The sequence below is a fragment of the Paenibacillus sp. FSL H7-0943 genome, assembly GCF_037963265.1.
Lineage (GTDB): Bacteria > Bacillota > Bacilli > Paenibacillales > Paenibacillaceae > Paenibacillus_AQ > Paenibacillus_AQ odorifer.
In genome coordinates this window covers 1499457-1557127 of the sequence record NZ_CP150148.1, presented here as the reverse complement: position 1 = coordinate 1557127, position 57671 = coordinate 1499457, and the positions used below count along the sequence as shown (strand labels likewise).

At 45.6% G+C, this 57671-nt stretch carries 52 protein-coding genes, 1 tRNA gene and 2 pseudogenes (2 of these 55 cut by a window edge); 14 read left to right on the top strand and 41 right to left on the bottom strand.

From position 1 onward, the window contains the following. The 4 genes from NSQ55_RS06870 to NSQ55_RS06855 all read right to left on the bottom strand — a co-directional run. Positions 1–1021, bottom strand: the 5' portion of a protein-coding gene (locus NSQ55_RS06870; RefSeq protein ID WP_339172178.1) for a helix-turn-helix domain-containing protein. 539 nt of this gene lie to the left of the window's left edge; 1021 of the gene's 1560 nt are visible here — the first part of the coding sequence; it begins with the start codon at positions 1019–1021; its stop codon lies beyond the left edge, outside the window. A 239-nt stretch (positions 1022–1260) separates the two neighbouring features. After that, complete coding sequence (locus NSQ55_RS06865) at positions 1261–1491, bottom strand: hypothetical protein (RefSeq protein ID WP_076185386.1); 231 nt, start codon at positions 1489–1491, stop codon at positions 1261–1263. A gap of 6 nt (positions 1492–1497) precedes the next feature. After that, positions 1498–2721, bottom strand: a complete 1224-nt coding sequence (locus tag NSQ55_RS06860; RefSeq protein ID WP_076125410.1) for a Ger(x)C family spore germination protein — start codon at positions 2719–2721, stop codon at positions 1498–1500. Next, on the bottom strand, positions 2718–4232 hold the full coding sequence (locus NSQ55_RS06855) for a spore germination protein (RefSeq protein WP_076125412.1): 1515 nt from the start codon (positions 4230–4232) through the stop codon (positions 2718–2720). Before NSQ55_RS06855 ends, NSQ55_RS06860 begins: the two co-directional genes overlap by 4 nt. Before the next feature lie 145 nt (positions 4233–4377). Between NSQ55_RS06855 and NSQ55_RS06850 the strand changes: the two genes are divergently transcribed. Next, a complete protein-coding gene (locus NSQ55_RS06850; RefSeq protein ID WP_076125414.1) occupies positions 4378–5481 on the top strand; it encodes an endospore germination permease in 1104 nt (367 codons plus the stop codon). Positions 5482–5773: 292 nt separating this feature from the next. Here the strand turns inward: NSQ55_RS06850 and NSQ55_RS06845 are convergent, their stop codons facing one another. Next, positions 5774–6187 (bottom strand): zinc ribbon domain-containing protein, encoded by a 414-nt coding sequence (locus NSQ55_RS06845; protein ID WP_076125416.1) that lies wholly within the window; start codon positions 6185–6187, stop codon positions 5774–5776. Positions 6188–6473: 286 nt separating this feature from the next. Here NSQ55_RS06845 and NSQ55_RS06840 point away from each other — a divergent pair, with 286 nt between their 5' ends. Together NSQ55_RS06840 and NSQ55_RS06835 are read left to right on the top strand one after the other, a co-directional pair. Continuing rightward, entirely contained in the window at positions 6474–6692 is a 219-nt protein-coding gene (locus NSQ55_RS06840; RefSeq protein ID WP_038569266.1) for a PspC domain-containing protein, read from the top strand. A 59-nt stretch (positions 6693–6751) separates the two neighbouring features. After that, on the top strand, positions 6752–7444 hold the full coding sequence (locus NSQ55_RS06835) for a PspA/IM30 family protein (protein ID WP_248547806.1): 693 nt from the start codon (positions 6752–6754) through the stop codon (positions 7442–7444). 28 nt (positions 7445–7472) lie between these two features. On the opposite strand, the gene NSQ55_RS06830 is transcribed toward NSQ55_RS06835, so the two are convergent. The 4 genes and pseudogenes from NSQ55_RS06830 to NSQ55_RS06815 all read right to left on the bottom strand — a co-directional run. Continuing rightward, a complete protein-coding gene (locus tag NSQ55_RS06830) occupies positions 7473–8183 on the bottom strand; it encodes a DNA alkylation repair protein (RefSeq protein WP_076276654.1) in 711 nt (236 codons plus the stop codon). Positions 8184–8205: 22 nt separating this feature from the next. Next, positions 8206–8823: a DNA-3-methyladenine glycosylase gene (locus NSQ55_RS06825; RefSeq protein WP_076099514.1), complete on the bottom strand. Its 618-nt coding sequence runs from the start codon at positions 8821–8823 to the stop codon at positions 8206–8208. A 184-nt stretch (positions 8824–9007) separates the two neighbouring features. Next, complete coding sequence (locus NSQ55_RS06820) at positions 9008–9679, bottom strand: VWA domain-containing protein (RefSeq protein WP_256721027.1); 672 nt, start codon at positions 9677–9679, stop codon at positions 9008–9010. Between the two features lie 111 nt (positions 9680–9790). Next, a pseudogene (locus NSQ55_RS06815) lies at positions 9791–10306 on the bottom strand (TerD family protein); the annotation flags it as partial. 111 nt (positions 10307–10417) lie between these two features. Here NSQ55_RS06815 and NSQ55_RS06810 point away from each other — a divergent pair. Further along, entirely contained in the window at positions 10418–11074 is a 657-nt protein-coding gene (locus NSQ55_RS06810; RefSeq protein WP_076125424.1) for a 3'-5' exonuclease, read from the top strand. A gap of 69 nt (positions 11075–11143) precedes the next feature. Here the strand turns inward: NSQ55_RS06810 and NSQ55_RS06805 are convergent, their stop codons facing one another. Both NSQ55_RS06805 and NSQ55_RS06800 read right to left on the bottom strand, forming a co-directional pair. Beyond that, entirely contained in the window at positions 11144–12100 is a 957-nt protein-coding gene (locus NSQ55_RS06805; protein WP_036680004.1) for an HD domain-containing protein, read from the bottom strand. Positions 12101–12297: 197 nt separating this feature from the next. Further along, positions 12298–14595, bottom strand: coding sequence for an FMN-binding protein (locus NSQ55_RS06800; protein ID WP_076185392.1), 2298 nt, complete (start codon positions 14593–14595; stop codon positions 12298–12300). Between the two features lie 450 nt (positions 14596–15045). Here NSQ55_RS06800 and hemH point away from each other — a divergent pair, with 450 nt between their 5' ends. After that, on the top strand, positions 15046–16059 hold the full coding sequence (gene hemH / locus NSQ55_RS06795) for a ferrochelatase (RefSeq protein ID WP_175617361.1): 1014 nt from the start codon (positions 15046–15048) through the stop codon (positions 16057–16059). A 93-nt stretch (positions 16060–16152) separates the two neighbouring features. Here the strand turns inward: hemH and NSQ55_RS06790 are convergent, their stop codons facing one another. The 18 genes from NSQ55_RS06790 to NSQ55_RS06705 form a co-directional block, all read right to left on the bottom strand. Next, on the bottom strand, positions 16153–16605 hold the full coding sequence (locus tag NSQ55_RS06790) for an IDEAL domain-containing protein (protein WP_076125508.1): 453 nt from the start codon (positions 16603–16605) through the stop codon (positions 16153–16155). 359 nt (positions 16606–16964) lie between these two features. Continuing rightward, positions 16965–18782 (bottom strand): adenine deaminase C-terminal domain-containing protein, encoded by a 1818-nt coding sequence (locus NSQ55_RS06785; protein WP_076185420.1) that lies wholly within the window; start codon positions 18780–18782, stop codon positions 16965–16967. Between the two features lie 234 nt (positions 18783–19016). After that, positions 19017–20249, bottom strand: coding sequence for an alanine--glyoxylate aminotransferase family protein (locus NSQ55_RS06780; protein ID WP_076185394.1), 1233 nt, complete (start codon positions 20247–20249; stop codon positions 19017–19019). A 34-nt stretch (positions 20250–20283) separates the two neighbouring features. Then, on the bottom strand, positions 20284–21540 hold the full coding sequence (locus tag NSQ55_RS06775; protein WP_339172164.1) for a M20 family metallo-hydrolase: 1257 nt from the start codon (positions 21538–21540) through the stop codon (positions 20284–20286). Next, a complete protein-coding gene (locus tag NSQ55_RS06770; protein WP_339172162.1) occupies positions 21537–22931 on the bottom strand; it encodes an allantoinase in 1395 nt (464 codons plus the stop codon). The genes NSQ55_RS06775 and NSQ55_RS06770 overlap by 4 nt, the downstream gene beginning before the upstream one ends. 33 nt (positions 22932–22964) lie before the next feature. Beyond that, complete coding sequence (gene uraH, locus NSQ55_RS06765; RefSeq protein ID WP_076125436.1) at positions 22965–23339, bottom strand: hydroxyisourate hydrolase; 375 nt, start codon at positions 23337–23339, stop codon at positions 22965–22967. Continuing rightward, positions 23339–24289: a factor-independent urate hydroxylase gene (gene pucL / locus NSQ55_RS06760; RefSeq protein WP_339172160.1), complete on the bottom strand. Its 951-nt coding sequence runs from the start codon at positions 24287–24289 to the stop codon at positions 23339–23341. Before pucL ends, uraH begins: the two co-directional genes overlap by 1 nt. A gap of 39 nt (positions 24290–24328) precedes the next feature. Continuing rightward, the gene (gene uraD / locus NSQ55_RS06755; protein WP_076286310.1) at positions 24329–24841 is read right to left on the bottom strand and encodes a 2-oxo-4-hydroxy-4-carboxy-5-ureidoimidazoline decarboxylase; all 513 of its coding nucleotides are present in this window, start codon (positions 24839–24841) and stop codon (positions 24329–24331) included. 4 nt (positions 24842–24845) lie between these two features. Continuing rightward, a complete protein-coding gene (locus NSQ55_RS06750) occupies positions 24846–25382 on the bottom strand; it encodes a (2Fe-2S)-binding protein (RefSeq protein WP_081383303.1) in 537 nt (178 codons plus the stop codon). Continuing rightward, positions 25369–27663: a xanthine dehydrogenase subunit D gene (gene pucD / locus NSQ55_RS06745; protein WP_339172154.1), complete on the bottom strand. Its 2295-nt coding sequence runs from the start codon at positions 27661–27663 to the stop codon at positions 25369–25371. Before pucD ends, NSQ55_RS06750 begins: the two co-directional genes overlap by 14 nt. A gap of 34 nt (positions 27664–27697) precedes the next feature. Then, on the bottom strand, positions 27698–28597 hold the full coding sequence (locus tag NSQ55_RS06740; RefSeq protein ID WP_076125444.1) for an FAD binding domain-containing protein: 900 nt from the start codon (positions 28595–28597) through the stop codon (positions 27698–27700). Between the two features lie 58 nt (positions 28598–28655). Next, the gene (locus NSQ55_RS06735; RefSeq protein ID WP_042185778.1) at positions 28656–29585 is read right to left on the bottom strand and encodes an ABC transporter permease; all 930 of its coding nucleotides are present in this window, start codon (positions 29583–29585) and stop codon (positions 28656–28658) included. A 3-nt stretch (positions 29586–29588) separates the two neighbouring features. After that, positions 29589–30731, bottom strand: a complete 1143-nt coding sequence (locus tag NSQ55_RS06730; RefSeq protein WP_076276663.1) for an ABC transporter permease — start codon at positions 30729–30731, stop codon at positions 29589–29591. Beyond that, positions 30728–32260: an ABC transporter ATP-binding protein gene (locus NSQ55_RS06725; RefSeq protein ID WP_339172150.1), complete on the bottom strand. Its 1533-nt coding sequence runs from the start codon at positions 32258–32260 to the stop codon at positions 30728–30730. The genes NSQ55_RS06730 and NSQ55_RS06725 overlap by 4 nt, the downstream gene beginning before the upstream one ends. 109 nt (positions 32261–32369) lie before the next feature. Continuing rightward, positions 32370–33530 carry a BMP family ABC transporter substrate-binding protein gene (locus tag NSQ55_RS06720; RefSeq protein ID WP_036680038.1) on the bottom strand — a complete coding sequence of 387 codons (1161 nt, stop codon included), beginning with the start codon at positions 33528–33530 and terminating at the stop codon, positions 32370–32372. A gap of 242 nt (positions 33531–33772) precedes the next feature. Next, on the bottom strand, positions 33773–34345 hold the full coding sequence (locus tag NSQ55_RS06715; RefSeq protein WP_175617362.1) for an NTP transferase domain-containing protein: 573 nt from the start codon (positions 34343–34345) through the stop codon (positions 33773–33775). Continuing rightward, the gene (locus NSQ55_RS06710; protein ID WP_339172147.1) at positions 34287–35411 is read right to left on the bottom strand and encodes an XdhC family protein; all 1125 of its coding nucleotides are present in this window, start codon (positions 35409–35411) and stop codon (positions 34287–34289) included. The genes NSQ55_RS06715 and NSQ55_RS06710 overlap by 59 nt, the downstream gene beginning before the upstream one ends. 67 nt (positions 35412–35478) lie before the next feature. Beyond that, positions 35479–37053, bottom strand: a complete 1575-nt coding sequence (locus tag NSQ55_RS06705; protein WP_076306739.1) for a PucR family transcriptional regulator — start codon at positions 37051–37053, stop codon at positions 35479–35481. A gap of 431 nt (positions 37054–37484) precedes the next feature. On the opposite strand from NSQ55_RS06705, the gene NSQ55_RS06700 reads away from it, so the two are divergent. Next, on the top strand, positions 37485–37688 hold the full coding sequence (locus NSQ55_RS06700) for a hypothetical protein (protein ID WP_339172144.1): 204 nt from the start codon (positions 37485–37487) through the stop codon (positions 37686–37688). 729 nt (positions 37689–38417) lie between these two features. Here NSQ55_RS06700 and NSQ55_RS06695 read toward each other — a convergent pair. The 3 genes from NSQ55_RS06695 to NSQ55_RS06685 form a co-directional block, all read right to left on the bottom strand. Continuing rightward, on the bottom strand, positions 38418–39854 hold the full coding sequence (locus tag NSQ55_RS06695; RefSeq protein WP_339172142.1) for an amidase family protein: 1437 nt from the start codon (positions 39852–39854) through the stop codon (positions 38418–38420). 243 nt (positions 39855–40097) lie between these two features. Further along, positions 40098–41675: a gamma-glutamyltransferase gene (ggt, locus tag NSQ55_RS06690; protein ID WP_339172140.1), complete on the bottom strand. Its 1578-nt coding sequence runs from the start codon at positions 41673–41675 to the stop codon at positions 40098–40100. A 595-nt stretch (positions 41676–42270) separates the two neighbouring features. Next, positions 42271–42648 carry a PH domain-containing protein gene (locus tag NSQ55_RS06685; protein WP_036680049.1) on the bottom strand — a complete coding sequence of 126 codons (378 nt, stop codon included), beginning with the start codon at positions 42646–42648 and terminating at the stop codon, positions 42271–42273. Between the two features lie 465 nt (positions 42649–43113). Here NSQ55_RS06685 and NSQ55_RS06680 point away from each other — a divergent pair, with 465 nt between their 5' ends. Both NSQ55_RS06680 and NSQ55_RS06675 read left to right on the top strand, forming a co-directional pair. Next, on the top strand, positions 43114–45075 hold the full coding sequence (locus NSQ55_RS06680) for an ABC-F family ATP-binding cassette domain-containing protein (RefSeq protein WP_339172137.1): 1962 nt from the start codon (positions 43114–43116) through the stop codon (positions 45073–45075). A gap of 24 nt (positions 45076–45099) precedes the next feature. After that, on the top strand, positions 45100–45567 hold the full coding sequence (locus NSQ55_RS06675; RefSeq protein WP_076185408.1) for an ASCH domain-containing protein: 468 nt from the start codon (positions 45100–45102) through the stop codon (positions 45565–45567). Between the two features lie 101 nt (positions 45568–45668). On the opposite strand, the gene NSQ55_RS06670 is transcribed toward NSQ55_RS06675, so the two are convergent. From NSQ55_RS06670 to NSQ55_RS06655, 4 genes are all read right to left on the bottom strand, one after another. Then, the gene (locus NSQ55_RS06670; RefSeq protein WP_155288093.1) at positions 45669–45821 is read right to left on the bottom strand and encodes a hypothetical protein; all 153 of its coding nucleotides are present in this window, start codon (positions 45819–45821) and stop codon (positions 45669–45671) included. Positions 45822–46023: 202 nt separating this feature from the next. Further along, positions 46024–46641 (bottom strand): NUDIX hydrolase, encoded by a 618-nt coding sequence (locus tag NSQ55_RS06665; protein WP_076125462.1) that lies wholly within the window; start codon positions 46639–46641, stop codon positions 46024–46026. A 33-nt stretch (positions 46642–46674) separates the two neighbouring features. Continuing rightward, positions 46675–47628, bottom strand: a complete 954-nt coding sequence (locus NSQ55_RS06660; RefSeq protein ID WP_076297766.1) for an RNA methyltransferase — start codon at positions 47626–47628, stop codon at positions 46675–46677. 42 nt (positions 47629–47670) lie between these two features. Continuing rightward, a complete protein-coding gene (locus NSQ55_RS06655; RefSeq protein WP_256721018.1) occupies positions 47671–48066 on the bottom strand; it encodes a helix-turn-helix domain-containing protein in 396 nt (131 codons plus the stop codon). Between the two features lie 115 nt (positions 48067–48181). Here NSQ55_RS06655 and NSQ55_RS06650 point away from each other — a divergent pair, with 115 nt between their 5' ends. Together NSQ55_RS06650 and NSQ55_RS06645 are read left to right on the top strand one after the other, a co-directional pair. Continuing rightward, entirely contained in the window at positions 48182–48865 is a 684-nt protein-coding gene (locus tag NSQ55_RS06650) for an SDR family NAD(P)-dependent oxidoreductase (protein WP_076302177.1), read from the top strand. Between the two features lie 158 nt (positions 48866–49023). Further along, positions 49024–50379 (top strand): dipeptidase, encoded by a 1356-nt coding sequence (locus NSQ55_RS06645; protein WP_036680069.1) that lies wholly within the window; start codon positions 49024–49026, stop codon positions 50377–50379. A gap of 316 nt (positions 50380–50695) precedes the next feature. Here NSQ55_RS06645 and NSQ55_RS06640 read toward each other — a convergent pair. From NSQ55_RS06640 to NSQ55_RS06625, 4 genes and pseudogenes are all read right to left on the bottom strand, one after another. Further along, positions 50696–50959, bottom strand: a pseudogene (locus NSQ55_RS06640) (cation diffusion facilitator family transporter); the annotation flags it as partial. 147 nt (positions 50960–51106) lie between these two features. Then, positions 51107–51180, bottom strand: a tRNA-Gly gene (locus NSQ55_RS06635). 63 nt (positions 51181–51243) lie between these two features. Beyond that, a complete protein-coding gene (locus tag NSQ55_RS06630; protein WP_076192986.1) occupies positions 51244–53370 on the bottom strand; it encodes an EAL domain-containing protein in 2127 nt (708 codons plus the stop codon). A 244-nt stretch (positions 53371–53614) separates the two neighbouring features. Further along, on the bottom strand, positions 53615–54574 hold the full coding sequence (locus NSQ55_RS06625) for an aldolase catalytic domain-containing protein (RefSeq protein WP_170914180.1): 960 nt from the start codon (positions 54572–54574) through the stop codon (positions 53615–53617). Between the two features lie 238 nt (positions 54575–54812). Between NSQ55_RS06625 and NSQ55_RS06620 the strand changes: the two genes are divergently transcribed. The 4 genes from NSQ55_RS06620 to NSQ55_RS06605 all read left to right on the top strand — a co-directional run bounded on the left by NSQ55_RS06620 (position 54813) and on the right by NSQ55_RS06605 (position 57538). Continuing rightward, on the top strand, positions 54813–55055 hold the full coding sequence (locus tag NSQ55_RS06620; RefSeq protein ID WP_036680093.1) for a FeoA family protein: 243 nt from the start codon (positions 54813–54815) through the stop codon (positions 55053–55055). Further along, positions 55052–57064, top strand: a complete 2013-nt coding sequence (gene feoB, locus NSQ55_RS06615; protein ID WP_076192988.1) for a ferrous iron transport protein B — start codon at positions 55052–55054, stop codon at positions 57062–57064. Before NSQ55_RS06620 ends, feoB begins: the two co-directional genes overlap by 4 nt. Positions 57065–57108: 44 nt before the next feature. Beyond that, positions 57109–57288 (top strand): FeoB-associated Cys-rich membrane protein, encoded by a 180-nt coding sequence (locus tag NSQ55_RS06610; protein ID WP_038569228.1) that lies wholly within the window; start codon positions 57109–57111, stop codon positions 57286–57288. A gap of 103 nt (positions 57289–57391) precedes the next feature. Continuing rightward, positions 57392–57538 carry a hypothetical protein gene (locus tag NSQ55_RS06605; RefSeq protein ID WP_172628785.1) on the top strand — a complete coding sequence of 49 codons (147 nt, stop codon included), beginning with the start codon at positions 57392–57394 and terminating at the stop codon, positions 57536–57538. A 98-nt stretch (positions 57539–57636) separates the two neighbouring features. Here the strand turns inward: NSQ55_RS06605 and NSQ55_RS06600 are convergent, their stop codons facing one another. Continuing rightward, a protein-coding gene (locus NSQ55_RS06600) for a leucyl aminopeptidase (protein WP_179086310.1) crosses the window boundary here: on the bottom strand, positions 57637–57671 show its end. 1471 nt of this gene lie beyond the right edge of the window; only the last 35 of its 1506 coding nucleotides appear in the window; the start codon falls outside the window, past its right edge; the stop codon is at positions 57637–57639.

Here is a 57671-nt window from a genome sequence, read left to right as displayed (position 1 = left end):
TATCGGTCCGATAATCCATCGAACGGAGATGAACATATTCCAGAAATCCAGTAAATGCCTTCTGGTATTGCTTACGTTTCAGTTGTTCCATTAATTCGCCCATATCATATTCCTGATAGGCTCTTGGAAGGCTGGGCAAATGATCGTTTTCAATTAAGCTTCGATCCGGCAAGTAGAAACTGTATCGTGTAAGCTTTAAATAATTGTCTCGATAAATCTCTCCCAGCTTATTAAAATCCGTAAAGCTTTGGCTGATAACGAAATGTGTTTCTCTCGCCCAATGATCCATTTCCGAGACCAGATATCGGAGCTCTATAACAAGCTCGTCCCACTGTTCCGGGTTTGCATTAAGCAAATAAATAACTGAATCATTGACAAACTTCAACCGAATAAACACTGTATCACCCAAAGGGAGCGTACTAAGCCCTTTTTCTATTTTCTGTGTGAAAGTTAACCTATCCCCAGAATCTTTAATATGTCTCATATCCGCTCCGAAGAAAGCGAATAGTGGGTGTGGAAACTTCGCATGAAGCAAAGCAGGTTCAAGCCCAGACTCATATCCGGTCATAAGCTTCTCGATAACTAGCAAAATTTGCTTTTCACCAGGATCCGTTCCTTGATCGGACATCTCCATCCCTACCAATTTAGCAGTGGTTTTATTTAGGATGGATAACAAATAGTCAGCTTCCAGCTTTGGCTTTAGAATGTAGTCCGCTACCCCACTTTGAAATGTGGATCGGACATAATCGTATTCACTGAAACTACTTAAGACGATTACTTCAATATGAGGGTATTTCTCCTTAACAATCTTAACCAGTTTCTCTCCGCCCATTATTGGCATAACAATATCTGTAATGATGATATGGGGACTGACCTCATCCATCATATTTAGTGCTTCAAGACCGTTAGCAGCCTCACCAACAATTCGATACCCTTCATTTTCCCAATCCAAAAGATGTTTGATTCCTTGTCTTACAAGCATCTCGTCATCAACAATCATAATTTTGAATATTGGTTTCATTTCTTCCCCCTTGTAACCGTTTTCTTTCCATTTGTTAGTATACAATACATCCAACAAGGAGCAAGCTTCTATACAAGTAAAGCCGTAAGCTTACTTAAAAATTGTTCATTCCAAATCATATGCCCCACCGACAAATATGGTCAACCTCTCATTTTTCATCCCATGAAATATTCTTAAATTTAAGGAAAAAACTTCTAGATGATGCAACAAAAAAAGCTGCGATATTTGCAGCTTCTTTGTTAATGAAACAATAATCCAAATAAATTATTTATTGGCTTATAGATAAAAATAATAAGAAACAGCGGACTGGGGATGTTCAATTTTAACAACGAGCAGAAGGTCGCACCAAGACCCAAAATCCAAAAAATAAAATATACGCTAAGATCAGGCACTCGGCGCTTTCGCATTAATTTAGGCAAATCAAGTGCCATACAACCTACAGCAATCACCGAGAATAACAGTACTAGCATCTGACTTCACTCCTTGATTTTTTCAAGAAAAGAATTATCTGTGAGACCCACGCGGTTAATAACTGCTGAGGCTTTGTAATGGATGGGCAATGATTTAAGGTAATCGTCACCCTTTTGTTGCTGTAGCTTTGCCCAAGCTTTAGGGCTGGCATGGTAGATCGATTGTCCGAATCCCATAATATCAACATTGAAACGATCATTTACATGCTCCACAGTTTTTTGCATCCGCTCTATAATCCGCTCCTCTGTTTCCTTTTCCAAACGTTTTATAGTACTTTCCGATTCCAAATTTTCTACACTTTGCACTTCTTCAATATTGCAAAGCGTCTTAACACTAAGGTAAATATGCGGCTCCCCATTAATGATTTTCACTTTGCGTTTAGTTGTAGCCTGGATCGCTTCGATTACAATGGGCTTTCCGTCTTCCCCTGCGATCGGGCCAGAATGTGCGGTTACCTTATCGTTGATATAATTGTAACCAATCGTTTCTCCCTCGGTTAGCCAACCGATCAACTTGTCTTTTTTGAATACAGCTACAGTATGGTATTCCAATCTTGCCTTAGGCATTGTTCGCTCTACATTGCTTTTGTCCTCTCCATCTTTGGGATCGCCTATAATTTTCACTCCGGTTAGCACAGGATTCTCGCCTTCAGACAATAAATTCTCAATAAAATCATCCAGTGTAACAGCGACTGTTTTTGCTGAATCTTTATAAGAATTATCCAAGGAACTAAATAATTTGTTCGCTGGTAATTTATCCATAGGTGTAAGGACATTCAAGACATTGCTGGCGGTTGTATCTCTGGCAACCATAACGTAGAAATCCATCCGGGGTTCCCGACTTCTTTTAAATACATCGAGTATCTCACCCACTCCGGTGCGGGCAAGCTCCTCCCCAATCACCAACACCCGGATATGACCGAGATAACTTGACCTAGAGCTATCCAGATTCAGCTTACGCAGCGCATCATAAAACGTAGGTACAGTAAATTTATATACAACCACTGGGACTCCACTGCCTCCCCCTCCTCCATTCGTTTGGGAGGAAATCGCAGATGGAATAACGACCTGCATCGAAACGGTATAACCTTTTTCTGCCTTGTCAATCCCTATCCCCAAGACAAAAGCTATCTCATTCAGCTCATTTCTTTCCCAACAGCCGCTTAGCACTAACGTAAATTGGAGAGCTATCATTAATCGAAGAACGCCTCTAACTAATTTTTTATTCATTTGGTTGGTTCCTTATCACTGGATGTGCTTTGACGAAACAGGTTCTGCGTCTTATTCTCAGCAGGCCTTGTCTTTAAAAACGGCCACGGAAAGCGAAAAATAGAGTCTTTTAAATCTTTGGAATTATACGGTCCGAGCGGACTCATATAAGGCATTCCGAAAGAACGCAGACTCGACAAATGCAATACGATGATGAAGATACCGAAGAGAATTCCATATAATCCGATGAATCCAGCCAAAGCTATAAGCACAAAACGGATCATCCGCGCAGCAATAGACATTCCTGTCTCCGGAATAACAAAACTAGAAATGGCTGTTAGCGATACAATAATGACCATTGCGGATGAAATAAAACCCGCTGCTACCGCGGCTTGTCCAATCACCAACGTTCCAACAATGGAAATCGCCTGACCAATATTTTTGGGTATCCGCACCCCGGCTTCCCGCAAAATCTCATAAGTCATTTCCATGATCAGCGCCTCAACAAAAGCAGGAAAAGGAACACTCTCCCGCTGGGCAGCTAAACTGATTACAAGATTGGTCGGTATCATCTCCTGGTGATAGGTAGTAATCGCAACATACAATGAAGGGGCAAGCAAAGTAATAAAAAATGAAATAAAACGAACTAATCTCAGCAATGTTCCAATATCGGCCCTTTGGTAATAATCCTCAGCTGACTGGAAAAATGCCACAAAAAATGTGGGCACAAGCAGTACAAAAGGAGTTCCATCAACAAGAATGGCCACTTTTCCTTCCAAAATACCCGCTGCAATCGTATCCGGACGATCACTGTTGTATACGGTAGGAAAAGGTGTAACTGCCGTCTCTTGAATAAACTCTTCAATATATCCACTCTCGAGAATACTGTCCGTATCTATTTTATTCAGACGGCGCTTTACCTCTTGCACCAGTTCCTTATTCGCGATGTTACTTAGATACATAATGGATACGCTGGTTTGAGTCACCCTTCCGATCTGAACGGTTTCCAGCCATAAATGGCTATCTTTGATTTTTCGCCGAACCAGTGCCGTATTCGTCCGTAAATTCTCAGTGAATCCTTCCATTGGACCCCGAACAACCGACTGTGAGCTAGGCTCCCCTACATTACGATCTTCCCAGCCTGGTAAGCCGATCCGCAGAGCGCTGGATAACCCGTCAAGCAGCAGCATTATATTACCGGACAATAAATGATGAATAAATTGGCTGTAATCGTCAATAACGGCTATATCGCCGGCTATTAATATCTGTTTCTTAATCATCTCAAACTTCTGCTCGGGAGAAAGCCCCCTCAGCTGTTCGTAAGGAATGTGTTCCTGCAAGGAATACAAAATTGAATTATGCAGCACCTGAGTATCCACAAGACCATCTATGTAAATCAAAGAAATATGAGTGTTCTCTTCTATCTGCAACTCTTTTATCACTACATCAGAGCTTTCACCCATCAATTGGTACAAATTAGCAATATTAACTTCCAACCGGCTTGATAATGTACCAATCTCCGTATCTTTCATGATGCAGCCTCCACTTCTCCACAGATAGATGAGTATAGTTTGATGTTAATTATGATAATTATTCCTTCGGATTAAAAAATCGGGATGGCATAATTCTGGTAACTACAACCATACTAAAACTAGTCCAATAAATTTGAGGGGGTATATGAGTTTGGAGAAAGATCGAATTAGTACCAATCAAATGATTATACTCGGGCTATTCACATTTATTGGGGATATGGCGCTTGTGTATCCGGCGTTAATGATATCAGGAGCGAAACAAGATGCATGGATTGCTGCTTTGATTAGTATTCCCTTGGGTCTAGTGACCATAAAACTGCTACTCTGCTTAGCAGACCTTGAGCCGAACAAGAATATTATCGAGCTTAGCCTACAAATTTTAGGGAAATGGATCGGATCTGCTGTAGCCTTGTTCTATTTAGTGTTCTTCCTGATTGCCGCCGCCACTTACATAAGAGAAATTGAAGATTTCATGTGTACACAGATTTACGAGAAAACACCCGGTGGGGTTATTCGTTTCATGGCCATTTTCCTGCTGGTATATGGGGTACGACTTGGCCTAGAAACCTTGGGCCGGGCAGCTCAGCTTTTTTTCCCTTTATTTGCAGTTTTTTTAATCGGTCTGCTGCTCCTGCTGACCCCCGATGTCAAAATGGAACGTTTATACCCCATCTTGAACACACCAGTACCGGACATGCTTCATACCTTGATGTATGGTGTTTTTTATCCTTTTGGCGAATTGTGCGTGTTTCTAATGATATATCCTTATGCTCAGAAAAATGGCAAAACAAGTCGGGATATTTTCATAGCCTTGATCATCGGAGCTCTGGGCCTTAACCTCATCTTATTGTTTTCCCTTACCGTTCTAGGTGTTTACGCTTCTGAACATCAATTTTATGCCGCTTATATTCTTGCTCAAAAAATTAATATTGCTAATTCTCTGCAACGTATTGAAGCGCTTATGGCTACAGCATGGATTATCAGCACATACTTCAAAACTGCAGTTTATTACTATGCTTTAACCTTAGGTACAGCCCAATTATTTAAACTCAAAAGCCACCGTCCTCTGATCATCCCCACTGGATTTTTGTTATTCGGTATGTCACAGCTGATTGCCAAAGACATCATTTTCTATGTGAAGGAGATCCCCGCCTACTGGGTAGATTGGGATTTCACCTGTGCATTTGTTCTGCCGCTTATATTGCTAGTTGTGTATAAATTTAAGAAACGCCACGCTTCTAAGGTTTAAACGACACTAGATTGTGAATAAGTGAAATTAAGATTGTAGATACGAATCCCGCTTAATGATCTAATTACGCTCCACTAAAATAATTGGGGAATTTCTCCCTGAAATTCACAAAGTGAATATTCCGCCGCCCAACCTAATGGCATAGAATACTTTGTGTGCGTAGCCCATAGTCTATTGGCTAAAGCAAGAATCCGCTTATAGACTATTTACTAAAAAAGAAGCTGCCTCATAAGTAGTATTCACTACTTTTGAGACAGCCTCTTTGTTCATAAGTTTCTTGTATGAAGTAACTCTATTCCTTCTTATCCAAAGAAAACGACGATGGAGTTACATCACTGACAGGTTCTTTTGCCACTTCAAAAGTGGATCCGCAGGCCGGACAAAAGCGTGCCTCGATCGCCACATTCCCACCGCATGCTTTGCAATGCTTTACATCGGACAACTCAGCTATTTGCTGAAGGTTCGTCTCAATCTCCGCCTTCAATTCGAGAATACGATTGATATTAGTCTCGATTTGCTCACTTGGCAGTGGTCCTGCACCTTGAGTTACGGCTTCAAATAACAGTTTGCCCATGACCTGATACTGCTGGTCAATATCATTTTGCTTACCGTTATTTTGCAGCTTCAACCGGTTAATCTCCACCACTGTTTTTGCTTTATTCCCAGCCTCGCTTACCCCTGCTTTTACTTTGTTAAAAAAACTCATATTCAGCCCCCAATTCCGTAGTAGTCATATATAAGCATATTTCGACACCGCCAGAAGTATTCCTTTCTTTATTGTACCTAACTTCGTCCATGGTTTGTAGCCTATAACCGATTTACTAACCCTTTCCCCGCCTTCCTGCGGGAACGAACCTCGACTCAGGTCTGGTATACAAAACCGCCTTCAGGCCGTTTTTTCGCATGCAAAAAGACATTAGAATGAGTACATAAGCAAACGGGTTGCAGGATTCAATAACAATCACACCCATACGAGAGGAAGAAAACAATAAATGAAAAAATTATATCGTTCCCAAAGTGATCAGAAGATAAGTGGTTTGTGCGGAGGTCTTGCTCGTTGGTCTGGTATTGATGCTACAGTAATCCGTCTTGTTGCTGTTGCCGCAGCATTGTTCAGCTTCGGAACAGTACTTATCTTCTACGTCATCGCTAGTATCATCGTTCCTAAAGAACCTTTTAACAGCTTTTCAGATGGACATGATTTCTATTAATTAATCGTCGTTCAATACAAGCCAGCCCTAATATAGCCATAAAAAAGGAGAGATAGAACATGAGTCTATTAAAAAGAATTTCCACAATTACTAAAGCAGCCCTACACGAAGGTCTAAATAAATTAGAAAACCCGGTATTGCTGACAGGTCAGTATTTACGTGATCTTGAAAATGATATTGCTAAGGCGGAACGCAATGAGCGTGATCTGCAAGTTACAGCAAGTGTGTTGGAACGCCGCAAGCAAGAATATACTCAGTTAGTAGAGCAAAGTGAAGCCGAAGCCGTTCAAGCAGTTGAGCAAGGAAATGAAGAAAGAGCTCGCCTGGCACTCATAGCCAAGTTACGGTACGTGGAACAGCTGGAAGAGTCCATAAATAGCCAAGTACAAACTAAGCAATCCCTGGCAGAGCTTGAGATCAATATCGCTAGAGCTAAAGAAGAGCGTGAACATCTCAAAGCGAAAAGAACTGAGCTTATCGCTCGCGCTCAACAAGCCACAGAAACACTCCACTCAGCTCCACGTAGTTCTACGAAAGGTCTACATGTAGGATCAGCTTCGCAAGGCTTCGAACGTATGGAAGAGAAGATTTTCGAGTGGGAAGCATTGGCGGAAAACTCCAAAAATAAATTCAATACAGGTACAGGAATAAGTCCTTCCATCGATCCTAACCTGCGTAGCGCTGTTGACATCGAAATCGAGCGAATCCGCAACCGTAAAACTAACACTGAAGTAAACACTGAGAAAAAATAAATAGGACAATAAACCCCTTATTACTCAGCTATTGTGCTGAATAAGGGGTTTGTTTTTTACTTCTTTTCATCCCGCGAATCCATTTTTTCGTTTCCGGATCCACGCGATAAGACTCCGTGATTTTCTGCAAAGCCTTGTTGTAAGTGAAATCATCTAAGCTGTTGTTTCTCAAATAACTCATCGTAGGCTCTGGCAATTTCACATAACAAATCGAAAGCGCCCAAGAAACCGCCATTTTTACATAATAGCCTTCATGACTGACCTTATCGAGCAATGATAAAATCCGGCTGATATACGTTTCTTCAATAAAGAAATTAAGCAGCATTACCACAGCAAATCGGATCTCATATTCTTTATCTGATGATAAGTACGGCATTATAAACTCCCATACCCGTTCTTTATTCTTTACGGTAAACTTCAGGCCTGTGCAAAAGCTATCGCATACCGACCAGTTATCGATTCTGGGAATAAAGTCAGCGATATAACGTAGGATTTCTTCAAGATCTGTCTTCACGTAGCCAAGCACCATACCTTGCAGCATCACTTCTTCAAAATAATCTGTCTCGGCATGCTCCAAATAGGCTCTCCAATCACCCTTTGCAATGATTTTGGCAAGCTTGCGCAGTTCCGGTAGCCTGACGCCTATAACATTATCTATCGTCGGAATTAAGGCCGCAGAAAACTTTTGGTAGTCCACATCTGCCAAATTCAATAGCTGTTCTCTTATTGTTTTTTCCATAGTAGTACTCCTTACCCGTCCATTATTCAAATGAAATTTCCCATAAATATATAGAAGCCACAGAACCCAAAGGAGAATAGTTTAGCCGGTATTGTTCAAATTGATCTTTGGTAAGCTTATCAAGTCCATACAGCTTCATCATCCCCCGACGAATCGCAATATCTCCCCAGCTGACCACATCCCGTCGTTCCATAGAATGGATTAACATCATTTCTGCCGTCCACTTGCCAATGCCCTTTAACGTCATAAGTTTTTGTATAACCTCTTGATCTGATAACCCAGGCAATTCCTCCAGCTTAAAATCACCCTGAGCGACCAAATTGGAAATCTCATGGATACATAGTGCCTTTTTCATCGTCATCCCACAGCTTTGAATCTCATCCGCCGTATGTAAGGCTAACTGCTGCGGAGTGATGTCTCCGAACTGAGCCAACATTCTGTTCCAAATGGTCCGAACCGCTTTTACTGAAATAAGCTGTCCTACTATAGCATAGATAAGCGCAGTAAAAAGATCCGGTATAATTACACGTTCCACTCTGCCCATCCGTGCCATAGCTGCGCCAAGTACTGGATCCACACTTCGGAGATAATCTATGTCTTCTTGCCCATAATCAAAAAACTTAGTAATTACGCTGCTCAAAGTGTTTCCTCCCGTATCTGATAGTGATGACCCTAATCCTAATATACAATACCTATTTGGCAGTGTACGGATTGTTGAATAGAATAGCAAGATAGCGAAAATAAAAAAAGCCATAAGACCTCCTAAGATAGGTGGTTATGGCCTATTGTAGCGCACAGGCTTATTCATTCTCAGTAATGTATTTTTATGCTCGCAGGATTCTTTTTTCTTTCGCTGCGCTTAGCCACAAGGGGAATTCATTCAGCAGCTGATCATACAGATCTTCATCAGTCACCTTTTCAATGTGGTCCAGATGAATAAAATTGGCGTTATCCACCAAACGGCCCTTCATCGTATCAAGTTGCTTCAATACTTCAAAATCCGAGTTACCGATTCCGACAAACTGCCAGAAAATCGGTTGGACCGAAGCTGCCATAATCACATTTTTAGTGGATTTCACTACACCACCATCGTTAATAAATATGATAAATACTGGTGTAGAATCGGGTTCTTCCTCCGTATATTTTTTAATGATATCCTCCATTACTGGCGGTTCATTATTGCGGCCAAACTTATGAATGGTACGATTATTTAAAATATGTGTAAACACATATCTTCCTAATTCCTGCTCTGTCACAGGTGGCAGCCGGCTAAACTCCGTATCGTACACCCAAACATCTAACGATTGGTTATCATCAAATTTGCAGGCAACGGCTAATATACGCTCAACTACTTCTTGAACGGTTCCATTATTATAAAGATTTCTCATAGATCCTGTAATATCCAGAACAACACCTACCCTTGCGATGACTCCTGTCAGATTCTTTTTTTCTAAGGTAATCTGAACAATTTTTTTACGTAAATCAATAGAGGACAGTACATTCTTCTCTTCATAACGGATCGTCTCTAAAGGCAGGGTTAACTCAGCTGTGGCCGCTACCTCAGGGTTCCCTTCGTCTTCTTCAATAACGAGCCCATAGTTTGTACATAACGCAGCCAATCCTCCCTCAAAGCCACTACCAATAGCACTGAATTTCCACTCTGGGCCATAGCGATATAGCTCTCCAACCACAATAGCTGTCTCCGTCGACAGGTCAGAGCCATACTCGAAAACGAATAATTCCTCACCGCTAGCAGCATCCACTAAGCGTAGATAAGGAGAGTTTACTTGCTTCATAGAGTGTCCTAATTTTTCTCCTTCATAGATCGTTAAAGTTAAAGCTATTCTAGTAATATCCTTAGGAAGTTGAGAAAATGTAATGGCGATAGCTTCTTTATCCCCTTGTTGTAAGACAGAATGAGTTACAGCTTCGTCTATAGACAACGGATTACCATAAAAGATAAAGTTCTCATCGCGTTCGCAACGGTTCTGCTCTGACAGTAAAAAAGCAGCAGAGTCTATGCCAATTCTAGTATCAGCAGTCATCCACCCAAATTTCAGCAAAAGCTTGTTCACGTTTCTCCCTTTCGTAATATCCACCTTTTGCCCCTTTATAAGCCGCACTCTATCATCTCCTTATTTTTACTGAACAGCTCATTGTGATTCACTAGATTGTATTTATCATTTTACTACTTTAATATGAAACGTATATATGATAGATAAGGAGCTTTACGAATGGACTTTATAGCAATTGACTTTGAGACCGCGAACTCCAGTCGATCCAGTGCATGTGCCTTGGGACTTGTGGAAGTTAAAGCTGGAAATATAACCGCAGAGCATTCTTGGCTAATTGACCCGCAGCAGCGGTTTGATGGCATGAACATTTCGATACACGGCATCACGCCATCAATGGTAATCGGGCAACCTACTTTTCAAGAACTGTGGCCCACCGTTGAACCGTTACTACACGGACAAATCGTCGTGGCGCATAATGCTGCTTTTGATATGAGTGTCCTGCGTTATTGTCTCGATGGAATGTCCCTGAGCTACCCAAGCTTTCAATACTTATGTACCTATTTATTAGGCAAAAAAATGCTGCCCGACCTGCCCTCCCATAAACTTAATGTAGTCTCCGAGTTTTTCGGCATTACGCTAAAACACCATGATGCCTTGGATGACGCACGCGCAGCCGCTGCAATTCTAGTAAAACTTATGGAGCAGGAGGAGCACTATGATCCTCTATTGCTCTCTGCCAGTCAAGGATATACTAGCGGAACGATGTTTGCCGGCGGGTATACCCCATTTTCCACTCGCGCGAAAAAGCCTGCTAAGAAACAAGGCACTAAACATAAACCCTCCATTTATAGCAGCCGCGCCACTTTGTCCAAATAACCAAAGAACATCAAAAACCCCCAACCAGCTGCTTTCTGCTGATTGGGGTTTTTTTTTACAGGGTATCTCTTAAATCTTCAAACGATACACAGCCTTATTCTCTAGACCTCTGATGAACGGTGTCCATTCCTCGGTCTCCGGTGTGGTATCCAAAGCATCCTCCACCATTTGCAGCTTCGCATCCATCGCATCGATATGATGCAGAGCGACTGCCTCAGCTGTCTGTGGCTGAACAGGACTACCCCATTCGCCCAAATTATGATGTGACAATACGAGATGCTGTAACGCCATAACCTTTTCCGAATTCAAATCAATATCTAAACGGATAGCCGCTTCCGTGATCCAGTTAGACGCCATCGAGATATGGCCAATCAACTTGCCCTGAACGCTGTATTCCGAGACAATCCCAAGCTGGGAGACCATCTCCTCCGGCTTCGCGATATCATGCAGAATGATTCCTGCCTTCATTAGATCTGGATTCAAGAACGGACGCTGCTTGCACAGAAAATCACCAATCTCCAGCATACGCACCATATGATAAGCAAGTCCGGCAAAATAAGCATGATGATGTGTTTTGGCTGCCGGATAATGCATCAATTTCTCTTCCACTTTACCCACACAAAAAGAGACAATCGAAGCAATTTCCGGATCTGAAATACTTGCCATAACCCCTTTAATCGTATGAATAAGGTCTACTGGACGAATTGGGGCAGAACGGATGAAATCCGTAAGTGCAACACCATCCTCATCGTTAACCAACCTGATTTTAGTGATTTTTATTTGTAATTTCTCACGATAAGTATGAGCAATCCCGCGTACCTTCACAAGCGCCATAGGAAAAAAAGTTTCTTTATCGGTTGTGCTGGCATCCCAATATTTCGCAGATAATTGTCCAGTGGAATCCCCCAGAACGATGTCAAAATAATCTTTTGGAGGAGTGCCGTTCGTTTGTTTAATTGCCAGCTCTCTTAAAAGATAAAAGCCAACAAATTCATCTTGTGGAGCGAGCTGTTTAATTTGTGTCATGTTGGAGCCTCCTATTAATAACAGGCTTTTGGCCTGCTCTCTATATTAAACTTTAGACACTCACCTCCAAAATCCCTTTAAATCACTATACGATCTATTTTCATATTTATGTACAAGCCAAGAATATTTGAAAAAGGAGGCTACTCCCCGGCCATATTCTGGCACTGGAATATCCTCCTTTTATTATAAAACGATAATTATTTACCAGCCGATTCAAGCGCTGATTTAATAGCTTCTACCGCTTTAGCGGATATTTCTTTTTCTGCATCATTTTTTCCGAAGGCTGCTGGACGGTAACCATATTTGTGCAGGCTGTATCCGGTCGATGTTGACTCGATTTCACCTTTCACTGCCAGCTCCGCGTCCGTTAACTGATTGATTGTTCTTACACTTCCGTTTTTATCCAAATAATAAACAAGCATTTTGACAGGAACACCGTACTCTACATTCACCATAACATTTACAAGCTTATCGGCACTTACACCAATGAAGATTCCATCGAAATAAGCCGCTTTATTAGCTTCTACAACCTCAGCTTTTCCGTATGCTCTATCCACCGCAGTCTTCAAAGCCACGCTGCTGCTAGTTGCACCAGACACAGCATCTACTTCCTGCACACCTTCTCTAGTCCCTGCTGCGAGGAAGCTAGCCGTCAACTGAGGAATTGCTTTTACCACCTCAGGGTAAGCAGCGTTCCCTCTATCTACAAGGTTCATTCCTACACGGTACAAGGCTACATTTACGATTTTGCCGTTACGCAGGGTAACGTCCGCTCTGTTCGTTCCTTTATCATAAGCATCACCAAATGCAGTAAAGGTTCCGTCTTTATAGGTTCCTTGGACTTTGGATGCATTGTTCAAAGCATCTGTCAGTGCTGCTTTAGCTGCTGCCGACAATGCTTCTTGGCCTGTAATATCGGCCATTTGCACACCTTTTTCTAACAGCCCGGATGTGAGTGTAGCTACCCATCCTTTTTGTTCTGCACTCAGTTTATCGTCAGCAATCAGCTTGCCGTCAGCTCCAAACAGACTTACTTTAATGCCTGTTACCGCATCTGCATCAACATCAACTAGCAGCAGTACTTTTGATTGGTTATCTACTCCGGCAAATTTGCCGTCAAAATATTGACCTTCAGCAGGAACCTTCAGCGCTTTCTCAAATGCTCTTTCTACAGCTTGGTTCCAGCTGTGACTGCTTTCCGTAGCTCCGGAAATTCCGTCAACCTTTTCATCATAGTTAGCGATATATGAACCATTCGCTAGCAGCTTAGCTGTCATAGGAGCATTTGCTTTTACTACTTCCGCATAAGCTGTTGCCCCTCTGTCAATCAGGTTGTTGCCAAGTCTAAACAGCTTCACATCAACCAACTTACCGTTGCGAATCACGATGTCGGCTCTTTCAACGCCAACACTTCTTGCCGTACCATAAGAGGAATAGAATCCGTCTACATAAGCAGATGTATTGTTGATTATTGCATTCTGCTCAGCATCCCAGAAAGCGTTAATCGCTGCTATAAAGTCGGCTTCAAGACCTGCAACAGGCTGTGCCTCTGTTCCTTTGGCCAGCAAGGCTGGAGCTATAGCTGCAACCGCTGCCGCTTGCTCAGCTGTGTAAGCTTTCTCCTCAATGAAATCACCAGCGCTGTTCATAGGATACACTTTAACATCTGTAAGCTTGTTGGATTCGTAGGTCGCGAATACAGAATATTTACCTGTAGGATCTACGCCCATATGAACTCCATCAAAGTAAACGGCATTTGTATCTTTCACTGTCAGAGCTCTTTCAAACGCTCTATCTACAGACAATTTCCAGCCATTACTGGAGCGGGTAGCTCCCGAAACAGCATCAACTGCCGCTGCTCCATCTCTTGTTTTGCCAAGCAATCTATCCTTCATCAATCCATAAGCTTGCCATAAAGCACTATAATTGTTACGAGCATCTCTATCAATCAGCTTAGGACTGGTTCTCAAAAGCTCAATGCTAGTAATTTTACCATCTTTAATTTCGATCTTGGCACCTTCCGTGCCTTTGGAGTATGCATCGCCATAAGCTACGTAAACTCCATCTTGGTATACGTTTTCATTAACTGTAACAGGCTTTGCTGTAGCCACAGGCTTAACAGTTTCCGCCGGTACTACTGTCGCTGCTGGTGCAGCGGTTGCTTTTGGGGTTGCTACTGGTGCTGCTGTAGCTTTTGGGGTTGCTGCTGGTTTGGCTGTTGCCTTTGGTGTTGCTGTTGGTTTTGCCGTTGGCTTTGGCGTTGCTGTTGGTTTTGCCGTTGGCTTTGGTGTTGCTACTGGTTTTGCCGTTGCTTTTGGTGTTGCTGCTGGTTTTGCCGTGGGTTTTGCTGTTGGTTTTGCTGCCGGTGCATCCGCTTCTTCGGAGGCTGCCGATACTGCATCCACCTTCAAGTTTACAGCAGGCACATTAAGTGTGTAAGCAAACGGCGCTAACAATATAGCCGCGCTAACCGTTAAAGAAATTAGTTTTTTCAATGAAAATTCTCCTTTACCAAACCCCAGTGATATGTAGCTTTTTGTTAACCAAACCTTTTTCCTACGATGCCCCTTCTCTTCTTATGAAGCATAACTTCTCTCTTCATAAGAACTCATCCCCCCTCTCATGCCTTTACACGCTCGATTTTCAATAAAAAATAGCTTGAATCTATTTCATTTCTTCCTTTTAACACAAAGCTATATAAAAGGTGAAATAATTCACATAAGTTACTATAAAAACACTTACACCCGTTTTCCATCAATTTCTGGTTTGATACTACCAGACCTTTCTGCGGTTCTTCTGTATCGAAAATCACACACCCTATAAGAAACATCACTATTTGCGATTAAATTTAATTTATACGCGCAAAGTGATCTCAATAACTGTGCATTCAAGGCTAGCTATGCTATTTTAGAACGATCTCTTATATGGGAAAGGAGTTCTGTGCTTTGAGCAAACAGCCACCTATTGGAGTTATACTCGCCCAAATCGGCACCCCTACTGCACCAACTGCAAAAGCTGTACGGCCTTATCTGAAACGTTTTTTATCAGATCGCCGAATCATAGATTATTCTCCTCTGCTGTGGCAGCCTTTGCTGCGAGGTGTCATTCTGCGTTCACGTCCACGCCGGTCCGCTGAGCTGTACAGTCAAATATGGACAACCGAAGGATCACCATTGCTCTTTCACTCTTTAGCTCAGCAATCTGGATTACAAGAACTGCTGGGTCCACGGTATCAGGTAGAGCTTGGATTGGCTTATAGCGAACCCAGCATGGAGCAAGCGATGGCGAAATTCGACACCGCCGGAGTTACCCGAATTATCATTGTGCCGCTGTTTCCGCAATATTCGTCCACGACTACCGCGTCCGTATTCGATCAGGCCAGCTTTGCAGCCTTAGGTCGCCAAAGCTCCACTGGACCTGTAACTAAACGTCTGATTCCGGCTCTAAGATTTATTGATGCCTACTATAATGAGCCCGGTTATATTTCAGCCTTGAAGTCACACCTACTGCGTCAAATGGAGATTCTGAGCAAAGAACCTGATTATTTTGTACTGACCTTCCATGGGATTCCCAAACGGTATGCGGATACCGGCGATCCCTACCCGCAGCAATGTATGGAAACCGCGCATCTTCTTGCTTCTGCTATGAATTGGGAGCCCGAACGCTGGCAGCTTAGTTTTCAATCACGTTTCGGACGAGAAGAATGGGTAGGACCCTCTACTGCGGATGTTCTGGGAGAGCTTGCCGGACGAGGAATACGTAAGCCTCTGATTTTTTCACCGGGTCTTGTGACCGATTGTCTGGAAACGCTGCATGAGCTAGCCATAGAAGGACGAGAACAATTCGAGGCTGGTGGAGGACAAGCAGAGGAATTTATGGCAATCCCCTGTTTGAATGACCATGAGGATTGGCTTGATTTTTTGGCTGAACATGTAGAAAAAAACGCCCAAGGATGGTAAATCAAAAAAAACCGTCTTGTCCACAGATCATTTCTGTTGCAGACAAGACGGTTATCTATATCAATTGTTAAGCATGAAGAATCGAAAGGATACTTATGCTGTAAGCTGCTTATATTTCGTAGTCAGTTCATGGAACCACTGCTTGTCCTGCAAGGTCAACGCAAAATCAATCAGCTCGGCAATCTCACTCGGCTGTAAATCTGCTGAGTCATTAAAGGATACTTCAGCCGTAGCTGTAGCTGCGCCATTCCCATCCTCTGCGTAATCATAAGAAAAACATAACTTAATGTCACTTTCCAGAAATTCATTACGAAGGAAATATAATACCTCACACATTAACACAGGTCTAACATGATCATCAAAGACACATTCCATAACCTTTGCCCAATATTGCTGGTTGTTGAGGTGTAACTTATCATTAGTTAAGAGATATTTCTCACCCTGAAAATCGGTGACAAATCTCAGTTCAAGCGGCTTCATCTTAAAAATAGTAGCAATTTGCTTCATGCTAATATTCAAAATATCTTGCGTTTCTAGTCTGATCATCTCTCCATGCACCTCGTCCCTCTTAGTTGGGTTATTCGAAACCTGCCATTATCTATAATTCTTTATATGCCATTAATGTAAAATTAACTCCATTAATTCACTTTAATTTTATCTAATTTAACATTATTATCGTCACCTGACTATGCTTTATTTATATTTTTTTAGGATTTTGCTCAGAAAAATGTTTCATTCTCTAAAAATCTGTTTAATATTATTGTTCATTACAATAAGATGTATAAAGATTACGCATCATGTGAAGCTTTTGCTTTCTTATATTTAAACAAAAAAAAACTGTTCTGAAGGGTCATTACGACCTCAGAACAGTTTTTTGCATTAGGATTATACTTCAGTTAATTTACTTAAACAAACAATGGCACTAACTGTATTCCCTCGGGTGAAATCCGTACGAGTCCTTTATCTGTGATACGTAACGTTGGGATAACCGCCAAAGCAAGCAGCGATAAAGTCATAAACGCGTAATTCAAAGTACAGCCGGCATCATACAACGCTTTGCTGATCGCAGCTGATTTCTCAGCAGCAATTTCAAATGGCTCTGTAGACATTAGGCCTGCAATGGCCAACGGGAATAACGTTTCTCCACTAGATGTAATTACAGCGACCCCACCCTGAGCGTCCGCCACCGCGTTCGCAGCTTTGGCCATTAGCTCATTATCATTGCCGATGACGAGTACATTATGACTATCATGAGCAACAGTCATTGCGATAGCAGCCGGTTCTTTAAAACCGATGCCTTCCACAACAGCCACTGATTTATTTCCTGTTCCTTTATGCCGTTCGAGCACAGCGATTTTACATAGACCCTCTACAGCATTTACATCCAGCTGCCCTGCTACTACAGGTACCGAAACCATACGTTCAATGGTCTCCACATGATTTTCTCTTACTTTAATAACTCTTGTAGTAAGTTCCCCTGTTTCAATTGGAGCCGCGATAATAAAATCTTCGGCGGTAGGACGCTGCGGCAAATGAACCGAAGCCAAAACTTCCTCTGGATATGTGAATTTAGCAAGCTCTGCCGTCATCACACCGTTTTCGGCAACGACTACACCCGCGGCAATCGTAAGTACCACGTGAACATCGGCCAAATTCCCGTCCAGCAGAATAATATCCGCAAAAGAACCTGGAGTAATAGATCCGATATCCTGAGACAACCCAAAACGCTCTGCCGTATTAATAGTTGCCATTTGGAAGGCTGTTACTGGCTTCACGCCTTGAGCAATCGCATGGCGAACAACGAAATCCATATGACCTTCGTCCCGTAACGATTCCGAGCTGCGGTCGTCAGTAACCAGCATCATGCGACGCGGGTCAAGTCCACGCTCTGTATGAGCGGTGATGGTCTTGGCAACATCATGCCAAGCCGAGCCCCGGCGCATTTTGGCATACATCCCCAGTCGAACGCGCTCAATCACATCGTCTGCTGTAACACACTCATGATCACCAGTCACCCCTGCCGCAGCATACACTGGCAGTCTCCAGTCGCTGGAAGGCCATGTGAAATGACCGTCAACAAATCTGCCTGCCCGCAGCGTAGCTTGAATCTCTCCAAGCATTTTTTCATCGCCGTAAACAACGCCAGGGAAATTCATCACTTCGCCCAGAGCAATCACATCTTTGCCCCACGTAAAAGCTTCGGCAACTTCTTCAGGACCAATTGAGGCACCCGTTGTCTCGAATTCCGCACCTGCCGCAGGCACACAAGAAGCCACCTGCATGTAAGCAGCTAACGGCGTCCCCCGCATCTCATCCAGCATCAATTGAATACCCTTCAGCCCGAATACATTAGCAATCTCATGTGCATCAAAGAAACCACCTGTTGTGCCAAGCGGCAGAACAGCGCGGGAAAATTCAGTAACGGTTAGCTGGGTGCTCTCAATATGGCAGTGGCCATCGAGCAATCCCGGAGCTATATACTTGCCGTTCGCATCAATAACTTGCGTTCCTTCGCCAATCATATGTGTCACATCTTTACCAACATAAGCAATTCGTCCACCTTGAACACCAACAGACATTCCTTCTAGAATTTCACCAGAGCATACGTTGACCAGCTTTCCACCTGTAATTACCAGTGTTGCCGGTTTATCGCCTCTTGCCGTAGCCACAAGCTCAGGTACACAATCCGCTAAAGGCTTTCTTGTAAAAGTTGTCATCTTCATCTCTCCCCCGTTAGTATCCAAGTGTTGTCTTGATGTAGTGAATAGATCCGTAATCATAGAGGATTGCCTAACTATTAAGCCTAGGATAATATAGTTGCGCAGGTCTGTATTTGTAAGAAAAAACGGCTCAATCATCCCTGTAGATGATAGCCGTTTACTTATTCCCAAAGATTGTCCGAACCATCCGGACATGCCCCTGTTTTTACTCTCCCGCCATCCGCTCTATTCCAACGATTATCTTACTTTTGCCTCATATACGTCAAGTGCTGCCTGAACCCCAAACCCGCAAGGCCCCTTAAATCCATGACGCTGTAATGCGGCTTCCAGCGCTCCAAGCAGCCGCAACACGTTATTCTCACGACAGCTAAAACCCATCGTACCGATGCGCCAGATCCTTCCCTTTAACGGTCCAAAAGAACTGGCAATTTCAATTCCGAACCGCCCCAGCAGCAGCGAACGGACAGCTTCCCCATCTATCCCCTCAGGGATCAGCACACAGGTAACAACAGTAAGCTTGCAGGAAGGATCCCCGTATAGTTCTAAACCCATAGCTGCTAATCCAGCTACAAGTGCTTTTTCATGGAGGATATGTCTGGCGAATCGGGCATCCAGCCCTTCTTCAAGGGTAAGCCGCAAGCCCTCCCGCAGTGCATAAAGCATTGAGGTCATCTCTGTATGATGATTGAGACGTTGTGGACTCCAGTAATCCTGAAGCATGCTGAGATCAAAATAATTGCTGCGGACAAAAGATAAGTCACCTGGCTGGACATCACTTGTTCTAATCCCGCGTTCTACTCGTTTTCGGGTCATGAGCTTAGCTTCAGCACGATCATTATACGTTATCGGTGCCATTCCGGAAGGGACGGACAGGCATTTCTGTGTACCGCCAACGACGGCATCCAACATCCAAGCATCTGTCTCGACAGGAATGCCCCCAATGGTTGCAACTGCATCGACTATGAATAAAGTATCCATCCGGCGGCAAGCTCTACCAATTTCCGCGAGTGGCTGCACACGTCCTGTAGAGGTCTCCCCATGAACCATTGCCACCACATGTGGTTTAAAAGTCTCCATAGCTGTTATCACTTCATCCGGCTCAAACACACTCCCCCATGGCTTTTCCAGCACGAACACCTCAGCGCCACATCTTTCAGCAATCTCATGCAATAGATGTCCGAAGCGGCCAAAGATCGGAATCAGCACACGCTCACCCGGTAGGATCAAACTAACCATCACAGCTTCAATTCCAGAACGGGAGGTACCATCGATAGGGTAAGCCCATGAATTACGAGTAGCAAACAGCTCCCGCAGCATTTCCATCGTTTCATTCATAATAGAGGTGAACTCTGGATCAAACTGACCCAGCACCGGAAAAGACATCGCCCGCAGTACACGCGGATCTACCTCGACCGGACCCGGAGTCATAATACAGCGTTGGGACGGCGACAAATCTTCGTAACGCTTCATGATGATCCTCCCTTAAAAGTTCGGCGAACTCTTTTTAATAAGCTAACTCATATAACATCGCAGTCAGAACCTCAAGCCCAGCAACGAGCTGCTCAGGGGAAGTATATTCTTCCGGAGAATGGCTGATGCCAGCTCGGCTTGGCACAAATATCATCGCAGTAGGGCAACGCGGCGCAAACAGCTGGGCGTCATGTCCCGCTCCACTTACCATCATGCGGTACGTCTTCCCCTGTTGGCGGCAGATATTTTCCAGCATTGCAGATAGCTTCATATCCATAGGCGCAGGGACTGTATTGAGCACGGATGTAACCTCAAGAGTCACCCCACGTTTAACAGCAATTTCATTACATTCCGCAAGAAGCTTCTCACAGAAACGTTCCAGTTCGTCCTCTTCACTATGGCGGATATCTAGTGTAAAAAGAACCTCACCCGGGATCACATTTGGCGTATTCGGATACACCTCAAGCTTACCCGAGGTTGCTACAAGAGGTTCACCAGTAGTTTTAGCAGCACTTTCAAGCACGTACAGCATTTCAACCGCACTAGCCAGTGCATCCTGCCGCATAAACATCGGTGTCGTGCCTGCATGATTAGCAATACCACTGACCTTGACCACATATCGTCTCTGGCCAACAATCCCCTGAACTACGCCTATCTGAGTGTCCGTCTTCTCCAGAATAATCCCCTGCTCGATGTGCAGTTCTACAAAAGCACCAATATCATTTCTGACTCCAGTCCGCTTAGAAGCTTTCTCCTCCGTTATGTCCTGTAAGAAGCTGGATTGTGCCATTGCTGCTTTTAACGTCACGCCCTCTGCATCCATACAGGTCTCGGCCTCGCTTCCGTCATACCTTTCCGTGACATGGCCCGAACCCCAATAAGCAAGCGGAAATCGGCTCCCCTCTTCTTCACAAAAAGATACGACCTCAAGCGTCCGCTGCGGCTGGCCAAAGTTCCTCTGCAAATCTTGAAGCGCAATCATAGCCGCAGCGATCCCATACGTACCATCATATTTTCCGCCATTGATTACAGTATCAATATGCGATCCGGTTAAAATAACCTTTTGCTGCGGATTGCATCCACTCAATCGTCCATATACATTGCCAACCTTGTCTATGGAAACTTCTAAGCCGAGCCCAGCCATTTTTTCCTGCAAAAAAATCTGCGCCCGGCTCCATTCCTCCGTATATAGCAGTCTAGTAACTCCTGGCCCAGGTGTGCTGAATGCCGCCAGCTCCTCCAGCAGCTCCAACAGTTTCTGAGTCGATGCTTGAACTCTGCAATCATTCATAGGCTGTACTGCTCCTTCCTAATTCGCAGCCACTGTCCACCTCCCTCACTGATCACTCCTTCTTCAGAGGTATAGATCACATTCCCGCGACAGATCGTAGCAACTACCTTGCAGGATAAAGTTCTTCCGATGTAGGGGCTGTGCTTGTGGCGATACAATAAATCCTCCGCAGTCAGCGTATAGGTTGTGCTTGGATTCATCAGAACTAGATCGGCATCTAGACCTAGAGCTATAGCGCCTTTGCGATGCTCTATTCCAAAACGTTTTGCGGGTTGCCCTGCAAGCAGACTGGAAATTAATGTAACATCCAAACCCCGCACATTCACGCCTTCATGGAACATAAGCTCCAGACTGCTCTGCGCACCCGAGATCCCACCCCAAGCTGCAAAAAAAGACAAGTCCGGCTTCACCTTCAATTCCGTTGGACAGGGGGAATGATCCGAAGCAATCAGATCGATTTTGCCTTGGGCCAGCATCTCCCATAACTTCTCCTGCTCCATCGCACTTCGCAGCGGAGGTGCACACTTCACCACAGGGCCTAAAGCCTTCATATCATTTTCAGTGAGGACCAGATAATGTGGACAGGTTTCGGCCGAAACGTCCAGACCTCGAAGCTTAGCTTCATAGATTTTCTCAATGGCGGCGGCCGTGCTGATATGAACAAAATGCAACCGGCAGCCCGTACGTTCACTGTACAGCAGCGCCCTGGACACTGCCTCCAGCTCTGCTTCAGCAGGGCGGCAAGCCGCAAAATCACTTGCGCTGGTTCTGCCATTTCGCACTGCATCTGCGGTCAACACCGCCGTGATAGCCTCACTTTCTGCATGCAGCGCCAGAATCCCGCCCAGAGAAGCGATTCGCTGCATCCCTTGATAGAGTGTATCCTCATCCACTTCACGGAATCTGCCTTCGCCCTCCCCTCCAGGATTGGAGAGAAAGGCTTTAAACCCAGTGACGCCAGCGGCTGCCAAAACTTCTAAATCATCCAGATTGCCGGGAACGAGCCCACCCCACAGCACATAATCAACGGCAGAGTTTCCAGCCGCAGCATCTACCTTTTGACGAAGCCCAGCCTCGTTCACAGTAGGTGGATTGCCGTTAAGCGGCATATCTGCATAGGTTGTGCAGCCGCCAGCTGCCAACGCCGCAGAACCGCTGCGAAAGCCTTCCCAATGTCCAAACGTTGGTTCATTAAAGTGGACATGCATATCAATCATACCGGGGAGCACATAGAACCCATCTGCGTCGATGACTTTGGTTAGCGGCGCAAGCGAAAGTTCCTCTCCAAGTGCGACAATCTTACCCTCTGATACTGCAATATCCAGCTTGAGTACCTGATCGGGCAGCACTACATTCCCGTTCTTAATCACAAGTTCATAGGATTCCTTCATGAGCTGCCACCTCCTCCGGTCGTCAACTTTCTCTTAACTTCCCCGATACGTACTATATCCACCAGGTGCTACTAGCAAAGGTACATGGTAGTGTTGCATGGAGCTCTCTATATGAAAGCGAATAGGTATCTGTTCTAGAAAAAAAGGCATCTCACGTTGAGTGTCTGCTGACGCTTTGGCATCCGCTCTACGGTAGTAATCGCCAACCATAAACAGCAGCTCGTAACATCCAGACTCCATTTCGTTTCCCTCCAGCAGCGGAGCATCCAGCCTCCCGTCACTGTTCGTGACTTCTTCACACAGAAGCTTGCTCATCCCATCCGTAAGCTTCCAGAGCTGAAGCGTCAGACCTGTAGCAGGAATCCCCCGCGACAGATCCAACACATGGGTGGTAAGACGCCCGCTCATTACGCTGTCTCTCCGGCCAGATCTGCACGGCTGACAGAAAAGCCCTGAAAACCATAGGGTGGACGAGGTTCGGTGAAGACTCCACCTTTAGTTTCTTCAGGCTCAACAATGGTTTCCCAAGTCCGGTTATTGGACTCAAATGAAACGGTAGCCAGCTGTGGAAAACGGGACAATACGCGCAGCCCAATTTGATAAATCAACGATTGGATTGATGGACTGTTCAGCTCATGAAAAGCGTTATAGGCGATATCGCGAACCTGCTCCGATGCCACATATTGGCCTAGATCTCCATCCAGAGCATGCTGAACATCACTGTAGGTCCAGTTAATATTCAGAAAAATATAAAGCGGACGGTCAAAGCTCTCCGGCAATGTTGTATACTCATCACGGACGAATCCATAAAACGAGCTTCCACTCACTTTTATCAGCTGTAAATCCTTCAATCGGCATTCATGAGCGATAACCTCAGTCCCATTCTCTCCACGTTTTATAGTTAACGAAGCCGAATAAGATTCATTATTGGAGTGACGCAGTACTAAATGACTCTGTTTAAGCCCCTCAACCCCGGGCACCATCACCTGTTCAAAAGGTAACCGGTCTGCGGAAACTGAAACTGCGGTGACATGATCGTATTTATCGAGAAAACGGCTGCTTAGAAGCTGCAGTAGCCCCTCCGTTGTGCTTCCAGTGTAGTCCGCGGTATTGCGCAGGATGAAATTTTTCATAGAATCGGTAGCAACAACCATGGAATTATCCCCCTCTGAGAAAGAAGGAAGAAACGCCTCACCCGTGACCGCGAATGTAATATTATGTGCGAATATAATGTTGTCGCAGCCCGTGAAGGAAGATTCGGGAACGGGGGTAACGGCCAGTGGTTTAGCATAGGTACGATAAGTTAGCACATCACTTTTTCCATAAAATATTGTACGTCCGTTAATTGGTTCCAGCATGGCTGACACCCTCCCCGTTTATGATGAATGAATGAATAATTAAATAATTAAATCACTTAGGCGAAATCTCGTAATTGTACCGACTTCAGAAAAGGCTTGAACCCATTCCTCCTGAGGGGAACGCTCAACTCGCACGCCAATGGCGCTGATAATGTCATCTTTGTTTTTGCCACGAACAGCTAGAATAAAAGGGAAATGAAATTTGTCCGTATACTTTCGATTCAGATCATTTAATAGATTGAACTCTTCCGTTGTTAACCGATCCAGTCCAGCTCCCTGCTGCTCAGAAGCAGATAAAGCCGTAACTTGAAGCCTAGTCGCCAAATCCGGGTGAGCTTTTAATAGTCCCTCCATTCGGCTCCGGTCAGCACTCAGTACGGTCTGCATCATTGTGCTATGCAAATGTTCTAAAGAATGGAACGGAATCTGCTTATAAGCCTCCTCTGCTACCCACGGTGAATGTTCAAAAATGCCGCCTAGATGCTTCACAAAATCCGTTATACTCATGGCATTTATCTCTTCCAACGCAAACCTGCCTTCAGAAACGACCATCCACTCAACCTCCAATAGCTTTGTTAACAGCTCGTAAAATGCCACCGTACCCCGTACAGCGACAAATGTTACCCGATAAAGCTTCTTCCACTTCAGCCTGAGTAGGATGCGGGTTCTCTTCCAGCAGAGCAACCACCGAGATAACCATCCCTGGTGTACAATAACCGCATTGGAACCCCCCCTCTTCTAAAAAAGCCCGCTGAACGGGATGCAGGCCTACTTCACTAAGACCCTCAATCGTTGTAATTTCCGCACCTGAGCATTGATAGGCCATGACCAGACATGAATTCACTGGACGTCCATCCACCAGCACCATACATGCCCCGCAGCGGCCAATCTCACAAGAACGTTTTGTGCCGGTCAGCTCCAAATCTTCACGTATGACCTTTAAAAGCCGGCGGGAGGGTGGAATCTCCGTGGATATCGCTTTGCCATTAAGATTGCAATTAAAGGTGAACCTCTCTTCTGCAAAGGCTTCCTCAGACGATAAGGGGGCAAGGTTATCTTCATCTAGATTCGCATCTGAATTATGGCTCGACATGGATGTTCACCACCTTTTGTGGAATAAACGGTGTAGACTGCAGCCATTCGGGATCAATGGGAAGCTTGGTTATCCGCTTCCCTACAGCCTGAAATATGGCCGACACGACTGCCGGAGCTAAATTGACGGAACCCACCTCTCCAATGCCGCGAGGACCGTACGTGTCATGATCCGGCAAATCCTCTATCGGCTGCACCTGAATGCTGCCATTCATATCGGCAATGGTCGGCACCAAATAGGTGTCTAAATTTTTGGTGACATAGCTGCCGCCAGACATCACAGCATCCTCTGACAAGGTGAAACCGACCGCCATACTGCTGCCACCTTCGATCTGTCCAAGATAACCTTGCGGATTAGCCACCGGTCCCGCCGCTACCGCATGATATTGATCCAGTACACGAACACGTCCTGTAAGCAGATTAACTTCCACACGGACCGCGATTGCGGAATAGGTGTATAGGAAATGTGCCCCCACTCTTTTAAAGGGTGTGGTTGGATAAGTAAACTTTGTATTACAGACAATGGGTTCTGAAATACGCTGTGCCAAGTCCTTGTAAGTCAGAAGCAGACCGCCGTCTTTTAGCCAAATACCGCCAGGGCCGAGCTTCATTTCATAGTTATCCAGCTCTGGCTTTATCATCGCAGCTGCCTGCAGCACTCGAGCGGTGAAGTCTGGACGCAGCCGTTTTAAGGCCATCCACATCATGCTGGTTGATCGGGAAGCCGTACTAGATCCGCTATCGGGCACAACATCCGTATCGCCAATGACGATGCTTAGATCCTCTGCCGCCAAGCCAAACTGTTCAATCAGCATTTGTTCCATTGTTGCGATTAACCCCTGACCAAACTCCTCGTAACCAAACACCGCCTCAATCTTGCCCTCTAGCGTCAAAGAGAGCCTGCCACCCGCCGGATCGGGAATACCATAGCCAAGTCCTGCACCATGCATAGCTATAGCAGCACCCGTTCCAGTTACGATCCAAGGTTCCACAACACCTGAATCACTGTCTGTAGATGCGGCATCAGTCATAAGAGGCGAACCCGCCAGCGCTTCCCACACCTGAAAGGCACCATCGGTCTGAGCAATTTCCTGACCCAGCGGCCCCAGATCTCCATATTTACGCAAATTGCGGCGGCGCATTTCCCACGGATCGATCTGCAATCGCTCAGCCAACCGATCGATTTGTCCCTCCAAAGCGAAAATCGCCTGATTGCCGCCAAAACCGCGAAATTCACCAGATACACCGTTATTGGTATATACAGCAAAACCCTTCACATCCACATGATCGATGATATAGGGGCCCATCACATGTTCTGTCGCAAAGTTGAGCACCTCCGCCCCCAGTGTTGCGTAAGCTCCCGTATCCGAAATAATTCTGACCTGATGTGCCCTGATGATTCCTTCGGGGTCGCAGCCAGTTTTCATGGTGATTTTCATGGGATGGCGTTTTAGTCCTGCACGTACCGATTCAGCTCTCGAATTATGCAGTCTTACCGGACGGAGTGTCCGCAAGGCGAGCAGCGCTCCATACGGTTGTACATTCAGCTCGTCTTTTCCTCCAAAGGACCCGCCGATAGGACTCGAGATGACGCGAATATCTTCTTGAGGAATAGCCAGAATTCTGGATAGCTGCAGGCGATCCATCAACCCATGTTGTGTAGCTGAATATATGGTAAGCCGTCCGTTATCCTCTGGGATAAACAGTCCACCTTCAGTCTCCATATAAGTGTGCATTTGGCGTGGTGTATAATAAGTCTCCTCTACCACATGACAGCAATCCGTAAATACCGCTTCCGGCTCCCCTTTCCGATATTCCGTATGATGAAGCACGTTTCCCTCGGCATGCAGCAGAATTGCGTCCTTTTTCATCGCCTCTTCCGGGTTCTCGAGTAAGGGTAGAAGCTCATAATCCACTTCGATAAGAGATAAGGCGTATTCCGCAATTTCGTCCGTCTCTGCCGCGACTGCCGCAATCGCATCGCCAGTGTAACGCACACGGTCACTGCAAAATACCGGTTGATGCGGCAAAGCTATGCCAAAGCCGTTAAGTCCGGGCACATCCTCATAAGTAATTACAGCGTGTACACCAGGGACTTCAACGGCCTTCTCAATGCGTATGGACAAAATACGAGCATGTGCCTGCTCACTGCGGAGCACGCGGCCGATCAACATTCCTTCTGCCCTCATGTCGGTCAAATACTGCAGCTTACCGGATACCTTGCCCTCTCCATCGGGTCGTGTACGCCAGCGGCTACCGCTGGATTCCTTATTCAGCAGCATTTTCCCTCTCTCCTTTCGTCGGGTTATTCACCTCTTAACTCCGTATATTCATAGCCTTCCACAGCTCAGATACAACCAAATTCCCAGCAGTCTTTTTCTTGTAAAGTTCTGTTGCAAAGGGATCACTATACGTCTCAAAGCTGTTCTCAACCTCTTCATATAAAGAAGCCAACAGCTCCTCTGTATACCTCACACCTTCAAGCATAACTTCAGCTCTACTTAGTCGCTGCGGCCGCCCAGAGCCCCCACCTGCGGCGATACGCACCTCACGGAAACGGAGTTCCTCATCGATTGATGCTGAGATTGCTACCGTTACAAGTGAAGGGGTGAACACTTCCCTGCGGCCAACCTTACGAAAAATTTCTAGCCTATCCGTTAACGGACTCTCTAAGCGAGTAGGTGAGATGCGAATCTCAGCCACAAGATCTGCCGCAGGTTTTATCCCGCTCCAGTGATTGTTTAGCCACTCTATCAAAGGTAGTGCCGTCATAAATTTGCCGTCAAAGGAGATTAACTCCGCGTCATAGACCAGTAACGCAGGTAGAATATCTCCGAAGCCAGAAGCGATATTGCCCCCGAGCGTGGCAAGATTACGCACCGACGGAGCCGCTATGCAACGTGCAGCCTCTTGCAGCGCAGGAGCCACGGCCTGCAAATGCTCATTACTGCGGCACTGGGAGAGTGGAACAAGAGCGCCCAGAGATAAGTGAAATTCCGTTAAGGTAATGTCGCCGAGATTTGTGATTTGCCGAAGATCAATCAGCTGTTTGGGCATATGATCCGTTCCATTTTCCCACCCTGTTCTCAGCAATGTTCCTCCTGCGACATATCGGGAACTGTCTCCAAACGCCGTTTTTCTCTCCCAAGCTTCGTGCAGGCTGTGGGGTTGAATTACTTCAGGTAGTCTTCCATCCTCTTCCCGTATAACTCCCATACACTCCGCCTCCCTTTTTGAGTACCAGATTGCCGCTTCCCTTCTCGTATAGCCTGCCTTAAAACCTTTGTTCCCGAATATAAGGAACTCCGAGCGCCTCCGGTGTACCGGATGGTTTGTTGCGATTGCGGTACCCCAGGTACATCAGGACCAGAATGGTCACAAGGTACGGAATCATTTTGAGAAAATAGGGCGGAACTGCACTGCCCAGCAATTGAATGCGGAAGCCAAGTGAATCCAATGCCCCAAAAAAGTAAGCGCAGAACAAGGCGCGCAGCGGATTCCATCTGGCAAAAATCACTAGCCCTACCGCAATCCAGCCTCGACCGGCTGTCAGCCCTTCATTCCAGGTTGGCGCATAGGCCAATACCATATCCGCTCCGGCCAGACCGATGAGAGCAGCACCGGTGATCACATAGCTGTAGCGGATAAGCTGCACACGGATCCCCATCACATCTGCGGTAGCCGGACTGTCTCCGACTGCCCGCAAATGCAGGCCCCATGAAGTGCGGTGAATTAGCAGATGCAGAGCAAGCACTAGCAGCAGGCTGAACCAGGTTAGGTAGTCCATGTTGCCGAATATTTTTCCGATGAACGGTACATTTTCCAGCCAAGCCAGATGCAGCTTAGGGGAGGTTCCCGGCAAAGGAATGCCGCTGATCGGTTTACCAAGATAAGCGCTCAACCCACTGCCGAACAAGGTCATCGCAAGACCGGACATCGTTTGATTCGCCCGCAAGGTCACACAGAGAAAAGAATGCAGCAAACCAAGCACAGCCGTTACAGCTACGGTAGCCAGCAGAGCCAGCAACAGGTTTCCGGAGCGAATATACACGATACAAGTGGTGACCGCCCCCATCAGCATCAGACCTTCAGCCCCAAGCTGTATAATGCCGGCTCGTTCATTTAGAATGCCTCCCAGCGTAGCCAGCAGCAGCGGGGTCCCTGCGGAAATAGCGGCAATAAGTAGCTGTGTTGTAAAATCCATCGCCTATCTCCCCCCTTTCAGCTGAACCCGGCTACGACGAATGCGGAAACGATAGATCATATCGCCAGCAATCAAGAAAAACAGGATGGAGCCCTGCAGCATTTCTGATATCGATGAGGGCAGCCCGATGGTTTGAACACTATATCCGCCAACAATTAAGCCACCGAATAAAATAGAAGTAACGATTAGACCGAGTGGATTCAATTTGGCCAACCAAGCCACAATAATGGCGGTGTATCCATAACCCGGTGAAATGCCCTGCATCAGCTTGTGTGTAACACCGGAGACCTCCGCCATGCCAGCGATCCCGGCGAGCCCCCCACTGATCAGCATGACGATAATAATATGGCGCTTGATAGGAATCCCCGCGTATCTGGCTGCAACAGGATTGGCCCCAATCAGACGGAGCTCGTAACCCCACTTGGTAAAACGAATCATTAAGTAATAAATCACAACGGCGATAAGTCCAAATAACAATCCAATATGCAATCTTGTACTTCCGAGAACAGGCAGCGACTGAGCCGCAGTAAACATAGGTGATCCCGGGAAATTAAAACCTTTAGGATCTTTCCAAGGTCCGAATACCACGTAATCGAGCGCCAATAGGGCAACATAATTCAGCATTAATGAAGTGATTAGCTCATTCACTCCAAAATGCGTCCGCGGAATAGCAGTCAATAGTCCCCAAAGCGCACCCGCGGCAATCCCGAACAGTAGCATTAAGCTCAGGGACCAGAATGAAGGTAAGTCAGGAAAATAAATCGTGACCGCTGTGGCCGCCATAGCCCCAACGGTTAACTGGCCTTCTGCTCCAATATTCCATACCGAAATGCGGTAAGCCACAGCAATCCCAAGCCCACATAGGAGTAGCGGGATCGCTTTAACCATCGTTTCCGTGAGCCCATACGCAGTGCCAAATGCGCCACGGAACATTTTTTCATAGACCAGCACCGGATTCATGCCATTCGCCGCAATAAATAGGGCACACAACAATAGCGCTAAAATTATAGATACAATAGGTGTCCACCAAGGAGAACGGATGCGGCTGGCATCGTATTCGAAACGTAGAGAGAATCGTTTTCCGGAGTGGGAGGGGAGGGGTTCCAGTACAGCTGCTGCGGTATTTCTTCCATTCTCCGGGCTCATACGGCGCTCTCCTCTCTATTATGAATACCAGCCATTAGTAGTCCGATGCTCTCTCGATTCGCTTCCTCATGTGTACTCTCACCAATAATTGAGCCGTTATAGATCACTAGAATCCGGTCGGACAACTGAAGCAATTCATCTAAATCCTCCGAAATTAACAACACGCCACTACCTGAACCACGCAACTCCATAAGAAGGTCGTGAACACCAGCCGTGGCACCTACATCCAGCCCTTGTGTCGGATGAACGGCGACCATCAGCTTAGCCCGATGACTGATTTCACGTGCAAAGAGCAGCTTCTGCTGATTACCACCTGACAACTGTTGTACTGGCGTCTCCAGCTCAGGTGTTTTGACGTTAAAGCGCTGGACCAGCTCCTGTGACCACAAACGGTTCTTCGCGGACTTCAAGAAACCAAATTTGGAGTGCTCCTCTGAGCGGTAAGACTTAAACAAAAGATTATCCACCGATCCGAGGCGTCCAGCTAAACCGCTCTTCATCCGGTTCTCCGGCACGTGGGAGATTCCTGAATCAATTGCCCCTCTAACCGAAGCCGATTTCACCGTTTTTCCATCAAACGTGATTTCACCACTTTTCCAGCCTCTAAGACCTGTTAACACTTCAGCCAGTTCCTTTTGCCCGTTACCAGCTACCCCAGCTACGCCTACAATCTCCCCTTTACATACGTTCAGTGAGAAGTGATCCAGTGCTTTTCGCCCGTGATCGGCATATACGTCCACATCTTTCACTTCTAATAAAGAATCCCCTTCAGTGGCTTCCCGTTCTTGACGAGTGATGGTTACTTCCTTGCCCACCATCAGACGAGCCAGCTCCAGTTCATCTGTATCTGCCGTGGTCAGTGTGGCGATCATTTTCCCTTTGCGCATGACGGAAATCCGATCGGAGGACGCCATAACCTCTTTCATTTTATGAGTAGTCATAATGACCGTTTTTCCTGCCTGCTTCATGACCCGCAGCGTTTCAAATAGCTGTTCCACCTCTCCCGGGGTCAATACAGAGGTTGGTTCATCCAGAATAATAATGTCAGCCCCGCGATACAGCGTCTTAACGATTTCAACACGCTGCTGCTCCCCCACGGACAACTGCCAGATCGGGCGATCCACCGGGAAATTCAGTCCAAACCGTTCCGCTAATGCCTCTATCTCCTCGCGTTTGTTCTTCATCCACTTACGGCCGCGCCAGAAAGACGACTTTTCGCCAAGCACGATATTTTCTGCTGCTGTGAGGCTTTGCACCAGCCTAAAGTTCTGAAACACCATACCTACACCCAGCTGCGCAGCATCTTTAGGAGAACGGATCTGAGCACCTTTCCCATGAATGAAGATTTCTCCTTCATCTGCTCTGTACACCCCTGACAGCATGCTCATCACCGTGCTCTTCCCGGCCCCATTCTCCCCAAGCAACGCATGAATCTCACCCGCATTTGCCGAAAAGTCGACTTGATCACTGGCGGTTACCGAGCCGAATTTTTTCACAATCCCCCGCATTTCAACTGAAGTTCCCCGCATGGCCTGAACCCCTCCTTCCTTCAAGTTGTAGTACGGGTGGGGAAGTTTCCGCTTAACGGAACCCACCCCACCCATAGATTGTGCACATCTTATTCCCTATTTTTAAACATTATTGCGGGATAGTTCCTTCCACACCTTTTACGAGCCAGTTCATGCCCAGCACTTCCTCCAAGGTCAGCTTCTGACCCTCCTGAACCTTCACATTCCCTTGATTATCTGAGATCGGACCTGTGAAAACCTCAAGCTCACCACTGATAATTTTGGCTTTGGCGTCTTCGACAAGCTTTTTCACATCATCTGGGATCTTGTTCCCGAAAGGAGCCAGCTCCACCATACCGTCAGCCATATCACCGGAATATTGCTCGCTCTTCCAGGTTCCATCCATAACTGCCTGCACAGCTTTTACGTAATACGGCCCCCAATTCCATACCGGATTCGTCAAATAATTGTCCGGAGCGTATTTACTCATATCCGAGTCATTTCCCCCGGCAAAAGCCCCTCGTTCAGCAGCAGCCTGCAGGGTTGCAGGTGAATCCTGATAGGCCAAAAGCACATCCGCACCCTTATCCAGCAAGCTGATTGCCGCTTGACGTTCAGTCGTCGGGTCATACCATGTATTCGTCCATACCACATTCACCTTTACATCAGGATTGACACTTTGTGCTCCAAGGGTAAAAGCATTCAAGTTATAGATCACTTCGCTGATCGGAAAAGCGCCCACATAACCCAGCTGATTATTTTTGGTCATTTTCCCTGCCGCTATGCCGCTCAGATAGCTGGCCTGATAGTTTTTCCCGAAGTAGGTCCCCATGTTCTCTGCGGTTTTGTAACCCGAAGCATGCAGGAACTTCACGTTGGGAAATTTGCCCGCTACATTTAATGTAAAATCCATATATCCGAAGCTCGTTGTAAACACGATGTCGTGTGATTGCGCAAGCTCTGTGATGATTCGTTCGGCGTCAGCACTTTCAGGGACATTTTCTACAAAGTCAGCTTTAATCCCCAGCTCCTTCTCCATATACAACCGTCCTTGATCATGTTGGTACGTGTAGCCGCCATCCCCTGGAGGTCCGATATAAACAAAAGCAACCGTCGGTTTCTTTGCAGCCGGTTCTGTTGTTGCAGTTGCCTCTGTTGCCGCTGTAGTTGTCGCTGGTGCCTCCGTTGCATTTGTAGAAGTATTATTATTGCTGCCACACCCCACCAAAGCCACCGTCATTAGAACCATTAATGCAAGACAAGATGTTATGAACTGACCCCTTTTTTTCATAATTCTCCTCCTCCAAATCATCTCTCATCATGGCTGCAACCATTAATGTACTTCTACTATACTTAGAGGTGGCCTTGGCGTAAATTTATATAACATACGTTTGTATAGGAATATAAGAATCAGAACTTTTTTTGTGTGTAATGCACTAATTGGTTTTCGGAAGGTGAGTTGCGTGTCATATTATATGACCAAAGGTGGAAAAGGAACACTGTTTCAGATTACTTTCCAGACTATTCTTTACTTCACTTTCCATTTCTCAGAATCCATTGCTCCTGAATCTCACCAAAATCTTCTTTTGTATCTGCGTCCATGAAATAATGGGCAGACTCAGATTCCAGAACAATCCCCTTATAATCAGGTGAACGCAATATCCCCGCCGCTCCTCGATCTCCATCTAATCCCTGTAGTGCTGGAAACAACGTCTTCGAGAACAAAGCCGGGGGCATAGCCGACCCATTGCTGACGCTAGCGACATAGTCCATCTCCGGAGATTGTTCAAACGTTTGTATTAGACGGTTCACTAATGCTGTAGTAATAAATGGCTGATCCGCAAGCGCCACAACTACTGCATCGGGCTGCAAAGGTAATACCGCATTAAGGCCGCAGCGCAGTGAAAAAGACAATCCCAGATGTGCGGTTAAGCAAGTTTCGGTACGTCTGGAGCCTTGCGGCTCAATCGCGGGTGGCAGCCATTCCAAGTTGTCATCCGCACGCACTACTACGATTAGCGGTTCTAGATTGCAACGATCCAATTCACTAAGCGCGACGCTCCCGAGGGAGACCTCCTGCGACAATTTCAGTGAAACCTTGGACACGCCCATCCGCCTGCTCTGCCCCGCTGCCAAATATATTCCTGCTACCTTCAATACTATCCGCTCCTTTGGGCAGCTCTCGTGAGCCCACCCTTCTAATTTGAATAATTTCTGCTATAATACTGACCGCAATCTCCTCCGGACCTTCTCCTCCAATCGGCAACCCTACAGGTGCATGCAAAGATGCAGGAGCCTCAAACCCTTCCAGTAAAAGAGATATTCGCGCCTTCGAACCGATAATCCCTATATATAGAGGAGCAAGCGGAATCACACTCTCCAGGAACTGTCTATCCCGCCCAAGTTGATGACTGCAAATCAATACATAATCCTCCCGAGCTACGCCCAATCGCTGAACAACCTCCATAGGGGAACAAATTACTTGTTCAGCCCGAGGAAACTTATTGTGCAAGCTTCCTTCGCGCCAATCCGCAACCGCAACCCGAAAGCCAACTCTGTCAGCAAGTTCCGCAATTGGAACCACATCACGTCCCCCGCCAAAAATCACAAGCCGCGGTCTTGGCACGAAAGACGTATGGAATGCTGTCAATTCTGCTGGAGCGGCCATAAAGCGACCTGCCGCTAGGTTTTCTTTTGCCGAGTGGGATAATTTCGGATGTTTCTTGCTCTGCGGCAGTTCATTGTCTGGATCCAGCTCCAGCTTATAGGCAAAATCGTTCTCCACTGCTTCGCGGAACAGAATTAGCTTTTCTCCCCTAGCCAATCTGTCACTCGCCTGCACTAAAAGCTTGTAGAGCTGACCCTGCACGGGTTCAAGCACTACTTTGATTTTGCCTCCACAGCCGACAACCTCACCCCAGGACAGATCATCCGGAGACAGCATGTTGTATTCCACAATTTCGGGCAGCCCTCGTTCCCAGATTTCAGAAGTCCGCAGCTGCAGATCGTTTTCCAGACAACCTGGACTCAGGCTCCCAATCGTACCTCCTTCAAAAAACAACATCACCGCTCCGGCTTTACGATACGAGTGTCCCTCCACCTCTATTAGCGTTGCCAGCACCGCAGGCGCCTGATGGGTTTGAATATGCATTGCGATCTCATGTGTATTCACGAGGTTCCCCTCCTCCGTGTTTGCATTTCAACCCAGAACTTAGAACTTAGAACTTAGAACTTAGACCTTAGTCCCGTCCGAGCATCCTCCGAAACATGAATACTAACTTCAACCTCATGAGATCATTTATTTTTTTAAAATCGACGTCCAGCAGCTCACTAAGCTTCTCGATCCGGTAGGTAGCCGTGTTTCGATGAATAAACAGTTTCTTAGCCGTCTCATTAACATGACCATCGTTCTCTAGATAAACTTCCAGCGTCCGCAGCATTTCCCTGACATACTCCGGTTCTCGGCTAAGCAACCCTCTTAGACTTCCATTACAATATTTCTCCATAACCTCTGCCGGAATTTGCCCGAGCAGCAGGTTAAGCTCAAGCTGCCGGTAATGCACAACACTCCCTTTTACTCCCCCGCCCTGAAGCATTCCCATACAATCCTTTACCTCGGCAAAAGCCTCCTTCAGCCCCTCCGGCTTCGCTTTACAACTGCTTATCGCAGCTCGCGGATAATATCCCTTATCAAACTTCATGTTGTCAAAACAAACCTGGATTAGATCCCGAAATTGTTCAGGACGCTGACGATCTCCCGGATATATAGACAAAAGTCCTTGATCTATGATCACATGAATTCCCTTTACTTCCCGCAGCCCGGGATGTTCAAGATATTCTTCTTTTAGCCTGAGCAGCTCCCCTTGGCGTTCTTCCCCAGTCGCAGCTGTATCGGTCAATAAGAGACAAAATGGTGATTGAAGCAGCTCAATCTCCAAATCGAGAGCAGCCTGCGCCAAATCTGTGTAAGATAAATTACCACTCAAACAACGTCTCAGCAATCCGCTAAACTCCCTGTGTTCTGCCTGTTCAAAATAATCTTCGTATCCTGAATGAATATGATATGAAATAAGTTCAGCTCCCTGAACGAACAAACTTTCTTCCATTGGGAGCAATAAAGGGTCGATGGCACAAAACAATAGATATCCGGAACACTTCTCTCCTTGCAAAAGTGGCGTACGGTAGCTCACATGATCTCCCACACGAAAGCGCTGATTCCGTTTCTGCCATGGCCACCCCTCCAGCAGCTCTGAAGGATAGTATTCAGAGTTGTTGTAGATCACATCCCCCCGTGCGCTAACCACCACAAGTGAATGGCCAATCACTTCAGACACCGAGTCAAACAACGGACGGCTGCGGACAGATCTTAAGGCAAATTGCATCAGCTTTTTCTGCTTCTCCATAATGCTCTGCAAAACGTGAGTGCTGCGGCTAAGCTCGGCGCGAAACAGACCATTCATCTGATCCGAAAAAGTAAACTCGAACGGCAGCTGGATTAGAGGGAAGTTAAGACTCTCCGCTTCTGCGACCAATTGCTCTGGTACTTCATCCCAAAACCGCCCCAGCTTAATGCCCAAGGCTGAAGATCCCCGGCGATTCAAAGTCTGCAGCAAGGCAGAGGCTTCCTCCATATTGTCCTTTATCAAATAGGCTGTCGTTAGCAGCATCTCGCCTTCTTTGATCCAATCCGAAATATCGGGGGCATCCATCACATTAATTGACTTCACAATTCGATGTTTCCCTTTAGACCCAGCGATAAGCTTCGCCTCGGACAAAGGATAAATGGACAACGCTTCTTCAACCGTAAGATGCATGCCACCCCTCCTTATTAGGATCAATAGAACCATTTCTGATTTGTAATGTTATTTTATGTAACATTATAATTAAAATGAACCGTGTTGAATAGAGGAAAGTTAAATTTTCATGATTGTATGTAAATAAACTTAACACAAAATGAACATGGATGATGAATTATTAATTATGAATGATGAATTATTGAACTTTAGCTCATATCGTTCATGTGAACTGTATAAGGGGATTGGAAAATAGTAGGTGGAGTTGAGGGAGGGCTTTCGAGTAAAAACAAGTTTTTACGGGTTCAACATGGGAGTTGATGGGAGGGTATTCTCGGGCCATTCGCATTGGCCATCGGATCGAAGTCGCAGGCACACCAGCGCTGCAAGACGGGGAATTGAGCGGTGTAGGAGATCCGTACGAGTAGAGATAATACCACCCCACTGTAGCTGTGGCGGAGGTACAAGCGCTTATAGATCTACTGCTGCTGGTAGAAGTGGAGGGCTTTTTTGCCCTTCTTTTTGGCTGTTTGGCCGAAACTGCCGAGATGAAGGGCGCTTCTGCCCTTCTTTCCAGCTATCCAGCCGAAATTGCTGAGGTGAAGGGCACTTTTGCCCTTTTTTTTGGCTATTCGGCCGGAATTGCCGAGGTGTGAGGCATTTTTGCCCTTCTTTTTGGCTACATAGGCGTCTTCGCCACATTCCGCGGGATTTATACCGTTCTTTTTAGTTACTTAAGCCACTTTCCTAGATTCTACGGGATTTATACTGTACTTTTTAGTTACTTGAGCCATTTCCCCGACTTCTACGGGATTTATACCGTTCTTTTTAGCTTCTTTAGCCATTTCTCCGATTTCTGCGGGATTTATACCGTTCTTTTCTCTCCAGCGACGTATTCACTTAATTCCACTGGCCTTACACCACATAATCGAGCGCTAAATTTATCTTTTTCACTCTACTCCCCCACTATTAAGCCAACTCCAACTACCTTAGTATTAAAAGCAACTCCACTAGGCTCCCCGGTGTCAATAAAACTAAAAGCAGGAGGGAATAACATGTGCATTTCGTTAATTTGTGAATGAATAAGTGAGTGTGGCGTTAGAGTGTATTGCTAGAATGTAATCCAAGAGTGTATTCCAAAAGTGTATTCCAAGAGTGTACTCCAAGAGTATATTCTTAGAGTGTATTCCAAGAGTGTACTCCAAGAGTATATTCCTAGAGTGTATTCCAAGAGTGTACTCCTAGAGTGTATTTCTAGAGTGTATTCCTAGAGGGTAATGGAGGAATACCGGTTAACAGTAACTAGAAAAGTATCATCAAGCTATGTTGTTCAGTAGCTACGATCTGTTTAGTATCACTTTTTCAAGATCACTGCACCCAGCATCTCAGGACTGCTGCCACACTTCATTCACCCAAGAGAGTAACCGGAGATCCTGACCATGTCCGGCAATAACGGATAATCCCAGTGGCAATCCACTTGTGGAGAGCATAGGTATTGTTACCTGAGGCAAACCCGCCAACCCTGCTATGCAACTCAACATCATCGCACCGCTACGATTCTCCTCCAATTGGCGCAAATTCCCTCCACGCAGCGGCGCTGGTCCCGGAACTGTCGGAATCACAAGACAATTGTCCTCACCTAGCAGCAAGCGCATCTGATTAGAAATCTCTTTTTGCTTACATTTCGCAACACTATGATCCACTTCCGCCAAACTGGCAGCCCACGAGAATCGCGCTGCAATATCAGGTCCAAAGACTGGTTTCTCGTTCTCAATCCAAGCGCCATGAGTTTCCCAAATTTCATTCCCCTGCAATTCTCTAAAAACATCCATCCAGACCTTTAACCCCTCCAAAGCAATCTCTATCTCCATGAGATGATCTGCCCCGGATCGCAAACACCTTAATCCCTCCGATAAAATAGCTGCATTCTCCAGATTAACCAAAGCCCAGCAGTCAGTAGCAACAAATAAAGTACCCATTGTGTTTTTGTCTTCCATATTCTTTTTTACCTTGTTCTCCGGGCCGATCTCTAAAATTTTATCCGTACTCTTCTCAGCACTCTTCTCAATACGTTTCTCCAAAATCGTTTCTAAACTTTCCTTCTGGCTCTTTTCTAAATTATTTTCATCAGTCTTCACCATGTCTCCCTCTAAGTTGTTCTCTAAATTTTCCAATACATTCTTCTCTATGCTCTTCCCTACAGTTTCCTCTATACTACTTTCTATTTTCTTCGCCGTCTTCACAGATGTACTCCCAGCCACAAGCAACACTTCCCCTACCTGCTGGAGCACATCCAAACGATCTGACATCCAGCCAATGGTATCAAAAGCCGGAGATAATGGAATAACACCTTGGAAATCCACAGCTCCATGCGTTGGTCGAAAGCCATATACTCCGCAATAGGAGGAAGGTACTCGAATTGAGCCACCAGTGTCCGTACCGAACGCAAAATCAACACTACCAGAAGCTACCGCTACTGCCGAACCACTTGAAGATCCGCCCGGGATACGACCTACAGCACGCGGATTAATCGGCGTTCCAAAATGATGGTTCTCGCCGCCCAGACTATACATCAGCTCATCCGTATGGGCAGCACCACGAAGTGTAGCACCCGACAACAGTAAACGATGTACAGCCACCGCATGCTCCGTGGACGGATGGTGGCTATGCAGCCAATCAGGATTACCTGCAGAAGAGCTGTGTCCAGCTACAGCGAATACATCTTTTACTGCAAAGGTCAGTCCATCCAATATCCCGCTACCTAAACTCTCAACCGTAAGCTCAGGATCTATAAACGCACCATACCGATTATCCAAAACCATAATTACTCCTCCTCCCTTCACCATTACTATCACAATCCCTCTAGTAGCCTTTCAGATCCCACACAATCCCGCCTACGATTGCTCCAGCAGTCCCTTCGCTCCCTGATCTTTCCACCTAGGCCCCCCTCCACTCCTTTCGACCCCTCATCTTTCTTCTACGACTCCTTCATAGCCCGTTAGCCTCTTAATCCTCCCTCTTACGATTCCTTCAGAGTCCTTCCGGCCGCTCCATCATTCCTATACTTACCACCCAATCGCCGCACCATCGCAGCGCGGGTCCGTTCCCCCACTGCGGTATCCATTGTCATCTATCGAAATCACATGAGCGTGCCCCATAACCCCATCGTAGTCATCTACTTTCCGGACAATATGACCGGTTGCGGCCAAATCTGCCAGCACCTCATCAGCTACCCTACTCTCTACCTTCAGTTCTTGCGTAGGCTCTCCCCACGTTCTCCCCCACACAAAACGTGGCTCATTCACAGCTTTTTGTGGATTCATGCCATAATGCAGCATCCTTGTGAGCAGCAGAGTTTGAGTCTGTGGTTGACCTTCGCCACCTTGCGTCCCATACAAAATCACAGGTTTGCCCTCGCGGCAGGCCATCGCTGGCATCAGTGTGTGGAAGCTGCGCTTATGCGGCTCAAGCATATTGATATGCCCGGGATCCAGCGAAAAAAACGAACCTCGATTCTGCAGCAAAATCCCCGTATCCCCAGCGATCACGCCCGAACCAAATTCAAAATACAGACTCTGAATAAAAGAGACCGCATTCCCGTCTTCATCCACAACTGCAGCATAAGCTGTATCACTGCCGATAGGCTGACTTGTCAGTTGTGTAGCTTTTTGCATCGAAATCGCAGACGCTAATTGTCCTGCATAACGTTTTTCCAGCAGCTGCTCCAAAGGTATAGCACTAAAATCCGGATCCGTAAGCACCCTATCCCGATCGCGGAAGCTTAACTTCAACGCTTCAACAAGCAGGTGATAATATTCATACGATCCATGCTCGATTGCTTCAAAATTGAAATACTCCAACATATTAAGACTCATTAGTCCTGTGAAACCTTGAGAGTTAGGCGGCACTTGGTACACCGTATGCCCGTGATAATCCGTATGAAGCGGCTCGCCCCACTCGCCCTGATGATCCGCAAAGTCATCCCGAGTCAGATACCCGCCAGTTGCCAGCATAAAGTCACAGATGTCCTCCGCAATCTTCCCCTTATAAAAAGCATCCCGCCCACCCGCCGCCAATGTCCGCAGGGTGGCCGCCAGCTGTTTTTGCTGGAATCGCGATCCAGCACAAGGAATCACGCCGCCTGGCGTGTAAATCGCTGCCGCCTCCGGCGACAGCGCAAAGCCCGCAACAGCCGTGTTATTCCGCTGATCCGGAGACAGCGGAAACCCCTCCAAAGCGTAACCAACGGCAGGCTCCAGTACTTCCGCCAGCGTAAAACGGCCATACTTACTCAGTATGGCATCCCAACTGTCTGCCATCCCCGGCACCGTAATGGCGCTGCGAATCCCCCGCCGTGGGATGAAAGCTTCCCCGGCGTAGCTGCTTCTGCGGACTCCATATCCGGAGCGCCCGCTTCCGTTATAGGCCCGAACACGCGCCTCTTGCGTGTTATAGGTCAACCAAAAGGAATCTCCGCCTAGCCCCGTCATATGCGGATATACTACAGCTAATGTCGCACTGATCGCCACCGCTGCATCAAAGGCATTCCCCCCTTTTTCCAACATACGTGCACCAGCAGCCGAAGCTAAATAATGGGGACTAACTACCATAGTTTTTGTGCCTATTACGGGTTTTTCCGCCATATCCCATCCCCCTATGTTTTACGGGTTTCACCGCCATGCCTATCCCTCTACGTTTTACGGGTTTCTCCCCTCCACCATGCCCATCCCCCTATGTTTTACGAGTTTCTCCGCCATGTCCCAACTCCTTATTTTTTGCGGCGGGATTCTTCAACATATTCAATCTCCTATATTCTGCGGCAGGTTCCTCTGCGAGCCCCCTATATCTTCTGGTTTAATTAGTGTCATTTAACATTACACGAAAATCCTTTGTCAATCGGTTACGCTGAAACGCAAAATAAACCTCTTCTTTTTGTGAGCTATGCACAAATAAGAGGTCCTCTTTGTTTAACCTTGTAGATTCACGCCTACGAATATTATAAAATCATTTTAATTACATGGAGCTGCATACACCCATGGCGTACTACCGTGACCTTTTGCCGCCATATAGCTACCTATCTCGAATATGTCTAGTCACCTTTTGCCGCCATATAGCTACCTATCTCGGTTATGTCTTGTGGCTGCCTATCTCAGATATATCTAGCTGAATCTAACCTTAGTAATCTTAGCCACTTTTACTTAGAGGGGGGCTTGTGCTTTGGAACACCGAATAAACAATTTATTTTAAAATATATTGCGATAACACGGCCTGCACCTCGTAAATATTTACGGATTTATTGAAGGTCTTCTTCACCGGAAGCGTGCTGCTGGAAATGTAGATACATAGCTCCGCATCCAGATCAAAATGCCCTGCCGTCTCCACGGAATAATGCGAGATGCTTTTGTAAGGGATCGAATGATATTCTGTTTTTTTGCCCGTCAGACCTTGTTTATCCACCAAAATAAGCCGCTTGTCCGTAAAAATGAACATATCTCTAATCAGCTTATAGGCGCGTTCAATTTTCTCCTGAGGGGCAAGAATTTGTGCGTATTCCCGCTGGACCTCCGTAAGATTTACTTGTGATGCATTGCCCATTAACCCGTCAAAAAGTGCCATATCTCTTCCTCTTTTCATCCGTTAAATTTAGCCACTTGCCCCCCACTACAGAACCATATTATTCTATTTTTCATATTCTATGCTGTGTAAAAATACTCTCTGACATCTTTTTACTTGCTTATTTTTTGATTTTTGATTACACTGTCATTAAATTTACTAAGAGAGGGGTGTGGAAGGAATGGATCACAATTGGACCAACAGTGTTATGAGTCGGCTACCTAAAGCGATAGCTGGCATTGCTCATGTAAATGGCGATAACGGGAGAAGTCTGTCCATTTGTATGAATTTAATAACACTACACAATTGTGAAATGCCTTTCCTGCCATCACCCGGACGGATCATTTAACCGGAGAATGATAAGGCCGTGGGGAAATTTCCCTACGGTTTTTTTTATGGTTTTTTACAGGATTTCGGAGCCATTTAGGGTACTGGCGGTGCGAAGGGCATTCTTAAAGGAGAATATATATGATCATCCAATGCCAAAATGTTCAAAAATACCACGGGGCACAACTCGTGCTGAATAGCATTACCTTCGATATCCGCCAAGGGGAAAAAATTGGCCTGATCGGCCGCAACGGTTGTGGCAAAACGACACTATTCCACCTGCTGAACGGGGAAGAACGTCCGGATGAAGGGCAAATTTCAATACGCAAAGGTAGCGTAGTAGGCCTGCTGGCTCAAATACAAGAAGTTAGCGAAAAAGAAACCGTATATGATGTTCTACAGCGCAGCTTTGCTGAACCTTTGCAATGGCAGCACCGCCTGCGGGAGCTTGAGCTGGAAATGTCCAGCTTTAACAGCGGAACGGATGAAAACCTCTGGAATCGGCTGTTAAAAGAATATGGCAGCTTGCAGGATAAGTTCGAGGCCGCCGGAGGTTACGAGATCGAATCCTCTATTCAGCGCGTAGCCTCGGGTCTCGGGATCGGAACCGGACAATACAGCCGACTGTTCGCCTCTCTTTCAGGAGGAGAAAAAACAAAAGTCGGACTTGCGGAGCTGCTGCTGCGCCGTCCAGACATCCTTCTACTGGATGAACCAACCAATCATCTCGATATGAATGCCATCGAATGGTTGGAGCAATTTTTACAGAGTTATGATGGAACAGTGCTGGCGATCTCCCATGACCGCTACTTTCTGGACGCTGTAGTCAAGAAAGTCATTGAGATTGAAGATGGCGAGGCTTTTACCTTCCACACCAACTACAGCGGCTATCAAGTGGAGAAGGAAACACGACTTCTTCAACAATTTGCTGATTATCAAGAGCAGCAGAAAAAAATAAAACAAATGCAGGAAAGCATCAAACGTCTCATTGAATTTGGCAATCGCGGGACTCCTCCTAACCCTTCCTTTTACCGGAGAGCAGCATCCATGCAAAAAGCACTGGATCGTATGGTGAAGGTTAAACGTCCTATTCTGGAGCGCAAATCGATGGATTTGCAGCTACAGCAAAATGACCGTTCCGGTAATCAGGTTGTCATTTTGGAGGATATCGGAAAAGCATATGGTCAGCGAAGCCTTTTCACAGAGGCAAACGAAGTGCTTCGCTACGGAGAGACTACGGCACTCATCGGCGGTAACGGGGCAGGTAAAAGTACACTTTTAAGAATTATTTTAGGGCAGGAAACCCCGGACAGCGGAAGCTGTACACTCGGCTCAAGAACTGTGGTCGGCTACCTCGCACAAGAGGCTGTTCCGGAAAATAACAAACAGTCTATACTCCGCTACTTCCGCGAAGAAGCTGGACTTGAAGAAGGTGAAGCTCGCGGGCAACTTGCACGTTTCCTATTCTATGGTCCCGATGTATTCAAAGACATTACGAATCTGTCCGGTGGTGAATGGACCCGCCTGCGTTTCGCTGTACTAATGCATCACAAGCCAAACCTGCTGATTCTCGATGAGCCGACCAATCATCTGGACATAGATTCTCGTGAAGCACTCGAAGAAGCATTAGAGGAGTTTCCAGGCACAGTTCTGGCGGTATCTCATGACCGTTATTTCATCAATCGTCTATTTCACAAACTATGGTCCATTGAAGACGGGCGGTTTGGAGTGTTCAACGGAAACTATGAATATTACAAGGAAAAACAAGCTGAAAAAGCATTATTAGCTCCCTCTTTTGCGGATCAAGCTAAACCTTTCTCTGCAGAACGAACAAGTTCAGGCTCTGATAAGCCTCAATCTAACAATTCAGGGAAAGAAACCAACGCTAAATCCTCCAGTTCCCGTAGGAAAAACACCACCTTCGACTGGGAAACGGCCATTGCAGAGGTAGAGAAACGCCTTGGCGTGATCGATGCCAAGATGTTAGAGCCCCTGATCAGCAGCGATGCAGTTGAACTTGCTGAACTGCAACAAGAACGTGATGCGATACAGGAACAGTTGGATGAGCTCTATACAGGATGGATGGAGACAACTGATCTATAAATTGATCTATAAGGAGATGAGCATATGAGCAACAAAGAGAAAATTAAGTTGTTATGGAAAGAATATACCCAGCTTCATCCACAAACAGCGGATAAATATGACGCCTGGGCCTTTGGTGACAGTCCCCAAATGGCCGATAAACTGCTCGATCTGGTGATTCGTGGGATCAAGACAGGAACTGCTTCAAATTATGATATATTTGAAACTTGTGACGAGACGTTTCCGCAAGTTGGCGGGCACAGTATCGTGCTGGATGGTTCTGGTGATCCGCAGGCAATAATTATTACTACAGAGGTACAAATTATACCTTTTGATGAGGTTAGCGCTGAGTTTGCCTATACTGAAGGAGAGGGTGACCGGACGCTTAAGTCATGGCGTCATGATCATGAGCAGTTCTTCACCCGAGAATCCTTAAAATTCTTAAACAAACCCTTTGATCCAAAGATGAAAGTTGTTTGTGAGAATTTTAAAGTGGTATATACAAAAGGCTAAGATCTTCAGAAAACGCAAAAGGCTGTCTCTTCCACAAGGAAGGGACAGCCTTTTGTGTATACTATAAATTCAACAGAATTAGATCCTCATTAATTTATGGTTTAGTGCCAAAATCCCAAAATCCAGCCAATAACAGAGATCCATAACGGAATGCTGATTAAGATACCCCAAACCAGCCCAGTGGCAATATTGCCTTCTGCAGGACGCACCACATTTTCCTGTTTCAATGGAATGCTCAATTCTTCTTGTTCCATGCGATCCCCTCCTAAAATATCTTATCGTCACAGTAGAGGAAAAAATGTAGACCGCTCGACCCAAAAAATTAAAATTTTGAATTTTGGTAGATATAAAGGCTCAGCGGCCAAACCGTTGTAAGTGCTTACATATTAGATATTAACCAAATTTTGAATAATTAAAAACTTAAATTTGCGGAAGTCATACAGTATATGCAGATTCTTAGTCCAATATTACTACTTTTTCCGGATTTCGTAAATATTCAAACATCGTCCGAATCTGTGCCTCTGTATTCCGCTCTGCTGAGAGCTCAGGCAGCTTATCTTCTGCAAAAAAAGAAACTTCGCTTGTCTCTACCCCTTCCATTGCCTCTCCGCCCACAATGCGGCATAAAATAAAGAACTTATACACGTGATAAGGCTCCGGTGGATGGTTATGAAATTTTTTATCTAATACAGCCAGTAAGCGAACTGCTTCTGCCTCAAAACCCGATTCCTCTTTGATTTCTTTCACAACAACCTCACTCGGGGACAGTCCAATGTCTCCCCAACCACCAGGAAGCGCCCAATTCCCGTCCAACTTCTCGCGAACAAGTAGAATTTCATCCTCCCGGAATACAACACCACGGACATCAACTTTTGGAGTAGCATAACCCCCTTCACCCGCAAAGGAGAGTCTAATTCTCTCCTTGCTTTCGAAGGTATAATTAGCGAGGATATCTACACTGAGCTCCCGCAAAGCTTGATACCGTTCTATATCATAAACATCCTTAGCATAAGTTAATCCAGTCTGTGCGATGGCCTGAATTTCTTTGGCCCACGTTAACCATTTCTGCTCCATTGCTGCACCCCTTTTTCGGTACCTTGATTAGGATTACTGGCAAAGCATTAAATGACGCGAGAAGGCTCCTTTTTTAGCTTCACAACGGTCTATGATTGTAAATCCAGCTTCAGTGATCATCTCGTCCATCGGTTCAATCGCAACGATAACCACCCGATCTGCAATCCGGCGCGCATTCACTAGAATCGCGAACTGCTCCTCAGGTGTAATACTAGAATATAGATTATATGGCATATCTACAATGGCTACATCGTAATGATCAGTGATATCCGCAATATCCCCAAGCGTTACCTCACTGGTGAATCCAAAATGGGCAATATTTGTTCTCGCACCGGTAGCAATCATAGGGTTAATATCACGTCCAACCATGTCGATTCCCATTGACAAGGCTTCTACCATTACAGTTCCAATACCACAGCAAGGATCTATAGCACGTATACCTTCAGGATTCGGAATAGCCATATTAACCGCGGCACGGGCAACACGTGTACTAAGCGCGATAGAATAGCTGCGTGGCTTCTTCATTTGGCGGAACCAAGTTGCCTTGTTTTTATGATAAGATCCGAAGTACCAGCGTCCACCCAGCGTAACAATGCCGTATACCAGCTCCGGATGGTTAACATCCGCTTCTCCTTCAATCCGCAACCCAATTTCCCGCTCGATCACTCTGCGCTCATCATACTCTATTTTGTCTGCAGGGCCCAGATCGTTGGTCTTCACAAAAATAACCTTAAACGTCTTGCCGCCAAGCTCCACCTGCTCCGTTTGATCATAAATCTCAGGCAGACTATCCCCTTCATACATTACATCAATCCGCTCTTTAATGAAGGGACTGCGGCTGACATCCACTTCAACCTCACTCTTAAAAAGAGCAGTCGGCACCTGCTCGCCAAAAAGACATCGCAGCTCCATCTGACACAGCGATAACTCGTCCTCTGAACAGGTGTAAGTATAAATAAATGTGTTTGTTCCACTTTCCTTATGCAATATAATCCATCCTCTATCCCAGTGAATTGTTCTGCTGTCTTGTTACTCCTGTGTGTCGTGCTGGTGGTCATAATCTATACGCGCTTTGGCGATCTTCCCATTGTTTTTGTTGACCCAGTCCACAAGCGAGGTTAAAGGTCCCAACAATGATTCTCCTATGCTCGTCAGACCATATTCCACAGTCAATGGGACTGTAGGCGTTGCTTTACGCCAAACTAACCCATCCCGTTCCAAATGGCGCAGGGTCTGGGTCAGCATCCGTTGTGATATCCCTCCAGAGCGCCTTTGCAACTCTTTGAACCGCAAAGCTTCAATACCTAAATTGACTATGATCAGCACACTCCATTTGTCTCCGACCCTGTCCAGAATCTGGCGGGTAATGGAGCAATCCTCCAGCATCGGCATGAACCGGGTGGGTTCTTCCTTTGAATGTTCCAACTGTGGTTACCTCCATGTAACTTAAGCATGTAATAGTGCCTTCTTGTCCCTCAAGCCTATTCAGCTTATCATGGTTACTGTTAGTAATCAACAACCGGAAAGGAACTAATAAATCATGAAAAAGACCATTGCCATCATGGGTGCTGGACCCGGCCTAGGACTCTCAATCGCCAAAAAATTCGGAGCCAACGGATTTCAAGTGGCATTAATCTCTCGAAATGAAGAGAAGCTGAACACCCTTGTTCAGGAACTGCAAGCACTGAATATCGAGGCTGCTGCTTTTCCTGCCGACGTATACAATAAAGAACAAGTAGCCACAGCCTTCGATAATATCAAGAAAAAATACGGCTTTATCGATGTGCTCGAATTCAGCCCGACAAGTGGAAATTACCCTCCTACTCCTGCTTCACAAGTAACCGAAGAAAATGCACAGGATGCCTTTCAGGCACTGGTTGTAGCCGCTATCCGCAGCGTAGCACAGGTATTGCCTGAGATGCTGGAGAAACGCAGCGGCGCACTGCTGTTCACAACCGGATTGTCCTCCATCTATCCCATGCAGATGATGGGTAATGTTGGCATTGCGCTTAGCGGATTAAGAAACTACGCACTTAACCTGCATGCAGATTTGGCTCCACAAGGAATCTATGTAGGTCATTTAGCACTTGGTGTATTCATTAAACCCGGCACCGCTACAGATCCAGGACTCATCGCTGATGTTTGGTATGAGATGTATATGGACAAAAGCAAAACTGAGGATACTTTTCCCCAAGGTGTGACACCGGCTACAATCATCTGGTGAGAGGTTTGCCCCATCGCTTTTGATCCATAGTGAGTTCTCCAGTATAATGGTTCCTATAGAATGCTAAACAAGACGGTCACGCATGGCCAATAAGCTTATGCCCAGGCGCTTACAAAGCCGGTTTTGCGCAGCAAAACTTAAGGAGGTACATACTCACTATGTCATACGAAACTTATTTTTCAACCCACCGGGATGAACATCTCGAAGAACTAAAACAATGGCTCAGAATTCCAAGTATTTCTGCCTTATCTGAACATAAGGACGATGTACTGAAGGCAGCCCATTGGCTGACAGACACCCTGAAAAAAGCCGGACTTGAGAACATTGAGTTGCATCCGACAGCGGGACATCCCGTTATATATGCCGATTATCTTCATGCTCCAGGCAAACCAACCATTCTCGTGTATGGTCACTACGATGTACAACCAGTAGATCCATTAAACCTATGGACCACACCTCCATTTGAACCAGAGATTCGTGATGGCAAGCTTTATGCACGCGGAGCAACAGATGACAAAGGACAAGTATTCGTTCACCTCAAAGCCATTGAGGCGATCCTGAAACAAGAAGGTACTCTTCCTGTGAATCTCAAGCTTTGCATCGAAGGTGAAGAAGAAATCGGCAGTGTGAATCTGCCTCCGTTCCTTGAGGCCAATAAAGAAAAGCTCGCTGCGGATGCGGTGTTAGTCTCCGATACATCCCTATTGGAACGCGGTCGTCCTGCCATCTGCACTGGGCTACGTGGACTAGCTTCCCTTGAAGTTGATGTAACTACCGCTTTGACAGACCTGCACTCCGGTTCTTACGGCGGCGGTGTTCCGAATGCACTGCATGCCCTAGTATCTTTGCTAAGCTCGCTTCATGACGACAAAGGACGTGTATCTGTAGACGGATTCTATGATGGTGTTCCTGAACTTTCCCCAATGCTGCGGGAAGAATTCGTGAAGCAAGGTGTGAATGAAGATAAAATCCGCGAAGGTCTTGGATTGGAATCGTTATACGGGGAAGAAGGTTATTCCTTTGTAGAACGGATTGGCGCTCGTCCTACGCTTGAGCTTAACGGCGTATACGGCGGTTTCCAAGGGGAAGGCAGTAAGACGGTTATCCCTAAAGAAGCACATGCGAAGATTACCTGCCGCCTAGTTGGCGATCAGGATCCACAGCATATCCTCGATGCCGTTGAAGCACATCTGAAGGCTAATATTCAGACCGGAGCGAAAGTGCATGTTAAGCAAATGGAGAAGGCACGTGCCTTTAACATCGATCCGTCGAATCCTATTCTGCAAACTGCAGCAGACGCATATGGCAAAGTATATGGAACCCGTGCCCTCTTCACCAAAGACGGCGGCTCCATTCCGATCATGGAGAGCTTCTCCCGTGTACTGGAAGCACCTGTCGTTCTGATGGGCTTTGGTCTCGATGATGAGAACCTGCATGCACCGGATGAGCATTTCAACCTGGAGAACTTCGACAAGGGATTACTCACCATTGTTGAGTTCCTAAAGACTGTATAAGCTCCCTACAAACAATTAAAGCCAGGTTCCCTAAATTGGGAGCCTGGCTTTTTAGTATGCGGTCAAACAAAAGAGCATCATTGCTTAGTCCATTTATAAAACCACCATACCATTGCTATCACCATTATTATTAAAAGAAAAATCAGGCTTTTAACTGAGCTACTTATTATTAAAGGTCTTAAATAAGCGATCATTATCCGTCCCCCATATAGAATGAATATAAAAGAGATATAATCACCATATCACTTAATACAAAATATTGAAATAGCAGAGAAACTCTGTGCTTAATCACAATTATTATCCTTCATGTAATATCTCCAGCAACAAAAATAAGCAACGTTTCAATCGTCCCTGAGATATTCTCCACTTTGCCATGACCATAAGGATGAGCTTTATCCGCAGAGCGACTCGACCATCGGACCGAGAAAAAAGCAATCAACGAAGCAACTAAATCTAAGGAGGAGTGGATCGCTTCCGAGATAATTGCTACTGAACCTGTAAGTACTCCGACCATAAGCTTTAAAGAAACGATAAATGTATTGCTAAGTACAGATAGGAACGCAATCTTTGCACCATTCAAAAGTTTCACAACCTTTTCTTAAAAGTACGCTATATTAAAGTTTTTCCATTAGGCAAATAGTATAAACAAAAAAATCCCACCAACCATTAATAGGCTGATGGGATATAAAAAAACCCTTGCATCGCAAGGATTTGGAAGTTTGAATTATGGAGCGGGTGATGGGAATCGAACCCACGCTATCAGCTTGGAAGGCTGAAGTTCTACCATTGAACTACACCCGCACTAGAAAGTGAATACAAGAGTTATTGTATCATCTCTACAAGTAAAAATCAACTTTTTTTAGTTTACAGGGAAGCGCCGAGGGGTGCCTTTTTTAAAAATATCGCCTCAAACTCTGCTGGTTGAATAGGTTTGCTGAACAGAAATCCTTGAGCTTCATGACAATGCTGTTCACGCAAAAACTGCAGCTGCTCCTTGTTCTCAACACCCTCAGCCGTAACCTTCAGCTTCAAATGATGCGCCATAGAAGTGATTGTAGAGACTATAGCAGCATTGTTGCTGTCCTCCATAACCTCTGATACGAACGACCTGTCTATTTTCAATCTGTCGATCGGCATGTTCTTTAGATAATGCAGGGAGCTGTAGCCTGTACCAAAATCGTCAATACTGATGAAGACACCAAGCTCTTTCAGACGCTTCAGCTGATCAAAGGCTGTTTCTTTATCCAAGGTCATACTCTCAGTAATCTCAAGGTCGACATAACACGGATCTAATCCAATGTCGGTTAAGATGGTATGAATCCTCCCTGCTAGATTAGGCTGAAGGAATTGCCGCATAGATAGGTTGATGGAGACGCAAATCGGCACATAGCCGGCCAGCTGCCATTTTTTATTCTGCAGACAAGCTGTTTTGAGTACCCATTCCCCAATCGGAACAATGAGTCCACTCTCCTCAGCTAACGGGATAAATTCCGCCGGAGAGACCAGACCACGTTTCGGATGATTCCAGCGGAGCAGAGCTTCCATTCCTACGATCTCTTCCGTCTCCAATAAAACCTTTGGCTGATACACCAGAAAGAATTCATTGCGTTCAAGCGCTCTGCGGAGGTCATTTTCCAGCTTTAGACGTTCCTTTGCTTTCATCTGCATAGCTGGGATATACCGGCGAATTTCCACTCCCTGTTCCTTGGCATTATGTACAGCCGTATCAGCATTCTGAATTAGATGTTCCGCAGTTTCACCGTCACCGGGATAAATACTTAACCCCATACTAAGCGAAATATGGTACTCCCCCGACTCTAAGGCAATAGGTACCTCAAACAATCGATGCAGCTCCGTAGCTCGTACCAAACATTCTCCAAGACTTGCTCTCTCCATCATAAGAAAAGCGAACTCATCCGCCCCCATACTATAAAGCTCTTCAGTAGATTTGGCCTCATTCACAAGGCGCTCAGACACCAGCTTCAGTAAATGGTCTCCGGCAAAATGGCCCAGGGAGTCATTTATATTCTTGAAATGATTAATATTCATAATAGCTAACGCTGAGAATTTATCGCTCGTTTTCTTCTCTCCAGCAATAATCATCTCTTCTACACGCTGCGTCAGACGACGTCTATTGGGAAGTCCCGTTAAATCATCATGATAGGCTAAATAATTGATCCGCTCCTCAGCCAACTGCTTTTCGTAAAAAGGTTCTTCAATCGTCAGACGATATACTCCGGTAAGCAGCAAGTAGTAAGCAACTCCGCTACACACCATTCCAAAAAGATCATCTATATTGCCACTACTGAATGGACTCATAAAAAAGGCTTGGCCCAAAGAGAAAAAGATAAGTGCTCGAATAATAATAAGCAGTGAGGCTGACTTTTCACTTTTTTCAGGAAATACAATAACCGCAACACCTGCCAAGTAAACAAAAAGAACTGCTAAATCAGCAATCTGCTTCAATGGATTCATCCAAGGCTTAGTTAATAACTGAGGCAATGCCGAGTGGCTGAAAATAAACAAAACAATGGAAAGCACAATCAACATGAAGGCTATTCTAAACAATTTTCTTTTTTCAGAGACAGACACGGGCTTATCTTCCCTGCTAAAAATAAACAACATTCCTAAACCGCTGATTAGTCGTGAGAGGGTTCGCAGCCACAACGATTCTTCAAAAGTTATGAATGATGAAATCAACGGGACGCCGACAAAACCCAGTGTATGCAAGAAATCAATAATACATATTCCACCAAAAAGAGCAGCGGCATATAATCTTCCTTTAGATAATCTGCTAGAGAAGAATAACCAGCCCTGTGCAAATATTGCAAATCCAAAAGCAACATTACAGCAGCCGACAATGAGATAGAGAGAAGAAATAATATCCCAATCGTCCAATCGGTTAAGCGATGTATGGAAAATTTGAATTAAAAGGAACAGCAAGGCGCCTACAGCAGCTGCTTGAATTGTCTTTTTCTCTTCTTGTCTCATAAGTCCCTCGCGTCTGAAAATAATATCTATTAATTAACATTCAAGTATAGTTATGTCCTATGTATAAATATCGGCGGGATAGGACTTTTAAGTTACATTTCTTTTATGGGCATTCAAATGGAAGGCGCGTTTATAAGTTATATATTCATAAATCTTGCATAAATATAAACCATTTTCTGCTAGCAGGCAACCAAAAAAGCACTTCCCCCTACGAAAGGGTTCAGTGCTTCTAAGAAACTCAAGTTTATTTGTCACCAAAGGTTACTTCTGGTGTTGTAAGCTTATCAAAAAAATCAACGGATTTATCCTTGTCTGCAGATGCACGAAGTGCCATTGCTGAACGTGGATGCTCATCAAGTGTACCTGTGATCATATAAGGAATGATATAGCCCCACTCCTCTTTCTCACGCAAAGGAATCATCAGGCGTTCAATAATATCAAGCACAGGGCGCAAGGAGTAACGTGTATTCTTCAAATGAGTTACTAACAGCTCTGTAGGGCAATTTCCTGCAGCTCGTCCCATTCCATAACAAGAAGCATCCAGTAACTCTACACCATTCTCAGCAGCAATCAACGTGTTGGAGAACGCCAACTGAAGATTATTGTGAGTATGTACGCCTAGACGTTTGTTTGGCAGATGTGTCTTGAACTTCTCAACCAGATAATTCATGTCATTGTGATCCAAGCTGCCGTATGAATCTACAATATATACCACATCAACAACGCTCTCACGGATCATTTCAAAAGCTTCCAACAATTCATTCTCCATAACATTAGACAAAGCCATAATGTTGATCGTTGTCTCATAGCCTAGATCATGGAAAGTTTGTACCAATTGCAAGGCTTTCTCTACATCTTTGCTGTAGCATGCCACACGAATCAAATCCAGCATACTTTCGCTGCGGGGCAAAATATCATTCTCATCCACGCGGCCGATATCAACCAAAGCAGATAGCTTGGTGTGACCTTTTTGCGGAATCACTTTACGCAGGAAATCATCGTCCAGAAAACGCCATGGTCCGGCACCCTCTGCTCCTTTGAGCAATTTTGGTGAATTTTTATAACCGATTTCCATATAATCAACACCAGCTTCATTCAAGCCGGCATATAAGTTTTGTACAAATTCCACACTAAAATCCCAGTTGTTCACTAGGCCCCCATCTCGGATGGTGCAGTCAACAATCTTACATTGATTAGTCTTCATAATTATCTCCCTTCAACTATTGCAATCATTATAACCGCGAATATAGCTTTACTATGCAATTTATATCGTATAATCATACTTTAATGAAGAATAAAATGTAAAGGAATTTCATCTTCTTCTCTTTAATGCTATTACCACATCGTGTCAGCGACAATGATCACAGTAAATAAGCCCTAAAAATGCTACATTACAAGAAAATCATTGAGATTGATTATCAGTCTCTTTTGGAGGGATAAAAATGGCTTCTACCTCTTGCTCATTACTGCGACTACAACCGGGTTCGACCGGATATATTCATAAAATAGAAGGAATCAACCCCATCCTGCGTCGTCGTCTGGCTGATCTTGGAGTGTCCGAGGGTGTGAGCATTCGCCTGAAAGGAAAAGGACCTTTTTTAGGACCTATTACCTTGGAATGCAATGGACAACTGTTCGCCATCCGCCGGAAGGAAGCTTCATTGATTGAGGTGAACGTGTCTTGAGTTCAATAGCACTTGTAGGTAACCCCAATACAGGTAAAACCTCTCTCTTCAATACATTGACCTCCTCATACGAATATGTTGGTAACTGGTCAGGGGTAACGGTAGAAAAGAAGATCGGCAGCCTGAAGAACGGCGCTGGCAAGCTCATTGATTTGCCGGGCATCTATTCCTTGCACCCACTCTCACGTGATGAGGGAGTTGCTGCCCAGTATTTAATAGAAGAATCTCCTGAAGCCTTAATTAATATCGTGGATGCTTCACAGCTGGAACGAAATCTGCTGCTCACGCTTCAATTACTTGAGTATGGCAAACCTACCTTACTCGGACTGAATATGATTGACGTCGCCAATGCACGTGGAATTCGCATCAATCATGAAGTCTTACAATCACGACTGGGTATAACTGTCCTCCCGCTTGTTGCAAGAACGGGAAAAGGCTGCGCACAAGTCCTCAGTATTTTAGAGAAATCCTCTGCGATTCCCGCTGTAAAGTTCAAGTTGAACTATGGTGAGATTGTAGAGCATGCGATATCTTCTATAGAAAAGGAATTACTTCCTATCAAGGACTTACCCAATCACCGCTGGATTGCTCTACAGCTTATGGAGCAGAATCCGGTTATTCTTCATTTTCTAAAGACACGTATGGACACCTCTCGCCTGCTAAACATCTGTGAATCCTGTCAGAGTGAGCTACAGATCAAAAAGCTGGCCCTGACGCTCCCCCAATGGATTCGCTCACAGCGGATGGATTATATCCACTCCATTTGTGAGGTTGTACTTGATACAACAACGCAGAAGCCTCATAACTTAACAGAAAGATTAGATTCCATATTGACGCATCGTTTTCTAGGACTGCCCTTATTTATCTTCTTTATGTATGCTCTCTTTAAGACCACATTTGACTGGGTTGGCGGACCTCTATCAGATCTCCTCGATGGCCTGATCTCCGGACCGATTAGTGATGGAGCCAATTCCCTGCTACAGACGCTTGGAGCATCCAGCTTCACGCATGCCCTGATCGTCGATGGATTAATTAGCGGTGTAGGGGGCGTCCTCGTCTTTGTCCCGCAAATCTTCATTCTCTTCCTGATCATTTCCTTCTTGGAGGATTCAGGATACATGGCTCGGGTTTGCTTATTAATGGACAGCACGATGGAACGTATGGGACTAAACGGAAAAGCATTTATTCCATTCATCATTGGCTTCGGCTGCAATGTGCCTGCCATAATGGCGGCGCGCAGCATCGAACAGCCCAAAGACCGAATGCTGACCACCTTGCTAATGCCACTGATGTCCTGTTCTGCGAGACTGCCTGTTTACGCTTTATTCGCAGCAGTATTTTTCCCGGCGCAAGAGGCCGTAGCAGTTCTGTCCATGTATGTGATGGGTATTGTGTTTGCGCTGATTCTTTGTAAGGTATTCTCTAAATATTTATTCAAAAATGAATCCTCAGTTTTCATGATCGAGCTTCCACCTTATCGTATGCCGCAGATCAAGACCTTATCGCGCAGCACTTGGGAAAAGGGCAAAGGTTTCCTGCGAAAAGCTGGAACTATTATTCTTGCAGGCTCAGCAATTATTTGGTTTATGTCTTATGCGGGTCCTGGCGGGTTTGATGTGGACATGGATCACAGCTTCCTGGCTAAGTTTGGAGGTATGATCGCACCGCTACTGGCACCGCTTGGTTTCGGAACATGGCAGGCTGGCTCTACATTGGTTCCGGGCTTTTTGGCAAAAGAGGTCGTAGTCTCTACCATGAATATCATCTATCATGCACCAGATGCTGCTGGTTTAGAAAATCAAATTTCTCAAGTCTTCACACCATTGAGTTCGATCAGCTTTATGGCCTTTATCCTGCTATATATTCCTTGTTTGGCTACTGTAGGGGTGATCAAAAAAGAAACAGCATCTTGGAAATGGACCTTCTTCTCCATGGGGTATTCTCTCGTTCTGGCGTATATCGTATCTTTAATTATTTTTCAAGGCGGACGGTTATTAGGATGGTCGTAGACTTGTAAATTATAAGATTCTCATGATGAAAGTGGGGTACCATTATGATAAATGTTGTGATTGTCGCCTTAATTTTCGGTTATTCTGGCTGGACCATCTATCGACATGTGCAAAAGGGGAAGCAGGGCGCTTGTGCAGGCTGTGATAAAGGAAAAAGCTGCTCGGCAGCATCGATGGATTCCCCTCTTTCTTGTTGTTCAACACCGGTTAACAACAAGAAGTAAGCTTGTAAAACGAGCAATAAATAGAGATTTATCGTTTAGCCTCCTTAACTAACGGGTATGTTTGTTATAAGCAACTACAGACAATACCAAGGAGGTAATTCCTATGAATACCAAAAAGACATTATTTACAACAGTCGCATTGGGAGCAGTATATTTACTGAAGAATAAGGGAACTCGCGATAAAATTATGAACGGCATTCAATCCTACACTTCCCAATCGAAGGCAAAAAAATCCAGTGGTACTGTTTAAGCTTCTGCTCTTGGATTTCAATAAAGGGGTGTTCCCTAAACCAGACTCTGGTTTAGGGAACACCCCTTGTTGTTTAGAACGGACAGCTCCCCGGATGTTTAGATCTCGCTTTCGCTCAGCAGCCACTGAATGA

Excerpts from the sequence above, each read along its gene's own strand:
- NSQ55_RS06865 (WP_076185386.1), bottom strand. The coding sequence starts at position 1,491 with ATGCTAGTACTGTTATTCTCGGTGATTGCTGTAGGTTGTATGGCACTT.
- NSQ55_RS06860 (WP_076125410.1), bottom strand. The coding sequence starts at position 2,721 with ATGAATAAAAAATTAGTTAGAGGCGTTCTTCGATTAATGATAGCTCTC.
- NSQ55_RS06855 (WP_076125412.1), bottom strand. The coding sequence starts at position 4,232 with ATGAAAGATACGGAGATTGGTACATTATCAAGCCGGTTGGAAGTTAAT.
- NSQ55_RS06850 (WP_076125414.1), top strand. The coding sequence starts at position 4,378 with ATGAGTTTGGAGAAAGATCGAATTAGTACCAATCAAATGATTATACTC.
- NSQ55_RS06845 (WP_076125416.1), bottom strand. The coding sequence starts at position 6,187 with ATGAGTTTTTTTAACAAAGTAAAAGCAGGGGTAAGCGAGGCTGGGAAT.
- NSQ55_RS06840 (WP_038569266.1), top strand. The coding sequence starts at position 6,474 with ATGAAAAAATTATATCGTTCCCAAAGTGATCAGAAGATAAGTGGTTTG.
- NSQ55_RS06835 (WP_248547806.1), top strand. The coding sequence starts at position 6,752 with ATGAGTCTATTAAAAAGAATTTCCACAATTACTAAAGCAGCCCTACAC.
- NSQ55_RS06830 (WP_076276654.1), bottom strand. The coding sequence starts at position 8,183 with ATGGAAAAAACAATAAGAGAACAGCTATTGAATTTGGCAGATGTGGAC.
- NSQ55_RS06810 (WP_076125424.1), top strand. The coding sequence starts at position 10,418 with ATGGACTTTATAGCAATTGACTTTGAGACCGCGAACTCCAGTCGATCC.
- NSQ55_RS06805 (WP_036680004.1), bottom strand. The coding sequence starts at position 12,100 with ATGACACAAATTAAACAGCTCGCTCCACAAGATGAATTTGTTGGCTTT.
- NSQ55_RS06790 (WP_076125508.1), bottom strand. The coding sequence starts at position 16,605 with ATGATCAGACTAGAAACGCAAGATATTTTGAATATTAGCATGAAGCAA.
- NSQ55_RS06785 (WP_076185420.1), bottom strand. The coding sequence starts at position 18,782 with ATGAAGATGACAACTTTTACAAGAAAGCCTTTAGCGGATTGTGTACCT.
- NSQ55_RS06780 (WP_076185394.1), bottom strand. The coding sequence starts at position 20,249 with ATGAAGCGTTACGAAGATTTGTCGCCGTCCCAACGCTGTATTATGACT.
- NSQ55_RS06775 (WP_339172164.1), bottom strand. The coding sequence starts at position 21,540 with ATGAATGATTGCAGAGTTCAAGCATCGACTCAGAAACTGTTGGAGCTG.
- NSQ55_RS06770 (WP_339172162.1), bottom strand. The coding sequence starts at position 22,931 with ATGAAGGAATCCTATGAACTTGTGATTAAGAACGGGAATGTAGTGCTG.
- uraH (WP_076125436.1), bottom strand. The coding sequence starts at position 23,339 with ATGAGCGGGCGTCTTACCACCCATGTGTTGGATCTGTCGCGGGGGATT.
- pucL (WP_339172160.1), bottom strand. The coding sequence starts at position 24,289 with ATGCTGGAACCAATTAACGGACGTACAATATTTTATGGAAAAAGTGAT.
- uraD (WP_076286310.1), bottom strand. The coding sequence starts at position 24,841 with ATGGTCGTTTCTGAAGGCAGGTTTGCGTTGGAAGAGATAAATGCCATG.
- NSQ55_RS06750 (WP_081383303.1), bottom strand. The coding sequence starts at position 25,382 with ATGTCGAGCCATAATTCAGATGCGAATCTAGATGAAGATAACCTTGCC.
- pucD (WP_339172154.1), bottom strand. The coding sequence starts at position 27,663 with ATGCTGCTGAATAAGGAATCCAGCGGTAGCCGCTGGCGTACACGACCC.
- NSQ55_RS06740 (WP_076125444.1), bottom strand. The coding sequence starts at position 28,597 with ATGGGAGTTATACGGGAAGAGGATGGAAGACTACCTGAAGTAATTCAA.
- NSQ55_RS06735 (WP_042185778.1), bottom strand. The coding sequence starts at position 29,585 with ATGGATTTTACAACACAGCTACTTATTGCCGCTATTTCCGCAGGGACC.
- NSQ55_RS06730 (WP_076276663.1), bottom strand. The coding sequence starts at position 30,731 with ATGAGCCCGGAGAATGGAAGAAATACCGCAGCAGCTGTACTGGAACCC.
- NSQ55_RS06725 (WP_339172150.1), bottom strand. The coding sequence starts at position 32,260 with ATGCGGGGAACTTCAGTTGAAATGCGGGGGATTGTGAAAAAATTCGGC.
- NSQ55_RS06720 (WP_036680038.1), bottom strand. The coding sequence starts at position 33,530 with ATGAAAAAAAGGGGTCAGTTCATAACATCTTGTCTTGCATTAATGGTT.
- NSQ55_RS06705 (WP_076306739.1), bottom strand. The coding sequence starts at position 37,053 with ATGCATCTTACGGTTGAAGAAGCGTTGTCCATTTATCCTTTGTCCGAG.
- NSQ55_RS06695 (WP_339172142.1), bottom strand. The coding sequence starts at position 39,854 with ATGGTTTTGGATAATCGGTATGGTGCGTTTATAGATCCTGAGCTTACG.
- ggt (WP_339172140.1), bottom strand. The coding sequence starts at position 41,675 with ATGGCGGAAAAACCCGTAATAGGCACAAAAACTATGGTAGTTAGTCCC.
- NSQ55_RS06685 (WP_036680049.1), bottom strand. The coding sequence starts at position 42,648 with ATGGCACTTTTTGACGGGTTAATGGGCAATGCATCACAAGTAAATCTT.
- NSQ55_RS06680 (WP_339172137.1), top strand. The coding sequence starts at position 43,114 with ATGATCATCCAATGCCAAAATGTTCAAAAATACCACGGGGCACAACTC.
- NSQ55_RS06675 (WP_076185408.1), top strand. The coding sequence starts at position 45,100 with ATGAGCAACAAAGAGAAAATTAAGTTGTTATGGAAAGAATATACCCAG.
- NSQ55_RS06670 (WP_155288093.1), bottom strand. The coding sequence starts at position 45,821 with ATGGAACAAGAAGAATTGAGCATTCCATTGAAACAGGAAAATGTGGTG.
- NSQ55_RS06665 (WP_076125462.1), bottom strand. The coding sequence starts at position 46,641 with ATGGAGCAGAAATGGTTAACGTGGGCCAAAGAAATTCAGGCCATCGCA.
- NSQ55_RS06650 (WP_076302177.1), top strand. The coding sequence starts at position 48,182 with ATGAAAAAGACCATTGCCATCATGGGTGCTGGACCCGGCCTAGGACTC.
- NSQ55_RS06645 (WP_036680069.1), top strand. The coding sequence starts at position 49,024 with ATGTCATACGAAACTTATTTTTCAACCCACCGGGATGAACATCTCGAA.
- NSQ55_RS06630 (WP_076192986.1), bottom strand. The coding sequence starts at position 53,370 with ATGAGACAAGAAGAGAAAAAGACAATTCAAGCAGCTGCTGTAGGCGCC.
- NSQ55_RS06625 (WP_170914180.1), bottom strand. The coding sequence starts at position 54,574 with ATGAAGACTAATCAATGTAAGATTGTTGACTGCACCATCCGAGATGGG.
- NSQ55_RS06620 (WP_036680093.1), top strand. The coding sequence starts at position 54,813 with ATGGCTTCTACCTCTTGCTCATTACTGCGACTACAACCGGGTTCGACC.
- NSQ55_RS06610 (WP_038569228.1), top strand. The coding sequence starts at position 57,109 with ATGATAAATGTTGTGATTGTCGCCTTAATTTTCGGTTATTCTGGCTGG.
- NSQ55_RS06605 (WP_172628785.1), top strand. The coding sequence starts at position 57,392 with ATGAATACCAAAAAGACATTATTTACAACAGTCGCATTGGGAGCAGTA.